50 protein-coding genes and 7 tRNA genes (2 of these 57 only partly in view) are annotated in these 57,671 nt (G+C 42.7%); 24 read left to right on the forward strand and 33 right to left on the reverse strand.

Going from position 1 to position 57,671, the window contains the following annotated elements:
• The 4 genes from AABK40_RS08805 to AABK40_RS08820 all read left to right on the forward strand — a co-directional run.
• A protein-coding gene (locus AABK40_RS08805; RefSeq protein ID WP_338396800.1) for an ATP-binding protein crosses the window boundary here: on the forward strand, positions 1-76 show its 3' end. Its footprint begins 1,751 nt before the window's first position; the window shows 76 of its 1,827 coding nt (coding positions 1,752-1,827); its start codon lies off the left edge, out of view; its stop codon occupies positions 74-76.
• A gap of 24 nt (positions 77-100) precedes the next feature.
• Positions 101-649 (forward strand): NUDIX hydrolase, encoded by a 549-nt coding sequence (locus AABK40_RS08810; RefSeq protein ID WP_338396801.1) that lies wholly within the window; start codon positions 101-103, stop codon positions 647-649.
• A 66-nt stretch (positions 650-715) separates the two neighbouring features.
• Complete coding sequence (locus tag AABK40_RS08815; RefSeq protein WP_338396802.1) at positions 716-1,282, forward strand: GNAT family N-acetyltransferase; 567 nt, start codon at positions 716-718, stop codon at positions 1,280-1,282.
• Between the two features lie 177 nt (positions 1,283-1,459).
• The gene (locus tag AABK40_RS08820; RefSeq protein WP_338396803.1) at positions 1,460-1,741 is read left to right on the forward strand and encodes a hypothetical protein; all 282 of its coding nucleotides are present in this window, start codon (positions 1,460-1,462) and stop codon (positions 1,739-1,741) included.
• Between the two features lie 44 nt (positions 1,742-1,785).
• Here AABK40_RS08820 and AABK40_RS08825 read toward each other — a convergent pair whose 3' ends face one another.
• From AABK40_RS08825 to AABK40_RS08880, 12 genes are all read right to left on the reverse strand, one after another.
• The gene (locus AABK40_RS08825) at positions 1,786-2,592 is read right to left on the reverse strand and encodes a DUF4249 domain-containing protein (protein WP_338396804.1); all 807 of its coding nucleotides are present in this window, start codon (positions 2,590-2,592) and stop codon (positions 1,786-1,788) included.
• The gene (locus AABK40_RS08830; protein WP_338396805.1) at positions 2,592-4,919 is read right to left on the reverse strand and encodes a TonB-dependent receptor; all 2,328 of its coding nucleotides are present in this window, start codon (positions 4,917-4,919) and stop codon (positions 2,592-2,594) included. Before AABK40_RS08830 ends, AABK40_RS08825 begins: the two co-directional genes overlap by 1 nt.
• 368 nt (positions 4,920-5,287) lie before the next feature.
• The gene (locus AABK40_RS08835; RefSeq protein ID WP_338396806.1) at positions 5,288-5,722 is read right to left on the reverse strand and encodes a hypothetical protein; all 435 of its coding nucleotides are present in this window, start codon (positions 5,720-5,722) and stop codon (positions 5,288-5,290) included.
• Positions 5,723-5,743: 21 nt separating this feature from the next.
• The gene (locus AABK40_RS08840; RefSeq protein ID WP_332919022.1) at positions 5,744-7,120 is read right to left on the reverse strand and encodes a SusD/RagB family nutrient-binding outer membrane lipoprotein; all 1,377 of its coding nucleotides are present in this window, start codon (positions 7,118-7,120) and stop codon (positions 5,744-5,746) included.
• 30 nt (positions 7,121-7,150) lie between these two features.
• Positions 7,151-10,369 carry a SusC/RagA family TonB-linked outer membrane protein gene (locus AABK40_RS08845; protein ID WP_338396807.1) on the reverse strand — a complete coding sequence of 1,073 codons (3,219 nt, stop codon included), beginning with the start codon at positions 10,367-10,369 and terminating at the stop codon, positions 7,151-7,153.
• Positions 10,370-10,737: 368 nt separating this feature from the next.
• A tRNA-Trp gene (locus AABK40_RS08850) sits at positions 10,738-10,810 on the reverse strand.
• Positions 10,811-10,837: 27 nt separating this feature from the next.
• Positions 10,838-10,912: transfer RNA gene (locus AABK40_RS08855), tRNA-Val, on the reverse strand.
• Positions 10,913-10,921: 9 nt separating this feature from the next.
• Positions 10,922-10,994, reverse strand: a tRNA-Trp gene (locus AABK40_RS08860).
• Positions 10,995-11,020: 26 nt separating this feature from the next.
• Positions 11,021-11,095: transfer RNA gene (locus AABK40_RS08865), tRNA-Val, on the reverse strand.
• Positions 11,096-11,105: 10 nt separating this feature from the next.
• Positions 11,106-11,178: transfer RNA gene (locus tag AABK40_RS08870), tRNA-Trp, on the reverse strand.
• 23 nt (positions 11,179-11,201) lie between these two features.
• Positions 11,202-11,286 (reverse strand) — tRNA-Ser (locus AABK40_RS08875).
• Positions 11,287-11,295: 9 nt separating this feature from the next.
• Positions 11,296-11,368: transfer RNA gene (locus AABK40_RS08880), tRNA-Trp, on the reverse strand.
• 371 nt (positions 11,369-11,739) lie between these two features.
• Here AABK40_RS08880 and brnQ (AABK40_RS08885) point away from each other — a divergent pair.
• From brnQ (AABK40_RS08885) to AABK40_RS23840, 3 genes are all read left to right on the forward strand, one after another.
• On the forward strand, positions 11,740-13,020 hold the full coding sequence (gene brnQ / locus AABK40_RS08885; protein WP_338396808.1) for a branched-chain amino acid transport system II carrier protein: 1,281 nt from the start codon (positions 11,740-11,742) through the stop codon (positions 13,018-13,020).
• A gap of 57 nt (positions 13,021-13,077) precedes the next feature.
• Positions 13,078-14,361, forward strand: a complete 1,284-nt coding sequence (brnQ, locus tag AABK40_RS08890) for a branched-chain amino acid transport system II carrier protein (protein ID WP_338396809.1) — start codon at positions 13,078-13,080, stop codon at positions 14,359-14,361.
• A gap of 75 nt (positions 14,362-14,436) precedes the next feature.
• Positions 14,437-14,628 (forward strand): SEC-C metal-binding domain-containing protein, encoded by a 192-nt coding sequence (locus AABK40_RS23840; RefSeq protein ID WP_421953286.1) that lies wholly within the window; start codon positions 14,437-14,439, stop codon positions 14,626-14,628.
• A 45-nt stretch (positions 14,629-14,673) separates the two neighbouring features.
• On the opposite strand, the gene AABK40_RS08895 is transcribed toward AABK40_RS23840, so the two are convergent.
• Complete coding sequence (locus AABK40_RS08895; RefSeq protein ID WP_338396810.1) at positions 14,674-15,525, reverse strand: alpha/beta fold hydrolase; 852 nt, start codon at positions 15,523-15,525, stop codon at positions 14,674-14,676.
• A 127-nt stretch (positions 15,526-15,652) separates the two neighbouring features.
• Here AABK40_RS08895 and AABK40_RS08900 point away from each other — a divergent pair, with 127 nt between their 5' ends.
• Complete coding sequence (locus AABK40_RS08900) at positions 15,653-16,072, forward strand: hypothetical protein (protein WP_332919017.1); 420 nt, start codon at positions 15,653-15,655, stop codon at positions 16,070-16,072.
• Between the two features lie 433 nt (positions 16,073-16,505).
• Positions 16,506-19,277 (forward strand): leucine--tRNA ligase, encoded by a 2,772-nt coding sequence (leuS, locus tag AABK40_RS08905; protein ID WP_338396811.1) that lies wholly within the window; start codon positions 16,506-16,508, stop codon positions 19,275-19,277.
• A 47-nt stretch (positions 19,278-19,324) separates the two neighbouring features.
• On the opposite strand, the gene AABK40_RS08910 is transcribed toward leuS, so the two are convergent.
• Positions 19,325-19,837, reverse strand: a complete 513-nt coding sequence (locus tag AABK40_RS08910; protein WP_332919015.1) for an RNA polymerase sigma factor — start codon at positions 19,835-19,837, stop codon at positions 19,325-19,327.
• A gap of 149 nt (positions 19,838-19,986) precedes the next feature.
• Here AABK40_RS08910 and AABK40_RS08915 point away from each other — a divergent pair, with 149 nt between their 5' ends.
• Positions 19,987-20,724 carry a hypothetical protein gene (locus tag AABK40_RS08915; RefSeq protein WP_338396812.1) on the forward strand — a complete coding sequence of 246 codons (738 nt, stop codon included), beginning with the start codon at positions 19,987-19,989 and terminating at the stop codon, positions 20,722-20,724.
• Positions 20,725-20,739: 15 nt separating this feature from the next.
• On the opposite strand, the gene AABK40_RS08920 is transcribed toward AABK40_RS08915, so the two are convergent.
• Positions 20,740-21,003 (reverse strand): hypothetical protein, encoded by a 264-nt coding sequence (locus AABK40_RS08920; protein ID WP_332919013.1) that lies wholly within the window; start codon positions 21,001-21,003, stop codon positions 20,740-20,742.
• A gap of 77 nt (positions 21,004-21,080) precedes the next feature.
• Entirely contained in the window at positions 21,081-22,244 is a 1,164-nt protein-coding gene (locus AABK40_RS08925) for a carboxypeptidase-like regulatory domain-containing protein (RefSeq protein WP_338396813.1), read from the reverse strand.
• A gap of 267 nt (positions 22,245-22,511) precedes the next feature.
• Between AABK40_RS08925 and AABK40_RS08930 the strand changes: the two genes are divergently transcribed.
• On the forward strand, positions 22,512-24,428 hold the full coding sequence (locus AABK40_RS08930; protein WP_338396814.1) for a RecQ family ATP-dependent DNA helicase: 1,917 nt from the start codon (positions 22,512-22,514) through the stop codon (positions 24,426-24,428).
• Here the strand turns inward: AABK40_RS08930 and AABK40_RS08935 are convergent.
• The 9 genes from AABK40_RS08935 to hemN all read right to left on the reverse strand — a co-directional run bounded on the left by AABK40_RS08935 (position 24,422) and on the right by hemN (position 31,471).
• Positions 24,422-24,865 carry a hypothetical protein gene (locus AABK40_RS08935; RefSeq protein ID WP_338396815.1) on the reverse strand — a complete coding sequence of 148 codons (444 nt, stop codon included), beginning with the start codon at positions 24,863-24,865 and terminating at the stop codon, positions 24,422-24,424. The genes AABK40_RS08930 and AABK40_RS08935 overlap by 7 nt on opposite strands.
• A 280-nt stretch (positions 24,866-25,145) precedes the next feature.
• Positions 25,146-25,337, reverse strand: a complete 192-nt coding sequence (locus AABK40_RS23845; protein ID WP_421953287.1) for a hypothetical protein — start codon at positions 25,335-25,337, stop codon at positions 25,146-25,148.
• 265 nt (positions 25,338-25,602) lie between these two features.
• Complete coding sequence (locus AABK40_RS08940; RefSeq protein ID WP_338396816.1) at positions 25,603-25,920, reverse strand: hypothetical protein; 318 nt, start codon at positions 25,918-25,920, stop codon at positions 25,603-25,605.
• A 204-nt stretch (positions 25,921-26,124) separates the two neighbouring features.
• The gene (locus tag AABK40_RS08945; RefSeq protein WP_338396817.1) at positions 26,125-26,478 is read right to left on the reverse strand and encodes a hypothetical protein; all 354 of its coding nucleotides are present in this window, start codon (positions 26,476-26,478) and stop codon (positions 26,125-26,127) included.
• Between the two features lie 226 nt (positions 26,479-26,704).
• A complete protein-coding gene (locus AABK40_RS08950) occupies positions 26,705-27,229 on the reverse strand; it encodes a GNAT family N-acetyltransferase (RefSeq protein ID WP_338396818.1) in 525 nt (174 codons plus the stop codon).
• Between the two features lie 93 nt (positions 27,230-27,322).
• Complete coding sequence (locus AABK40_RS08955; protein ID WP_338396819.1) at positions 27,323-27,574, reverse strand: hypothetical protein; 252 nt, start codon at positions 27,572-27,574, stop codon at positions 27,323-27,325.
• Between the two features lie 146 nt (positions 27,575-27,720).
• Entirely contained in the window at positions 27,721-28,245 is a 525-nt protein-coding gene (locus AABK40_RS08960; RefSeq protein ID WP_338396820.1) for a hypothetical protein, read from the reverse strand.
• 135 nt (positions 28,246-28,380) lie between these two features.
• On the reverse strand, positions 28,381-29,430 hold the full coding sequence (locus AABK40_RS08965; protein WP_338396821.1) for a hypothetical protein: 1,050 nt from the start codon (positions 29,428-29,430) through the stop codon (positions 28,381-28,383).
• Between the two features lie 676 nt (positions 29,431-30,106).
• Positions 30,107-31,471, reverse strand: a complete 1,365-nt coding sequence (gene hemN / locus AABK40_RS08970) for an oxygen-independent coproporphyrinogen III oxidase (protein ID WP_332919008.1) — start codon at positions 31,469-31,471, stop codon at positions 30,107-30,109.
• 170 nt (positions 31,472-31,641) lie between these two features.
• Here hemN and AABK40_RS08975 point away from each other — a divergent pair, with 170 nt between their 5' ends.
• On the forward strand, positions 31,642-32,622 hold the full coding sequence (locus AABK40_RS08975; RefSeq protein ID WP_338396822.1) for an acyl-CoA synthetase family protein: 981 nt from the start codon (positions 31,642-31,644) through the stop codon (positions 32,620-32,622).
• 94 nt (positions 32,623-32,716) lie between these two features.
• Positions 32,717-32,866: a hypothetical protein gene (locus AABK40_RS08980; RefSeq protein ID WP_332919006.1), complete on the forward strand. Its 150-nt coding sequence runs from the start codon at positions 32,717-32,719 to the stop codon at positions 32,864-32,866.
• Positions 32,867-32,946: 80 nt separating this feature from the next.
• Here AABK40_RS08980 and AABK40_RS08985 read toward each other — a convergent pair whose 3' ends face one another.
• The 3 genes from AABK40_RS08985 to lpxK form a co-directional block, all read right to left on the reverse strand.
• Positions 32,947-34,566 (reverse strand): PAS domain-containing sensor histidine kinase, encoded by a 1,620-nt coding sequence (locus AABK40_RS08985; protein ID WP_338396823.1) that lies wholly within the window; start codon positions 34,564-34,566, stop codon positions 32,947-32,949.
• A 541-nt stretch (positions 34,567-35,107) separates the two neighbouring features.
• Positions 35,108-36,958, reverse strand: coding sequence for a putative porin (locus AABK40_RS08990; protein WP_338396824.1), 1,851 nt, complete (start codon positions 36,956-36,958; stop codon positions 35,108-35,110).
• A 37-nt stretch (positions 36,959-36,995) separates the two neighbouring features.
• On the reverse strand, positions 36,996-38,030 hold the full coding sequence (gene lpxK, locus AABK40_RS08995) for a tetraacyldisaccharide 4'-kinase (protein ID WP_338396825.1): 1,035 nt from the start codon (positions 38,028-38,030) through the stop codon (positions 36,996-36,998).
• Positions 38,031-38,371: 341 nt separating this feature from the next.
• Here lpxK and AABK40_RS09000 point away from each other — a divergent pair, with 341 nt between their 5' ends.
• Complete coding sequence (locus AABK40_RS09000; RefSeq protein ID WP_338396826.1) at positions 38,372-39,754, forward strand: hypothetical protein; 1,383 nt, start codon at positions 38,372-38,374, stop codon at positions 39,752-39,754.
• On the opposite strand, the gene AABK40_RS09005 is transcribed toward AABK40_RS09000, so the two are convergent.
• A complete protein-coding gene (locus tag AABK40_RS09005; protein WP_338398059.1) occupies positions 39,737-40,642 on the reverse strand; it encodes an IS3 family transposase in 906 nt (301 codons plus the stop codon). The genes AABK40_RS09000 and AABK40_RS09005 overlap by 18 nt on opposite strands.
• On the reverse strand, positions 40,633-40,920 hold the full coding sequence (locus AABK40_RS09010) for a transposase (protein WP_338396827.1): 288 nt from the start codon (positions 40,918-40,920) through the stop codon (positions 40,633-40,635). Before AABK40_RS09010 ends, AABK40_RS09005 begins: the two co-directional genes overlap by 10 nt.
• A 145-nt stretch (positions 40,921-41,065) precedes the next feature.
• Here AABK40_RS09010 and AABK40_RS09015 point away from each other — a divergent pair, with 145 nt between their 5' ends.
• The 5 genes from AABK40_RS09015 (at position 41,066) to AABK40_RS09035 (ending at position 46,480) form a co-directional block, all read left to right on the forward strand.
• Positions 41,066-41,605: a hypothetical protein gene (locus AABK40_RS09015; protein ID WP_338396828.1), complete on the forward strand. Its 540-nt coding sequence runs from the start codon at positions 41,066-41,068 to the stop codon at positions 41,603-41,605.
• 218 nt (positions 41,606-41,823) lie between these two features.
• Entirely contained in the window at positions 41,824-42,924 is a 1,101-nt protein-coding gene (locus tag AABK40_RS09020) for a Nif3-like dinuclear metal center hexameric protein (RefSeq protein WP_338396829.1), read from the forward strand.
• Between the two features lie 5 nt (positions 42,925-42,929).
• Positions 42,930-43,727: a zinc ribbon domain-containing protein gene (locus AABK40_RS09025; RefSeq protein ID WP_332919000.1), complete on the forward strand. Its 798-nt coding sequence runs from the start codon at positions 42,930-42,932 to the stop codon at positions 43,725-43,727.
• Between the two features lie 867 nt (positions 43,728-44,594).
• Positions 44,595-46,013 carry a tetratricopeptide repeat protein gene (locus AABK40_RS09030; protein WP_338396830.1) on the forward strand — a complete coding sequence of 473 codons (1,419 nt, stop codon included), beginning with the start codon at positions 44,595-44,597 and terminating at the stop codon, positions 46,011-46,013.
• Positions 46,014-46,024: 11 nt separating this feature from the next.
• Positions 46,025-46,480, forward strand: coding sequence for a GNAT family N-acetyltransferase (locus tag AABK40_RS09035; RefSeq protein WP_338396831.1), 456 nt, complete (start codon positions 46,025-46,027; stop codon positions 46,478-46,480).
• 523 nt (positions 46,481-47,003) lie between these two features.
• On the opposite strand, the gene AABK40_RS09040 is transcribed toward AABK40_RS09035, so the two are convergent.
• The 3 genes from AABK40_RS09040 to AABK40_RS09050 form a co-directional block, all read right to left on the reverse strand.
• Positions 47,004-49,214, reverse strand: coding sequence for a multiheme c-type cytochrome (locus tag AABK40_RS09040; protein WP_338396832.1), 2,211 nt, complete (start codon positions 49,212-49,214; stop codon positions 47,004-47,006).
• A gap of 277 nt (positions 49,215-49,491) precedes the next feature.
• Positions 49,492-50,271: a hypothetical protein gene (locus AABK40_RS09045; RefSeq protein WP_332918996.1), complete on the reverse strand. Its 780-nt coding sequence runs from the start codon at positions 50,269-50,271 to the stop codon at positions 49,492-49,494.
• Positions 50,272-50,431: 160 nt separating this feature from the next.
• On the reverse strand, positions 50,432-51,679 hold the full coding sequence (locus AABK40_RS09050; protein ID WP_338396833.1) for an ABC transporter permease: 1,248 nt from the start codon (positions 51,677-51,679) through the stop codon (positions 50,432-50,434).
• 120 nt (positions 51,680-51,799) lie between these two features.
• Between AABK40_RS09050 and AABK40_RS09055 the strand changes: the two genes are divergently transcribed.
• The 5 genes from AABK40_RS09055 to AABK40_RS09075 all read left to right on the forward strand — a co-directional run.
• Positions 51,800-53,068, forward strand: a complete 1,269-nt coding sequence (locus AABK40_RS09055) for an asparagine synthetase B (RefSeq protein ID WP_332918994.1) — start codon at positions 51,800-51,802, stop codon at positions 53,066-53,068.
• Between the two features lie 333 nt (positions 53,069-53,401).
• Positions 53,402-54,880, forward strand: coding sequence for a tRNA (N6-isopentenyl adenosine(37)-C2)-methylthiotransferase MiaB (miaB, locus tag AABK40_RS09060; protein ID WP_338396834.1), 1,479 nt, complete (start codon positions 53,402-53,404; stop codon positions 54,878-54,880).
• Between the two features lie 81 nt (positions 54,881-54,961).
• The gene (locus AABK40_RS09065; RefSeq protein ID WP_332918992.1) at positions 54,962-56,326 is read left to right on the forward strand and encodes a sigma-54 interaction domain-containing protein; all 1,365 of its coding nucleotides are present in this window, start codon (positions 54,962-54,964) and stop codon (positions 56,324-56,326) included.
• Positions 56,327-56,380: 54 nt separating this feature from the next.
• Entirely contained in the window at positions 56,381-56,932 is a 552-nt protein-coding gene (locus AABK40_RS09070; RefSeq protein WP_338396835.1) for an LptE family protein, read from the forward strand.
• Positions 56,933-57,015: 83 nt separating this feature from the next.
• Positions 57,016-57,671, forward strand: the 5' portion of a protein-coding gene (locus AABK40_RS09075) for a hypothetical protein (protein ID WP_338396836.1). 235 nt of this gene lie beyond the right edge of the window; only the first 656 of its 891 coding nucleotides appear in the window; it begins with the start codon at positions 57,016-57,018; its stop codon lies off the right edge, out of view.

Raw genomic sequence — 57,671 nt, forward strand, 5'->3', positions numbered from 1 at the left:
ATCCGTGATGAAATATTTAACACTGGGTATAAAAAAAGGGACGAAAGATGCCGAAAAATTTCAGGAAGCCCGTTAAATTGGCTTTCTAAAGCGAGCATTCATGTCAACAACACACCCCAAAGATCAAATTTCCTATTGCCCAAAATGTGGCGGAAAAAAATTCCCCTATGCAGGAAAAAATTTCCATTGTCAGGATTGTGGTTTCACTTTTTACATCAATTCCTCTGCGGCAGTGGCGGCCATTATTCTGAATGAAAAAAATGAGCTGCTACTCACTCGTCGGAAATTTGAACCAATGGCGGGTTTACTGGACTTGCCGGGAGGCTTTGTGGACCCAATGGAGTCTGCAGAAACCGCTGTTCGACGAGAAATTAAAGAAGAGCTGAACCTTGAAATTGACCAGTTGCATTTTTTCTGCTCGGTACCGAATGAATACACATTCAATGGGCTGAGCTACTTCACAACAGACATCACCTTTCTTTGCAAAGTGGACTCCATGGAGCACATCCATGCAGAAGATGACATCTCCGAGGCCTTATTTATTGCCCCTGAAAATATTCGTTTAGAAGACATTGGAGCAACCTCAATGAAGGTCATCGTCCAAAAATACCTCGATGAGCACCAAAATGTCGCTCGAATCCTGCGATAACCATTTTAGCATTATTTTTAACAGCGTGCCTGCCAATTGCACGCCATCCTTTTTCATTCCTCCGCAATGTATCAGCATATTCCTGTCAAAACATTTTACCTGGAGCACTCCGACTGCTCCACGACCCTCCCCGCATTACCTGCCGATTATCAATTCAGTGCCTGGTCGCCGACCGTTGACGAGTATTTAAAAATTTATCAAGCTGTTGGCGCACCCTTTGGCTGGACGGGCAGAATTCTGATGAAAACAACGGAATTGCGTGCACTTTTAGCCGCTGATCAACACGCTTTATACCTCTTGAAATATCAGGATCAAGTTGCAGGATTTGTAGAATATATCCTGCATCCGGATCAAGCGATAGAAATTGTTTACTTTGGACTGACTCCCGAATTTACTGGTAAGGGACTCGGTAAAGTATTTCTCCAAACTTGCATTGTTCAGGCCTATCGCAAGCAGGCAAAAAAAGTTTGGTTGCATACCTGTGAATTTGACCACCCGAACGCCTTGCCTAATTATCAGAAAATGGGTTTTCGTTTGTTGAAAGAACAAATAGATCAGGAACCATATTTACCCTCATTTCTGAAGGAATTCAAACGTAAATTTCCAGAGATAACCTTCACCTACGAAAAATAAAACCGCGGAACCACCACATGGGAAACGGCTAACTTTTGCTTTTGAATATTGATGGCCTTAGTCAAGTAAGGTGTAAAAAAAAGCGAATAGTACGTCGCCAAAGATTATATTTTGGTCAAGAATCAAACCACTTGTTTTCGATCTGAGTTTAAATAATTACACCCACCGAAAACAATCATGAATCACCTCCTTAAGAGAACCTTCGCTGCCGTTTCTATCCTATTATGTATCATTTCCCTGGTACAACCACTTTCGCTCTCGTTTGCAGAAAGCCCCGGTTTAAAACCAGTGGATACCCTTGCATTCTTCCATAAGAAGGTCATTATTATTGACAGATATGACCACATGGTTTTCGATGGGCAAATCAAAGAGATGAATACAATTATTTTGTCTCTATATGAACATTCCGATTATCTCACCACTATTGACGGCGTAGATTATCATCATTTTACGAACTAAAAAAAAGCCTGCTTCTCTTCAAAGCAGGCTTTTTTTTAAGATTTTTACTGATTGATATCCGGCTGATAAACAATATAGGAGGAGTCGGTACTGGAGACCGAAAAGTTTCCGAGCCCATTGTTGTCCCAATTATTCTCAGGATTGTATGGCACACCAGAACCAGGGTTTTGATTTCTGATTTCGCTTAAAGAATTAAAGAAACCATGCGTCCCCTCGTCAATCGACATTAACTTAATTTTTATGGTATCACCTGGAATCAAATCCAAATCACGAACCCGAAATTCCGTCTGTTTCCCATCATAAAATTTATCGTTAGACAAACGAATACTGTTGTAATCTCCTCCATTCACGGTAACTTTCACCCGATAGAAATTATCAACATCTTTGGGATCAGTATAATGAATTGCGACCTCCTTCATTGGCTCCTCCCCTGGGAAGGTAAATTCCTCATCCTCGATCGTCAGGCTGTCAATTTTCACCTTGAAGGGAATAGTGGCCGTGGCATTAAATACCTGCCCCATATGCTTGACCCTAACCCGATAAGTTTCTCCTTCTTTCCCATGAAGGTTCGTTCCACCATACCGTCCTTCGTTGTAATCCAACAGGTTTTCGCTGTTTCCTTCCTCATCTGTCAGGGTAATTTCAGCCCCAATGACTTTCTCAATATCAGGATTATTAAAAGCACCACTTTTCGACAGGGTAAAATAGGCCGTATCGCCGGCATTTAGATTACCTTCCAATACATAGCGCTGATCTCCCACCCTTAATGGCAAATCGATTTTTTTATCGCAAGAGGTGAGTGCAAAAACAACGACCAACAGCCCACATAAATATTGAATGACCTTTCCCATTAGAATTTAAAATTATAAGTAACCGCTGGAACCAAAGAAAAGAGAGAGGTTTGAATCACATCAGAAACCTCAGGGTTTTGTTCATTGTCTTCAAAGCGAATAAAATAGGCATTATATCGTGCATAGAGATTGTATACAGAAAAATTCCAGGAGCTTTCAAAATGCTCATGTTTTTTGCCGTGGAAGGTGGCCCCAAAATCCATTCGGTGATAAGAAGGCATTCGGTACCCATTTCTTTCTGTATAAAGTGGCACCTGTTTGTCTTCAATCACATAAGATCCCGAAGGGAAAGTTACAGCATCGCCAGTATTGTAAACCCAGGTTGCGGATAAATCCCAGCGGTCATTGAGTTTATACATCCCGACAATAGAGATGTCATGACGGCGGTCCTGTCTTGCAGAAAAAGGCTTTCCATCGTTGATCTCCTTAAACTCTCGTCGGGTTGTTGAAAGCGTATAGCCAATCCAGCCATTGAATCTGCCATATTTCTTTTTCAGGAAAAGTTCCATCCCATAGGCATATCCTTTTCCGAATACCAATTGCGATTCCAGGAAAGGGTTCAGTAAAATTTCCGCCCCGTTTTTGTAATCAATCTGATTGTAAAGTTTCTTATAGTAAACCTCCACAGAGCTTTCGTATTTGTTCTCTTCAAAATTCCTGAAATATCCCAAAGCCACCTGATCCGCATACTCTGGTTTAATAATTGGTGTCGTAGGTACCCATACATCAGTAGGAGAACCCGCAGTGGAATTGCTCAACAAATGAAGATACTGATAGGTTCGGGCGTAAGAAGCCTTCACCGAACTTTGTTCGTCAATCACAAAATTGGCATTAAAACGAGGCTCGATACCTACCTGGGTGTTGTAAAGTTCGCCATTTCCGTAAGTTACGGAATCTGTTGGCGTTTCACCGCCGGGTGCAAACTGGTATTCTGTCATTCCTCCAATATTGGAGAAAGTGGAAACACGCAAGCCATAATTAAGCTGTAGGCGGGCACCGAGTTTTTGTTCGAAAGTGACATAGGTACCCGTTTCTAAGGCTTCACGGCCAGGAACTGTAATCGGATTAAAACTGAAGTTACCCTCTTTCGGTGCTAACTTTCCAGGCTGGAAGGTATGGTGAATGATATTGAAACCAAACTTCAGCAGGTTATTGTTCGCAAATGAATAATCGAAATCCTGCTTAAAATTCCAGTCTTGAATTCCTGAAGTAATGGTAAACGGTGTACTTCCAGAATTAACCCCAATCTGATAATCGTAATTAGAGAAAATCAGGGATGAGTTGGAGAAGAATCGATCCGAGAAAAGATGATTCCAGCGCAGGGTTCCCGTTCCGTTCCCCCATTGCAAGCCAAAGAGGTCTCCATTACCAAAAACATCACGGCCAAAATAGCCCGAAAGAAATACTCGGTCGTTATCTCCGAGTCGGTAATTGGCTTTGGCGTTTAAATCATAGAAATATAGCTTGGACTGATTTATCCCCTCGTTGCTGCTCAGCTTTAAGAACAAATCTGCATAAGTACGACGACCTGAAACAATAAATGATCCTTTCCCTTTTTTAATCGGCCCTTCCAGGGTCAGTCGGGAGGAAATCAAGCCAATGCCTCCTTCACCGCCAAATTCACGGTCGTTTCCATTATCCATTTTCACATCCAGTACCGAAGACAAACGTCCACCATACTGCGCAGGGATGCCCGACTTATAGAGTTTCAGGCTCTTGACAGCGTCAGAGTTAAATACAGAGAAAAAACCCAGCAAGTGCGAAGCATTATAAACGGGAGCTTCATCGAGAATAATCAAGTTTTGATCTGCGCTACCTCCACGAACATAAAAACCAGAATTCCCCTCACCAGTAGAGGATACCCCCGGCATTAGCTGAATCGTTTTGAGAATATCCTTTTCACCAAACAATACGGGAACCGTAGAAATTGATTTTGGGGACAGTGCCACCACACTCATTTCATTTTTCACCACATTGGCATTGGCTGCTTCTCCTTCAATCACCACTTCCTCGAGTGTCTTGGTGGAAGGCTGTAGCTCAGCTGTAAATTTGATGTTCTTGTTTAGGCTGACTTTCTTGGTCAGGGTGGTGTACCCCAGAAACTGATAATTCAGTTCATATTCCCCTTCGGGGAGGGTAAGGGTATAAAAGCCATAGGCGTTTGTAGTAACACCAGTGGTCGTCCCTTTGACCACCACATTGGCAAAAGGCAACTCCTCGCCAGTTTTACCATCTTTCAGATAACCACTGACAGAAAAATTTTGTGCGAAGGCCGCCTGCCCCAATGCCAGAAACAGCACCAACAGCAAGGTTTTAATAGGATTCATTTTCATAAATTAGGTCAAGATATTTATATATCAAGCTGCAAATATACATATTCAAAAAAGTAAAAATATTGTTTCAGCTAATTTTTACATCAACGGTAATTGGGGAGAAAAAAGCATACCAAATATGGTATAAGAGCGTGTTTAAAAACTTACCATCCTATGGCAACTTCAGATTATTGGAATGGATTCGAAACTATTTACCAATAATAAGGCTGCTATTCTCTCAAAATAATCCTTCCCCCCTTCTGTAATACGTCAAATTCTTGTTCCGAATTTTAATTTTAAACACGCCCCAGGAAACCGCACAAACAAAAAAGGCAGACCATCACTGATCTGCCTTTTTGAAATGTAAATTTTATACTGCCCCGCTATGGTGCTTCAGGTACAGGTGGAGCAACCACCGTAATGTCAAAGTTTTTGGATGAAGGCGTCGCGCTTTCGGTAAAAACGAGCACTACATTATCATTTTCTGCATTCAGGCCATAATCCGCCAAAGTCCCAGAAAAGGTTCCTTTTCCATCTGAAATAGCGATGGACTCCACTGGCCCGCCACTTTCTGAAGTCGTTACCTGCAAGGAGGTAACCTGAGCAGCCTGGGGGCCCGAGACCTCCACATTCACCGTAAAATCCGTTTGGGTGGTATCGACCGTCTGCCCGAAAGGCTCAAAGCCGCCGCCGTCAGGAAAACTGATGACCACCTCTGGCTTGCGGAGATCGGTGGTTCCTTCAAAGTAGTCTTCTTCATCGCAGGCGGCAAAAGCCACTACAAAGAAAGACAACATCAATAATTTTATATATCTCATGTGTAAATTCAGTTTTAGTGATTACTCCCAGCTTAATTTCGGTGCCAACGGTGCGCCATCTGGATTATTGGCATTGTAGACATCTTCATTGAACAGCCGCTCATTGATCGGATATGGCCAACGTTCTGGAATTTTGCCTTCCGATTGTTCAACACTCGCCCCTTGTGCTGGCTGCAGTGCAGGAAATCCTGTTCTTCTTAAATCGTTGAACGATTCCAGCTGATAGAAAAGAGCAATGTATTTCTGCGTGATCAGGCTTTCGAGATCGGTAATGCCGGCTACCTGCGCATCCACAAATGCGGCATCGGCAGCAGCACCTGTTACTTGCATCACAGAGGCGGTAATGGCTTCTTTGAGTGCGTCCGTTGGGTCTCCCCCTTGTCGTTGTATGATTTCTGCCTCAATAAACTTGGTTTCAGCATAGGAAATGATGTTCACTACGGCATCACGACTGTTATAATATGGGCCTGTCAAAGAGGCCGACTCGTTATCATCGCCAGCAGCAACTCCTACATAATTTGGACTTCCATCAGCAAGGGTATCGAACTGGGCTGCGAAAAATGGCAATCGCGGGTCGTTGATCGACTTCATAAGGTCTACAAAGAATTTTCCCATTCGGATATCTCCCCGCTGCTCTTCAAATTGCTGCAAAGGGTGTGAAGTGGTTGGCGAATCACTAAAATCATCGAAAACCAGGTCATCCGCAGGAGTATCAAAACTTTGCTGTACAGCAGCCAGTGCTTCATCCAGCTGCCCACGGTGCAAATAATAGCGGGCATCCAGCGCATAGCTTGCTTTCGTCCAGGCATCGACGTCGCCACCGTAGTAGAAATCGCCCGTTACAGGAATCTCTGTAGGTTGCGCCAAAGCGGTACGGGCCTCAGCAAGCAACTGGTGTATCGACATATAAATCGAATCCCGGGAATCGTAAGCAGGGTTAAGGTTATCGCTGCCAAGCCCTGCCTGCGAAAAAGGTACATTGCCCCAAAGGTCGGAGGCAACACCGATCATATCTGCCTGCAGGATTTTTGTGATGGCCGAATAATGGTTGGCCCCATTCACAGCAGATTTATCAATGATCACTTTCATATCACGGAAAGTTCCCCGATACATTTGGTTCCATGCCGAGTTCACATCAGAATTGGTGAAATTATACCTGCCAATAACGAGGTGCTGACGGCTCACTCCTGCAAGGTGTTGGGTAAACAGCCCATTATAGCGGGCAATGTCCCCGCCGTACATATAAGCCTGCCGCACCTGAACGGTCGGCAGTAAGGTTTGCACCGCCGCATCGTTGGGGTTGGCGGGATCCACATTTAGATCGCCAAAATCACAGGACCATAAGCCTGCAAGACAGAGCAGCATGATCAGGGATTTATTTATTTTCAGTAAATTCATTTCTTTGGTTTTTAGTTTGGATGATATGGACTAAAAAGTAAGGGTCAGAGAAGCAGAATATGAGGTGGTATTTGGATTGACGAAATAATCGATACCCACCGCATTCTGTGACAACCCGTTTCCTCCTGTACCTGTAAGGTTCGCCTCAGGGTCAATGCCCGAGTAGGAAGTCTGTAACCACAGGTTACGCCCTGTAAAGGTCACGTTGGCATTCGACAGCCCCACGCCCTGTATCCAGTTTCTTGGCAAATCAAAACCAAGAGAAACATCCCTTAGTCTGACCCACGAAGTTTCTTCCACAAAATGCTCATCAACAGAACCGAAACCGCCACCATTATCCTGATACCAGGCCTGGTCGAGGGTTACTTGTTTGGTATTCACCTCACCCGTTTCTGTTACCCCATTGAAAATGAAAGACTCCCCACGGTTTTCTGTCAGCTCAGACATCCCGAAGAAGGTCAAAGCCCCTTTGGTACCATTCCACATATCACCACCCTGACGGAAATCAAACAGGAAGCTCAAGGTAACCCCTTTCCAGCTGAAGGTATTTCGAAGTCCTGCGGTAAAATCTGGAATTGGATCTCCAATAATCCCCTGATCAGTTGCTGCCAGAGGGAAACCATCAGCACCAATAATAATCTGCCCAGCATCATTACGCTGGAACACTCCGCCACGCAACACACCATACGGCTGGCCTTCCTCCACAAATGAACCTGTTCCTGTAAAACCACCAAGCTGTACGTTGGTCAGGCCTGGCGCCAGAGAATTCACATTGTTCTCATAAGTGGTAAAGTTACCATTCATCGACCACAGGAAGTCTCCCTTACGGATCACATCCGCATTCAACATCACCTCCACCCCAGTAGATTCGATTTCTCCACCATTAATAATGGTAGAACCAAAACCTGTTGCTGAAGACAGCTGTGCGTTAACAATCTGATCTGAAGTGATGGTATTGTACCAGGTCACATCAAAGCCAAAACGGTTTTCAAAAAACTTCATGGCCAAACCAAGCTCCCAGGTTGTTTGGGTTTCTGGCTTGATATCGTCGTTACCCAAAGAATTCTGCTGGGTAAAACCGCTCACTCCGTTAAAAGGAAAACTCACCCCGTTGGTCCATCCATCAGAAATTTGATTGGTGGTACCGTCAGAGGATGCGCTCTGAAAATAATTCTGTGTCGCATAAAGTGGTGCATCTCTTTTTACCTGCCCCCAGCTTGATCGGAATTGTCCAAAAGACAAAGCATTCGACTCAAATAACTCCGAGAAAACGAAACTTAAACTGAATGTAGGCTGAAAGAAGCTGTTGTTATCTTTCGGCAAAGTAGAAGACCAGTCATTACGGCCGGTAGTATTTAAGAATACCATGTCTTTAAACGCCAGTTGCGCATCATAATACACCCCGTGTCTTTTCAGTCTGCTGGTGTTATCCGTAGAGAAAACCGTTGCAGCATTGGATATATTATTGAATCCAGGCAAGGACAAATCATCCCCCTGTGTATAAAGCGATCTGTTGATGGTGTAGAAGTAGTTATACCCCCCGATCAACTGTGCTGAAATAAGAGGAGAAAAATCCTGTGTAATGGTCGCAAAAATATCTGCCGTCAGGTCCTGATTGGTGATACGTCGGTCATAAACCTGCCCTGCGGCAAAGTTCCTGGAGTTGATTTCCGCAAACTGATTACGGCTATCGGCATAGAAATCATTCCCTAACCTACCGACGATGTGCATCCATTCCAGGGGAGAATAATCAGCCTGAAAAACGCCTATCACACGATTCACCTCATCACGGTATGGAATATTATTCACAACCCAGAACGGGTTATCATAACCACCGCCACCACGATAATTCCGCTGACTGCCATCAGGGAAGGTATAGGCTGAAACTTCGTTCACCGCATCCTGCCCGAAACCGTTCGAGTTATCAAAAGAAGGTGTGGTACGCACTAACCCAAGCATGATCCCCGAAAGGTTTGACCCTTGCTGAACACGTCTCGCACGGGAATTACTGTAAGTTACCGAGGTCGATAATTTAAACTGTTCAGTAAATCTTCGATCGACAGAAATCTTTCCTGTAACACGCTGAAACGATGAGGTAGGAATAATTCCTTCATCACGGGTAAAACCCAGTGAAGCAAAATAAGTCGAGCGGTCGCCGCCGCCACTAAGGCTCAGATAAGTATCATTGGCAAAACCCGTACGAAAAAGGTCATCTACGTTATTGTATGCCTGCATAGGAACAAAATCAAGTCCCTGGGCTTCCGCTTCCGCACGTGTAAATGCGGCGCCATTTTTATCATAAGGATCTTCAATAGAAGGAACACGGACCATATCCGAAATACTTGGGCCCCACGAGCCACTCTGCCCCGTTTCAGGTCCCTGATACACGCCTCCTGATCCCTGAGCAAACTGGTCATTCAGGGCAGGCATCTTGTTGTAATGGCTCCAGGTATTGGTCTGGCGGATGTTGAGTCGCATCTTCTGGTTTACATCCCCCTTTTTGGTGGTGATGATAATTGCGCCATTGGCTGCACGCAATCCATAAAGAGCTGTTGCTGCTGTTCCTTTTAGAACGGTCAGGCTTTCAACATCATCAGGGTGGATATCCACCATTCGGTTGGAGTTGGCAACCCCTTCGGTTCCGCCATCTCCTGCACCTGCACCACCGGTAATAGAGTTATCGACTGGAATACCATCGACAACAAAAAGTGGGGAGTTATCGCCTGTAATCGATGTATTACCACGAATACGGATGGTAGACGCAGCTCCAGGCGTACCTGCATTTTGTGTGACATTTACACCAGCAACCTTGGCATTCAAGCCCTGAACCAGGTTACTTTCCCGAGAGGAAACCAGTTCCTTGGCATTCACCTCTTCAACGGCATAGCCCAGTCGTTTTTTGTCACGCTCAATCCCCACAGCGGTAACGACCACTTCGGTCAGCTGGCGAATATCTGCCGACATGGTCATGTCGATCTCACTCTGGTTTCGGACTTTGACCTCCTCGGTGGCAAGGCCAATGAATTTAAAAATCAACGTTCCACCAGTTTCAGGTACACTAATTGAATAGGCACCATTGATGTCGGTAACTGTTCCTGTTGACGCTCCCTTCAGCAGGACATTCACCCCCGGAATTGGGTCTCCGGTATCTCTTGCCGTTACAGTCCCACTTACTGTTCGCTCCTGAGCAAAAACAGCTGATGATGACCATAACATGCAACATAGCAGTAATAGTAAATATTTATTCATTTACAGTTAAGAGTTTGGTTAATTTTTATAACTGCATGAAATCATATTATATTATACGCTCATTGTCAGAACAATAGCAAAACATCACAAAACTACCACCCTTATGTAATTTACAAAAAAACTTACTATAAACGTTGGAGATAATCGCAATAAAATTTATTATTTAAATCATATAGTATCCCTTATTTAAAATAATAACAATATAAATAATTGATAATATTATAATTCGACTATTGGATTACGTTATTTTCTGTTTGAGCTGAAAAAAACTAAAAATTGCATCATTTCAGCAAAACAATTTTTTGAAGGCAGGTAATATTGACATAAAAAAAACGGTTACCTTCAAAAAAGATAACCGTTTTTTTTTGCACGGGAGGTAGGACTTGAACCCACAGCCAATGGTTTTGGAGACCACTACTCTACCAATTGAGCTACACCCGTGTTTCTGTTTCACAAAGTAAAACTTTGTGGGCCCTATTGGATTCGAACCAATGACCCCCTGCTTGTAAGGCAGGTGCTCTGAACCAACTGAGCTAAGAGCCCGAATATGTGCACGGGAGGTAGGACTTGAACCCACAGCCAATGGTTTTGGAGACCACTACTCTACCAATTGAGCTACACCCGTGTATTGTTTCACAAAGTAAAACTTTGTGGGCCCTATTGGATTCGAACCAATGACCCCCTGCTTGTAAGGCAGGTGCTCTGAACCAACTGAGCTAAGAGCCCGAATGAAGTGCACGGGAGGTAGGACTTGAACCCACAGCCAATGGTTTTGGAGACCACTACTCTACCAATTGAGCTACACCCGTGTTTACATTCAGTAAATGAATAGCAGAGAGGAAGGGATTCGAACCCTCGAGGGCTTGCACCCAACACGCTTTCCAGGCGTGCGCCTTAAACCGCTCGGCCACCTCTCTTTAAAATAGCACGGGAGGTAGGACTTGAACCCACAGCCAATGGTTTTGGAGACCACTACTCTACCAATTGAGCTACACCCGTGTATTGTTTCGGCAATAAAAAAGCAGTACCGAAGTACTCATTTCGTTACGGGCATTTCCCGTATTGCGAGTGCAAACATAGGGAGTTCTTTTGTAAGACCAAAATATTGATCTGATTTTTTTCTTCGCAAAAACACCCCCTGACGCTAATTCAGGGCGTAAATTGGTGGTTAACAACATAGTTAAGGTGGCTAAAAAAATTTCAAAAAATTACAAATACGCCAAAGGCCCCTCAACAATATTTTTATAACAAAAAAAGCAAAACAGGGTATGGTTTATTTTGTGATTTTGTAATATTGCACTTTAAAACAACTATCATTAATTTAATTTAAGGAATCAATACCCCTTTGCGGGTAGGGTTCTCATTTTTCGATGAATGCACTTAAAAAGGATACCCTTGTTGCTGGCTTAGCTTTATTTGCCATGTTTTTCGGAGCAGGAAACCTCATCTTCCCTCCATCTATTGGCTTTAATACAGGCAGCGCCTGGGTTTGGAGTCTGTTAGGATTTTTAATTACAGGCGTGGGATTGATATTGCTGGGAATAATTGCGGTGGCAAAATCTGGTGGAACAGTAGACACCTTCAGCCAAAGAGTAACGCCCTGGTTTGGCAAATTATTGGGCACGCTGATTATTTTGGCTATCGGCCCGATGTTGGCTATTCCCCGCACGGGAGCCGTAACTTATGAATTGGCTTTCGCTCCGCATTTCGAGGTGGCCATTCAGCCTGTAACAGCAGTCTTCTTTTTGATCACCATCATTTTTGCCATCAAACCTACAGGAATCATTGATCGTATTGGTCAGATTTTAGCACCCGTGCTTGTGGTAGCGATGGCTGCCATTGTTATTTATGGCATCATTAAACCTATCGGCACACCGATTGATCTGCCAACAAGTGCTCCTTTCAGTAAAGGGTTTACCGACGGTTATCAGACCATGGACGTTTTAGCAGCCATTCTTTTCGGAGGCCTGACCTTCGCGGCCCTCAAGAACAAGGGATACAATACCTTTCAGCAACAGATGAACATCACGGTAAAAGCGGGCATGATTGCTGCGGCAGGCTTGGTATTCATTTACGGAGGCTTGTTATATATTGGCGCCACAGCATCGGGTGTATTCCCAAAAGACATCACCACCAGTGCCCTCTTGCTTGGCGTGGTGAATCATATCCTTGGTAAGCCGGGCATGGTGCTTATCGCCATTGCTATTACCTTCGCCTGCCTCACCACCTCCGTAGGACTTACGGCTACCGTAGGGGAGTTTTTCCATAAATTATCTTCCGGCAAAATCCCTTATGCTGCATTGGTAGTTGCGACAAGCCTTTTCAGCTGGTACTTCTCCACCAAAGGCGTGGATGAACTCATTAAATTTGCCGTGCCCGTACTTTCTATCCTTTATCCCGTGACAATTGCGCTAATTTTCTTAAATTTGCTCGGTAATCACTTACCGGATTGGGCGTTTAAAGTGACTACCTGGGTAACACTTGCCATGAGCATTTTCTCTCAGATCATTTCTGCCCTTTCCCTAAATCTTGATCTTCTCCAACACCTGCAAAATTATCTTCCTTTCGTTATTTACCCTGCATTAACCATCATGGTGCTGTTTCTATTTATCAGCAACCAGCAAAAGGGGATTTCATTTACAAAAAATTAATAATCAATACAATGACACCCTGCCACCATTATTGATGGCAGGAATACTTTTTTTAGAATGAATAAAATTGACAAAAAGGACGGTATTTTAAAAGATACCCTCATATTAGGGTTAGCCTTCTTTGCTACCATGTTCGGTGCTGGGAATCTAATCTTTCCTTTAGGATTGGGCCACGCAAGTGGTGCTGAATGGACTACCGCCGCACTGGGTTACCTGACCTCTGATGTGGGGCTGACTATCTTAGGAGTCATGGCCATATTTAAAGCCGCGGGCTCTTCCACTACCCTGGGGCAAAAAGTACATCCAAAATTCGGGCTCATCATCGAGGGCATCATTATTATATGTCTTGGCCCACTGATCGCCATCCCTCGTAATGGCGCGCTCACTTATGAGTTGGTGTTTCAGGGGCTCATCCCTGGATTAACGCCATTAATTTTTGCAGCGATCTATTTCTCCATCACCCTTTTCTTCGTCATTCGCCCGACGGGAATCATGGACAAAATCGGAAAGTATTTAGCGCCAACACTGATTATCCTGGTGGCTTTCATCATTTTCAAAGGAGTGCTATTTCCTGTAAATGATGTTGCGAGTGCACATATTGATGGAGGAATCTTCAAACGCGGCTTCCTCGAAGGCTACCAAACCATGGATGCACTCGGTACGGTTTTCATGGGTGTCGTATTGATTGCCGCCCTGCGGGAGAAAGGCTACAAAGACCAGAAAACCATCATAAAAATGGGTACAAATGCCGGACTCATCGCCGGTGGGCTTTTGGGGTTTGTTTACGGAGGTATTCTCTTTTTAGCTTCAAATATGAGTGGACAGATGCCCGCTGAGGCAACCCGACCAGATTTATTGGCAAATTTGATTATTCAGATTTTAGGCACACATGGTAAATTCATCATGGACATTGTCATTGCTTTGGCCTGTTTATCTACCTCTATCGCCCTAACGGCCATCACCGGAAACTTCTTTCAGAAACACACCAAAGGGAAATTACCCTACAAACCCGTTGTTATTGCGACAGTCATCATCTCTATCGTTTTAACTTCAATTGGTTTAGATAAAATTATTGCCTTTGCAGGACCACTATTGAGTATCCTGTATCCTGTGACTATTACCTTGATTATTCTGTACTTGTTGGAAAAATTCATTATATTCAATTGGATCTTCCCCACGGCAATTTTGGTGGTCTTCATTTACAGCCTTTTCGATACCCTGACGGGTATGGGGCTTTTGGCGCCTGCTTACATCGGCATACCATCATGGGTATTCCTGTCAATGATTTTGCTGGTGGCTTTATTACCGAACAGATCCTTTAGAAATGCATTTAAGCAATAGGGACTAAATACGAATTGTCGTACTTATTCTGATCAAACATACTTTGCTTTATTTTTTAATTAAAAAAGAGATCATATGGATGATATACAAATCAGAGTGATTGGGTTAATTATTTTCGCCATTGTACTATTTGGCATTTTCATTTGGTACACGCAGTCAAAAAGCAAAAAAATTGGTGAACCCTCCCCCAAACACGACAAAGTACACCGAAACGACAGCTGCCCCTGCGGCAGTGGTAAAAAATATAAACATTGCTGCGGCAAATAATCACAAAGAGCGACTTTATCAGGTCGCTCTTTTTTATTGAATACACTATTGAATATACTTTAGAATCGTATCCCTGACCAGCGCATACTTTGTCCAGGGAATAAAATGATTTTCCCCATTCAGGCTAATCACCTCCAATGCCTCCCCCTGATAATGGCGTTTTATGAATGCCACATTTTCGTAGGGCACCAAAGCATCTTTTGTTCCGTGGATCATGGTAATTGGCGCCTGAAGTCCCTTCCATAAGGGCAACATTTTTTGAAGTTCTGCTGCATGCACCATTTTCTCCCTATTGGCCATCGCTAAACCTCGTGGCAGTAATTTCTGAGCCCAGGCATTACTGAGCGGACGGTTCACCCAAAACATTTTCTCATGGTCAGGATCCAGGGCAGGCGCCAATAAAATAACGCGCCTGATATTCAGATCCGGAGCGTCCATGGCCATTCGAACAGCCACTGGCCCACCATAGGAATGCCCCACCAAAATCACTTCAGAAATTTGTAACTTTTCAACCAATTGAATTAAAATTTCAGCCTGATTTTTTATTTTCTCCGCAGAAAGCCCATCACTCGATTGCCCATAACCCAACCGATCGACGGCAAAAAGCTGCGCCTTCTCCAGCAACAATGAATCTGTAAAATACTTTTTGAACGCCCCCATATCTCCGGGAGCTCCATGAATAAAAAACACGCCCACCGCAGCACGCTCTCCAATTTTTACAAGTGATAAATTTCCTGACGGGGCTTTAAAAAGGCCGAAATCTACACGTACAGCCTCTTTTTTTACAACCTCCCTAATTTGAGTTTCCTGAGATTTAAACATATTACAGCCCCATAAACCCGACAATAAAACTGCCAGCACGGGATAATAAATCATTTTATTTACTGAAAATAGCATACACTTTGTGGAAGGGGATGTTTGTCTTTCTTATCACAATAACCTATTAATTCATCATAAATATCTAATAAGCGTAACATTTAGATCAAATTTACATATAAACAATAGCACAACACTTTATTACTCTATGATTGTATTTCAAACAAATTATGTGAGGATCATTCACAACACCGAATTGAAGTGTCTAGAAATGCTTTGGAAGCAAGCATTCAATGAAACAGAATACCAGACTGCTTTAGGTATTGGACTGAACTACCTCAGCGATAAAAAATTAAACCGATGGGTTTCTGATTATCGCCTTTTGGATGATGTCCCCGATGACGCGCTCACAGAATTGAAGCGAGTCCAAATTTCTAAATTTACTCAATTACCTTATCTTGATGTTATTATGATAACAGGAACGCGCCCAATGATGATCGACTATTGCGAAAAAATTCACGATATCCTCGACCGAAAACTCCCCAACGCCAACGTGCGCATTGAAATTAACGAAGCCAATAAAAAATCCTGGTTCAATAATAGTCTATCTGCCTCCAGACAGTTCTAAGCTTGCTCGTTAACAAAACCATCCCCCGTGGTTTCCTCCTCTCCTATTCCCTACAGCAACATTCGCCAAACCTTTCTCAGCATCCGTAAACCCGAAAAAGGAGGCACAATAAACAACAGCCCAGCCATAAAAGCTGCAAAAACAACCCCCAGGCCGACACTCACATCCCCGGCCCATAAGGCACAGTTCAAAAACATAACGAATGAAAATAGCAATAGAACCAATTGCCCAACAAGCTGATTTGTAGTTTTTCGTTTCATTTTCCCTCCTTCATTTTGAGCATTAATTAAGCACTTTAAAAGATTGATGCTCCCATTCACACAATAGCCATTATTCTCGTTTCAATCTTCCTCATATTTTAATTACATTTACGTCAAATTAGCCGTATTAGCTTCGGTTTACTGGTAATAATTTAAGTAAAAATATAAATATAATGGCTGAATACAATTTCAGAGCAACTGAAAAAAAATGGCAGCAAATATGGAAGGATCAACAAACCTACAAAGCAGGTATTGATACTTCAAAGCCAAAATTCTATACCCTTGACATGTTCCCTTATCCATCGGGAGCGGGATTGCACGTTGGGCACCCACTCGGATACATTGGTTCTGACATTGTGGCGAGGTACAAAAAGCTGAAAGGCTTTAACGTCCTGCACCCTATAGGATTTGATTCCTTTGGACTTCCTGCTGAACAGTATGCTATTCAGACCGGCCAACACCCTGCAAAAACAACCGATGAAAATATCGCCCGATACAAGGAACAACTCGCCAACATTGGCTTTTCCTTTGACTGGGACAAAGAAGTAAGAACATCAGACGCTTCCTATTATAAATGGACGCAATGGATTTTCATGCAGCTGTTCAATGCCTATTATGACACTGACGCCGACAAAGCAAAATCTATTGACTCACTCGTGGCCATTTTCGCCAAAGAAGGTAACGCAAAAGTAAACGCCTCCTGCGACGAAGACACCCCTGTTTTCAGTGCCGAAGAATGGAATGCTTACGATGAAAAAGAGCAGTCAGATTTATTATTGAAATACCGCCTGACCTACCTTGCTGATGCCGTTGTGAACTGGTGCCCTGAGCTGGGAACAGTACTGGCCAATGACGAGGTGGTAAATGGTGTTTCTGAACGTGGCGGATTCCCTGTGGAGCGCAAACTGATGAAGCAATGGATGATGAGAATCACAGCCTATGCCGAACGCTTGCTCGCTGGCCTGGAAGAAATCGATTTCTCTGAATCATTGAAGGAAATGCAACGCAACTGGATTGGAAAATCCAAAGGTTGTGCCCTGCATTTTAAAGTGGACGGACAGCCTGAGCTTGACCTTGAAGTTTTCACCACCCGCGTGGATACCTCTTTCGGAGTAACGTTCATGACCATCGCCCCAGAACACGAACTGATCAGCACCCTGACAACCGAAGCCCAAAAGGAAGAAGTTGAAGCTTATGTGGAAATGGCGAAAAACCGTTCTGAGCGCGAGCGTATGGCCGATGTAAAAACCATCTCTGGAGCTTTTACTGGTGCTTATGCGATTAATCCTTTCAACGGAAAGCGCATTCCTATCTGGATTGCTGATTATGTTTTAGCAGGCTACGGAACAGGAATTGTGATGGCCGTCCCTTGTTCGGACACCCGCGACAATGCCTTTGCCAAACACTTCAACCTACCGATTATTCCAGTACAGGAAGGTGCAGGAACGGACATCAATGCTGATGATTTCGATCCGAAAAAAGGAACCATGATCAATTCTGACTTCTTGAATGGCATGGCCGTACCAGAAGCCATTGAAGCAGCCATTAACTTTGTGGAAGAAAAAGGAATTGGTCAGGGAAAAATCAACTACCGATTACGAAATGCCGTGTTCAGTCGCCAACGCTATTGGGGTGAGCCTGTTCCTGTGTATTTCGAGAACGGGATTCCAAAATTAATGAAGGAATCTGAATTACCGCTGGAACTTCCTTCCATTGACGAATACAAGCCGACAGCTACGGGTGAGCCTCCATTGGGTCGAGCAACCGACTGGAACTACAACGGAAAGCAATATGAGCTTTCGACCATGCCTGGCTGGGCAGGTTCTTCATGGTACTTCTTGCGCTATATGGATCCGCACAATGAGGAGAAATTCGCTGACGCAGAAGCCCTAAAATACTGGAACCAGGTCGATTTATATGTGGGTGGCGCGGAACACGCCGTTGGTCACTTGCTATATAGCCGCTTCTGGACGAAATTTTTGTTTGACATGGGCTTCCTGAATTTCGAAGAGCCATTCAAAAAACTGATCAACCAGGGAATGATCCAAGGCCGCTCGAACTTTGTTTACCGAGTAAAAGGCAGCAATAAGTTCGTTTCTTTCGGTTTAAGAAAGGAATATGATGTTGATCCATTGCATGTGGATGTCAATATTGTATCGAACGACATCCTGGATACGGAAGCATTCAAGGCTTGGCGCCCAGACTTCGCTGATGCCGAATTTATCCTTGAAGAGGGCAAATACCACTGTGGCTCCGAGGTGGAGAAAATGTCGAAATCGAAATACAATGTAGTCAACCCTGATGACATCATTGAAAAATACGGATCTGATACCTTCCGCATGTACGAGATGTTCCTTGGCCCATTGGAGCAATTCAAGCCGTGGAACACCAATGGTATTGATGGCGTTTACAAATTCTTGCGTAAATTCTACAACCTCTTCCATGAGGGCGATGAATTTAAGGTGGTCGATGAAGCAGCAACCAAGGCAGAATTGAAAGCTTTACATGCAACCATTAAGAAAATCACCCACGATCTGGACAATTATGTTTTCAACACTTCAGTGTCGCAATTCATGATCGTTACCAACGAGTTACAGGCGCTAAAATGTCGTAAACGTGAAATTCTTGAGCAATTAGTCGTACTTATCGCTCCTTATGCACCACATATTGCAGAGGAATTATGGGCCAAACTCGGACATGAAACATCGGTAACCGTTGCAACATACCCTGCATTTAATGAGCAGTATTTGGTAGAGGATGAAAAACTTTACCCTATCATGATCAACGGTAAAAAGCGCGCTGAAATCAAGGTAGCGGCTACTTTGAGTAAAGATGAAATCCAAAAGATTGCATTGGAACAGGAAGCTGTGATCCGATGGACGGAAGGAAAAGCACCGAAAAAGGTCATCGTTGTTCCTAATAAGATTGTCAATATTGTACTGTAATTCAGCACAACAAACTAAAGCCACCGTAAATAACTACGGTGGCTTTTTTATCTTCGAAAATTAGACAGCTTCTCTTTCAGAACCTTTCTGGCCAGATGAATCCGATTTTTTACAGTGCCCATCGGTAAAGAAAGTTTCTCCCCTATTTCTGCATAACTGAAGCCCTGAAAATGCAGCATAAAAGGCATTTTATATTGCTTATCCAAACGGTCAATTTCTCGTCGAATTTCCTGCTCGCCCATATTGCTATCCGCAAGGTTATCATTTGAGCCTCCCTTCCAACCCAGGAATGCATCGAGCTGATCCATGGTATCTAACTGCTCACCCCTTCGCTTCTCTGACTGATAAGACGTAAAAAACGTGTTTTTCAAAATCACCAATAACCATGCTTTCAGGTTCGTTCCCCTGCGGAATTTCGTCCGTGCTTTAAATGCCTTAATCATTGTTTCCTGCACCAGATCCTTCGCTCGGTCATAATCTTGCGTAAACTTATATGCCGCCGAATATAACTGCGGAAACAGCCTTTTCAGGTCTTTTTCAAATTCTACTTCCTCTTGCATAATTTACCCTCCTTTATTAAGTGAGCGATTTGTTTAGCACGGAAGTTGTTTTATATAAAAAACTATATTTATGACACTGATATAGGTGTATTTATTGACATATACAACATATATTAAGTACCTTCATCACCCAATATCAATTTACTTATATGAAAAAAATATTTACGCTACTTTTATGTTCCCTTTTGAGTATCAGTGCATTTGCCACAAACCTCAATACAACTGACCAGGATACTCCTCCTACCCGAAGTGGCTTTTGGCCTGCTTTACCCAATCACGATCGAGATGGATTTCAGCTGACCTACGCACCACTGTCGAACTTGGATTATTTCCCGCGATGGAGAGTGGGCGCAGCCTACCAATATGGTGCTTTCAGGTTTTTAGTTGACGCCGGCAGGGGTAGTAAAGCCCTCAATCATTGGAGATGGCAGGATGAAAAAAACAATCTTACCGATGCCTATTCTCTTCATGAAATTAGGACGGAATTTCAATTCACCACCTTGAATTATGCCTGGCTGCGTTTTTACACTGGAGTGGAGCTCTTCTACGTGAACATGGACAGTCAGCCAACCAACAGTCACTATTACACCAGTTTTAACGAAGATCAGGAAAAGGTGCATTTTGATCAGGCTGATTATAATAAACGGAAAATGGGCTTCAATCTGAAAGCAGGTTACGAAACCACCTTTATGGATCCGTTTTCCATTGAAATGTGGATAGGGCTGGGTGCTGCCAACAGAAAAATCACCTATACCAACATAATAAATCCACGGTCAGAGCAAGTCGGCGTTACCGAATCATTATTTCAAAACCGACAAAAAACTCAGGGCATTAAGATCGTTCCCTCTGTGGCTTTTGGCTTTAGGCTCGCCTGCCGATTGTTTTAAAAAAATAATGGCAGGTTATACACCTGCCATCATTTTGGTGATCAAAAGATAATCTTTCATCACGCCAATTTCTTGTCTTACATTTTTCAGCAGCTGATACTGCCTGAAAGTTGGTTTCTTGCTCACATCCGCATTATTTAAAAAAGTCCCTAAATCACGGATGCGCGCGTTAATCTGATCGATCTTTACCTCCTGATCAATCAAATCGTCGATTCTCAAGGCCCCACAAGGCGGGGATTTTAGAACCTGCTGGATGTTGTTGGGTTCATTTGCGCTCATACTTTACATACGAAAATCCCGTAAAAACGTAGATTTAGCACAAACATTCGCCATGTACCTTTTTTAAGAAAACAGAACTATTCCATTAGCGGCTGTCCCAAAAGCAAGTAGTTGTAATCGTCCCAATAGTTGGGAATATCAGGAACCTTCTGTTCAAACATCGGCTTGGACAAATCCACCAATTCACCCTTCATTTGCGTTAAGTCAGGTTTTCCAGGCACCACCGAATTCACAAAAAACTCCCTGTACTGAGATATTTCTGCTGTTTCTCGGCCATTGAATATCTTGAAGTAATTCATGTAAGATAAATACTTCAAATAAAGCTTTCCTCCCTGATCTGTATATTCAAGATTCAATTCATACCACTTCTTTCGTTCCAGCTTTTTGGTAACAAAATAGTTGTAATTGATTTTCATCACGGCATAGTCCTTCACCCGAATAAAGAGCTGCCCCTCGACATCAACATGCCAATAGTTCAACTTTGGGTTAGGCTGAATTGAAATCACATAAACCTCATCCTCTCCGATATAGGTGTAATAATCGAGTTCAAAATGATAGGAAGATTCCCACAAATCCTCAAAACTGCCAATAAAGGGCACCGACTCAAAATGATTCCGTAACGGATCGTGAAACAGCATACTCGCAAACTCATTCCCCTTCAGGCTCGGCAATACGCCATGCAACAGCACTTTGGTGGTATCGTGCTGATCCGCTTTCACAAATTCATGATAATTTTTGAGGTAAGAATCACTCAGGCGCAACTGCTCAAGGTTCAGCTTAATTTTATTTTGGGTTTTCTGAAATCCAGGATCTATCATATCCACGGCACTTTCCAGAAAACAAATATACCCGCCCTTTTTCCGCTTCAGGTAGTCCCTGTAATAACCATTCAAGACATAAGGCTTGGTCGGGTAATTTTTGCGGATATTTCTTGCAGACTTTTGCAAAATACGCCTCGGGGTAATCTTCATATCACCGACAACCACCTCCGACAGCATCTTGGTTTGTGCTGAAAGGTGAATCATCAATTTATCATTATCATAAGCAGGTGGAATTTCAATAAATTTATACTGATACCCCACTGAATGAATCCCGAGCGAGTCGCCAATCTGCTGATCGACACTAAAGCGAAAGAACCCCTCCTCATTAGCCACCGTACCCACAGAGGTGCCCAAGACCTCAAGGGTCGCAAATGGAATTGGAGCGTTAGTCTGATCATCAACCACTTGCCCTCTTAACACAATGCTATTTTGCGCAAAAACTTGCACAAAAAAGAGTATATTCAATATTACCGTCAAAAAACACCGTTGATGGACTTTTCTCATAGGTCAAAATTAGCTCCATTTTTTTGCGCTCGAAACTGATCTTTTAACGCCAATCCCCCCAAGTATTTTTTATCTTTGTCTCGTTAAAAACTGGGATTAAGCTGTTGAAAACGCAATAAATCTATAATATAAATTCTAAGTTAATTTAATTTTTCCAATTCTGCACAAAACCCTGCGACCTTCATGGCGGAAAAAAGTAAAGAAATTTTAAAGCAGTACTGGGGCTACAAGAAATTTCGCCCACTGCAAAAGGACATTATTCAATCCGTTATTGACGGACACGACACCCTCGCGCTGATGCCTACTGGTGGTGGTAAATCGTTGTGTTTTCAGGTGCCAGGACTTTTACTTGGAGGCATCTCGATCGTTATTACACCACTGATTGCCCTCATGCAGGACCAGGTTTCACAACTGAAAAAACGGGGGATCAAGGCTTATGCACTTTTCTCTGGCATGAGCAGCCGAGAAATTGACATCACATTGGACAATTGCCGATTTGGCGGATCAGCCTTTCTTTATGTATCACCTGAGCGCGTTCAAACGCCCCTATTTCAAGCACGAGTCAAGGAGATGCCCGTGAATCTGATTGCGGTTGATGAAGCGCACTGTATCAGTCAGTGGGGTTATGATTTCAGGCCCGCCTATTTACAAATTGCTTCCTTGAGGGCCTTTTTCCCCAGCTGCCCGATTATTGCGGTTACCGCTACGGCAACCCCCAAGGTGCAGGAAGATATTGTTTCGAAATTAGAGATGATTGCCTGTCGGAAATACACCAAATCTTTTGCCCGCAGTAATCTGGCATACCACGTTCGAGAGGTAGATGACAAGGGCGGTAAAATGCTGCAGGCCTTCAAAAACATTGAGGGCTCGGGGATTGTCTATATGCGCTCGCGCCAAAAATGCGAGCAAATCTCCCAATGGCTGTGTCAGCAGGGAATTGTTGCCGACTTTTATCATGCGGGTCTCAATACTCAGGAAAGGCAGCAAAAACAAGCGGACTGGATTGATAATAAAACACGGGTCATTGTGGCGACCAATGCCTTTGGAATGGGTATTGACAAGCCCGATGTGCGGCTGGTGATTCACCTGGATTTAACCGACAGCCTTGAGGCTTACTATCAGGAAGCAGGACGGGCGGGCAGAGATGAACAAAAAGCTTTTGCCCTGACGCTATATCATGCTTCAGATTTAAAAAAAATACAAAAAAGATGGCAGGATGCGCAGGTAAGCCCCGCATTCATCCGTCAGGTATATCAGTCCCTTGCCAACCAGTACCGCCTTGCCGTAGGGTCAGCATTGCTGATGAGTTACCCCTTTGATTTATTTGCTTTCAGCAAGAAATTTAACCTCCCTCCCCTGACAACGCATCACGCACTTCAGCGGCTTGCGACTTTGGGCTATATTCAGCTTTCAGAAAATGTTTTCCGCCCATCGAAGGTTTCTTTCCTCTGGAACAGTGGAGCCCTTTATGAATTGCAGGTCAAAAACCCTGCTTTCGAGGAGGTCATCAAAGCGTTGTTACGGCAACATGGCGGCAATCTTTATGGTGAGTTTGTGGAAATCAATGAAAAGCGCCTTGCCAAACTGCTGCATAAATCTACAAGCGCTATTGCTTCGACCTTACAGCAATTAGCTGAATTGGGAGCCATTGATTATGAGCCGAAATCTGACAGTCCACAGGTCACTTTCCTCACGGCCAGACATGATGCTGTTTCGCTTCCGCTTGACCTGATCACGGCAAGAGAACGTTCCGCTGCTGAAAAGGAGAAGCTTGATGCGGTTGCCCTTTATGTATCTCCGCTCGTAAAATGCCGTCAACAGGTATTGCTTCAGTATTTCGGAGAAGAAAACAGTGAACCTTGTGGGGTTTGTGATCGGTGCCTGGAGCATAAGAAATCGGCAAAATTCCATCAGTCCAATGAAGAAACGATGCGTGTACTGATCGTTTCACAGCTGAAGGCAAAGCCGAAATCCATTGAGGAAGTATATGCTGCCCTGAACACGGGAAATGAAGATGAATTCAAACAGTGCCTGAAAACGCTGTTAAACAACGGAACGGTGGTTTACAATTCGAAGGGTTTGCTTGCGCTTCATCATTGACCAAAGATCTCGCTGATCACCACCTCAGGGTAAAGGTCTGCGGCGATCTTCAATATGCGTTTTCCACTGGCTTTGGAGACATAAAAAGATTGCGTCTCCCCATTTTCCAATACCACCTTGATGAAATATCGAGAGGCCCAGGCTCTTTGTTTTTGATAATCGACATGATAATAAAGCTGCCCCACCTTACCAGCACCCACCAAGGCCTTATATATGGGCTTGTGCTTAATGCGGAACCATATCCAGGTGAAATAGCCAGCAATCCCTGCCACGACGACCCAAAAAGCAGTAACGTAAATTGGGGCGTGGGTATGCTGTTCGTACACCATGAAAAAAAAGACCGTCAGTAAAATGACCGCAAAAGTGCCCACCCCACTAATGACCAGTCTTAATCTTCGGTCATTTTCATCCAGTAACATGACTAATTCTTCTCGCATCGTCCCTCCTTTTTTAGAGTAACCATCTCAAGAAGGGAATTGATGTCAATAGATTAAGATTCATCAAAGAGTCGTGATTGATGTTGGGAAATTGCAAGTTTTGGGGAATGAGCAATTTAACATTAGAGGGTATTGTGCCATTATCATTAGCGCATCAGACACAGCGATATCTTATTCATTTTGCACTGCCAACATTTCAATCCTTAAATCAGTGGGAATATTAACCCAATTTGTGTTATCCGTCAATTCAAATTGCACAGAACAGTTTGACCTTAACTCATTAACGATATACTTGTACCAATCCGAATAACGCCACTCTCTCGGTTTTGGGCGAATATAGGATCAGCTTTTTATCATCCCAATGGACCTCACTCGCTGTCCTGTAAATCATTGTAAACCGTAATTTTTCAGGTTTAAGGTGGAGTTTACCCGATTTATCAATCTCAATATATGCTTTATTTTCTTTTCGCATCTGAAAACGGGTTGGCAACCTTCTAAACGTGCCTTAGCATATTTTCAGGTTGATAAGCTATTAATTTATCGGCAGTTTTATCCCTTTCCTCATCTCATTCTGTCGATCAATAATTGTATCATAAAAACTTGCCTTTTTGGTCAAAGATATACAAAAATGCCCTGCGGTCTGTTTACTATACAGATAGCCTAAAAATGTCCAAGCAAGAAGAAATATTGAGGCTAAAATAAAGTAATCCCAAATTCTGTCCTTTGATATTTCATCCTTATGTCTTCTTTGTAAATAGACCGAACAAACGAGCTATCCAATTTTCTTTACCTCCTTCTTTTTTAATCCTACAATTCCCTTGATAAGTATTGCAAATCAAGTTATATACCGCTTGATCCCTTTTATCATAATAACTATTCGAGAAAAAATCTGGCCACTGCCCCTCTATGATCATTTCTTGATGAAAGTCCCAATATTCACTTCCATAAGGAACAAACTGAACTTCACCATTTAAAACCAAGTATTTAATTTTTTTTAAAACTTGAAGAAGTTCTTTAGGATCTCGAATCTTCCCTGGTTTGATTTTTAGTTCCATATTGTATAATGCTCTGCTATGAAGATATAAACCTACTAAGCGGACATCAATTCAATGAAGAACGGTAGGTCAACCCCTTTTATTTCCTTGATTTCTAATCGGTCTGTTTTGAATATGGTCATTTTTGTGTGGTGGTTTGTTTTAATTCGATAATTACACAGGCAAATAGCGTCGCATAAACCCATGGACAAAACATTTTTCTTATTATTCTTCACTCAACTGAGAATCTAAATAACCTGAGTTTAAAAACTTATTTTCAAGTATTTCGAATTTTTCTTTCAAAGCGTCTAATAGATCATCTAACTTTTCAAACCCGCCAATCTCAACACCATACATTTCATCGGGCTCTACTGAACTAAAATGATAAATTGACTCTACACCTTCATTTCTTTCGTCGAAAACTTCAAATACAAGTCCAGTATATTCATCTTTACCCTTCTCAATAGTTAAATATCTATGACACCTAAATTCATCGGAATAATACTCACCCAAATATTGCTCTACTTGTCTTCCTCTATTCAGCTGAGCTATAACTTCATCTATCAATAAATATCTCATAATTGTAAAACTAATTCACTCAGGACATGGAAGTGTGAACTGTAGGATTAAATTTCATTCAACTCTATGCTTGATAAGTTGATCTGACAAAATCACATAACAAAACCTTGGGCATACCCCAATACAATGATATGTTCTAAAACAATTCCCATTAAGATAATTATAATTACAGGCAATCAGAACAAATCGGCAATTTAGAAAATATCGGTTTTTAGACCATTTCTTCTCACTGCTTTAACCAATCTGCCTTTTCAAGGATATACCTCCTGTCCAAGGATTGATCACGTTCATTATAGAATTCTCTAACAGGCTTGAAGAACTTCTCCAACACTTTTACAGACTTGAGATTTTCTGTATTCACATCTGCGGTGAGCGTCGATAGTTCCAAATCGTTGAAACAGTAGGCAATTAGATTTTTAGTTACCTCGGTAGCATATCCAACACCCCAATATTTTTTTCTGAAACGATAACCAATCTCCCGTTGGTCTTCATCATTCGTCAGAAAACCACAAAGGCCAATCATTTCATCTTTACCCTTTTCATGAATACCCCAAATGATCTTTTCTTTTATCAGCGGATTGGTTGGGTAATCAATAAATCCGTTGAACAATGCTATAATTTCTTCTTCCGTCCTTTTGGGTGCGGGAATGGGATCGATAATCTCTGGAGCGGACATCAATTCAATAAAGAACGGTAGGTCTGCCTCTTTCATTTCCTTGATTTCCAATCGGTCTGTTTTGAATATGGTCATTTTTGTGTGGTGGTTTGTTTTAATTCGATGATTACACAGGCAAATAGCGTCGCATAAACCCATGGACAAAACATTTTTCTTATTATTCTTCACTCAACTGAGAATCGTTTCCCAAGACTCGTTTTGGACTTTTTTTGGTAGTTGTAAATATCTGTATAGTTTTGTTGGAGGTTCAACGCACGCCCAATCATCATCTTCCTCGGTATATTCAAATGCACCAACAAAATACATCATGTACCCCTCTTCTCTTTCCATTAATCCCAAATTGAACGCAATCACTGCATCAGGAGGCGTCCCGTGTTGCTTTTCAATATTTTTCAGCCAGTTTAATATTTCATTCTTCATTTCTATCTCTGATTTCCTTGAAAGAAAAAGGGAAGCTAATTATTGAGTGCTGTCTTTGTTCAATTTTTAAAATTGATTTGGGAATCACCCTTCCAAACAATAAATGAATTTATGCATTGGGCTTATTCGGTATTGGCCCACGTATTTCAATTTATTTCAAATATATTCTTCAAAAAATTCACTCTTTCTTCTTCTGCCCAATTATCCGAGAATACTGAAAAATTGTATGCGTATTTATTTTTGGCTCCATAAAGAAAAATGGTATTGGCGTTGTTTCCACTGGCAGTCCAAATGACGAAGTTGTTACTTTTGGAACTCTCTTGAATTTCATATCCATGTTTTTCATAAAAGTCTTTCTCCCATTCAAAAAACTTCATCGCAAATTCTTTATCGCTTATTGAATCATGGTAGAAAGGGTATTTCTCTTGAGGGTTTTTGGTAATAGCAATAGAAGTCGAGTCTTTATCAACGAAGAAGTGTTGTCGACTAACTTCATTGTATCTGGTTTTAGTCCATTGCCCTGGTATCTCAATGCTCCCATAGGGCAGAAGGGACAATGTTGTGATGTTCGTAGATTTGTCATAGCTATCTGCCACAATCACTGAAGTTTTGGTTGTAGAACAGCTAATTGTAAGCCCAAGAACAATAATTGCAAAAAGTTTGTATTTCATCTCATTATACACTGACTCCGATATAGACTACTTCATCCCCACAACTCCACCAAGTCTACATCAATAAAAAATAATTTTCATTAAGGTATTCATTCACCCCAATTATGAAATAGGTTTTTGGACGCAAAATTGGTCTTATAGTTTATTAGCCACATGGTTTATCCATTCGACGAATCCAAGCATTACCTTGTCCCAATTCGCTTTTTCATAGTTTGGTCTCCCATTTTCGCCAACTTCAAAGAAGTTGTGTTCTAAATGTAAATATCTTTTTAGGGTTAAATTACTTTTATTAACACTAATAAAGAAAAGTGGAACAATATCGCATAAATCGGAAGTTCGATCCTCAGTTCCGTAAGCAAGATAAATTGGGATATCTAATGAAAGCCAATCATCATAAAGTGGTTCAGAGAATGATTTCCACCCCTCTAATCTTGGATAAGCTTTAAGTGAATCAGGGTTGTGAGCTATTTTGAAATAATCGTACTGAAGTTGCATTAAAGTATCCGCCTTTTCCCAGCTAATCTTCCCCAATTGAGCATCGAGTCGTGCTTGGCGTATGAATTGATCAACTCTTCCGAAGGGGTTGGGACTGAATAAACCCAAATGGGTTACCATAGGATTATTCACCGCAATCTTGGTTGCTACTTTGGATCCTTGTGACATACCCGCGACAATCAATCCGCTGGTTTCCACCCAATCTTTAGTGGCTAAAAACTCAAGGACTTTATTCCCCCTGCTTACATAGTTATCGAGGTAATCGGCTTCAATAAACTGCTCCGAAAGTGCACTTGGCTTATTTGGATCAGGCACATATAAGAACTGCTGATTCAAGTTTGCTCTGGAAACAACCACAGGTGTATGGGGCATGGATATCACCACCAAATGATAATCTTCTACGATTTTTGCATAGTCAAAATTAGCGATTCCACCCCCTTGAAAATAATATTTCCATTCATTCTCTCGCCCAAGCATTTCACCAAACAAGGGTTGAGGTAATGAACCTTGACACCACAAAAATATGGGCTTTTTCTTATCCAGAATGGTATCAACAACAATGAATTCGATCGTATCTGTGTCGCCTTCGAGTTGAAATAAAGTAGCCTTTTCTTGAATAACCTTTCCTTTTTGAGCGAAAGTAAGATTGAATGAAAGCAAAAATAAAATCAGGAGTATTGGGTGGTGCATAATTACTAATAACTATGAAATAGACTCACTGCCTCATCTCCACAACTCCACCAAGTCTACATCAATAAAAAATAATTTTCATTAATATAATTATAATTAAAGGCAATCAAAACAAATCAACCATTTAGAAAATCATTCTTCACGTGGCAGTTTCCTGAGGAGAGATCACGGATTTGGGAATAGTCACCTGAAATGTTTAGGGCTATATGCTCTGCTATCGCCAAGGGGCTGTTGCATAACCGTAATTTAAAATTGCCCTACAAAATTTTATTCTGTTTGGTACGGGCGAACCCACTGTCATTAAGTTAAGGATTTTGGGCTGACTCAGGTGCAAATTTGAAATGCATGTAAAGGCATAATTCATTATGTCTCACGTAACCATTTGAATTAATCCAAGAGAAATCAGCGTTGTGTTAGACGTTAAAAATAACGTCTCTACGGGGTAAGGTGCTTAACTTAATGACATTACGGGCGAACCCACGTATTCGCCCGAAAATAGCGTTACAATGACTGTTTCGGTCAAACATTGGGTCTGACCCTACCAAAACGAAATATTACTTGGTGATATAAACTACAATGCGAGTTATCCAACAAACCCTCTATAGAAAGGAAAATCTCTGGTACAAAAAAAGCCACAGATTTTCACCTGTGGCTTTCCCTATTTTATGCTATCAATTTATATCGACTTACTGAATAATTGCTGATTATTGGCTGATTTCCGTGCTCGCAGGCGGGCATCGAACACCATACAAACGTTTCGGATAAAGGCAAGTCCTCCCGCTGTAACCTGTAAATGATCAGGACGAAGCTCAATGATTCCTTCCGCCTCAAATACAGCAAGCTGATCTTTGGCTGCCTGGTCGAAAGTGGCTTTGATTTCCTCAGTTAGCACCAAGGCATTATTACAGATCAGTTCCAAAAGTGCTTTTCGCAATACCAAATCTTCATCGGTGAGGAAGTGTCCTTTTATCAAATTTAAAGAGCCTTCCAAAATTCCCTTTTGGTAATCTTCCACCTTTTTTTCCGTTTGCGCAAAAGCTGTTCCTGCATCAGAAATTGAAGAGCATCCCAACCCAATCATCAACTCCGTCTGATTGGTGGTGTAGCCCATAAAGTTACGGTGCAAACGATCTTCTATAAACGCCTGATACAGTCCATCCTCTTCTAAAGCAAAATGATCCATCCCGATATCGTGATAGCCCATGGCCAACAAGCCTGCTTTTCCTGCTTCATACAGCGCTCGTTTTTCCTCATCAGAAGGGAGGTCATTTTCGTCATACGCCCGTTGCCCTTTGGCTGTCCACGGCACATGCGCATAAGAATAAAAGGCGATTCGGTCAGGGCGAAGATGATCGATCTTTTGCAGGGTATCCTGAATAATCTCTACCGTCTGAAAAGGCAAGCCATACACCAAATCAAAATTCACCGATCGGTAACCATGCTTACGTGCAAAGTTGGTGGCATCCACCACTTTTTGCAATGGCTGAATACGGTTGATGGTCGTCTGAACTTTCAGGTCAAAATCCTGCACACCGTAACTTACCCTGTTGAAACCCATCTCTGCCATCACCTGCAGGTGTGCTTCAGTGGTATTATTCGGGTGGCCTTCAAAACTGTAATCGTGTTCTTCAGGGATAATGACCGTATCAAAAATACTTGTAAAAAGGTGTTTGAGGTTTTCTGGCGAGAAAAAAGTAGGCGTACCACCGCCAACATGGATTTCCCGAAGGACTGGTTTGGCAGAAAGCTTCGACAGATAGAATTGCCACTCTTGCAAAACAGCCTCCAAATAAGGATCCTCTACTTTATGATTTTTGGTGATCCTTTTATTGCAACCACAATAGGTACACAGTTTTTCACAAAACGGAAGATGAACATACACGCTAATGCCCTGCTGATCATTGGTTTTGTCGAAAGTATGTTGTACCGCCTGAATCCAACGCTCAACGGAAGGGTTATTTTCTTCCCAGAATGGTACCGTAGGATACGAAGTGTACCGAGGTGCTGGGACGTTATATTTTTTTATCAAAGATTGATTCATAGTCAATACATCATGGTTCATTTTCCAACTGACGCTGGAACAATTAGACCGCAAATATCAGAAGATTGTTCTAAATAATAAAAATTCCCTTTGAGAATCATTAATTTCTTTTGCTCCAAACAGCGCATTGGCTACCTTTGCGCATTAAACCAAGTGTTTAGCGACCGTTAATGCAAAAATTAAAACAACGGGTGCTGACCGTCACACCAGAGACCTTCGACCAGTTAGCGCTGGATGTCTTCAGGTATCAGGCCGTCAACAACCCTATATATAAACAATGGATTGATTTGCTTGGCCTCGATGCCCAGGCGATCACTTCCGTCGATCAAATTCCATATTTGCCGATTTCCTTCTTTAAAAGTCAGCAAATCGTGAGCGGCCAATGGCAGATTCAGGACACCTTCGAAAGTAGTGGCACAACAGGAATGGCCACGAGCAAGCACTTTATCGAAGATCTTGGCTTTTACGATCAGCTTGCGGCCAAAATATTTGAAACACATTATGGCGCCGTAGAAGATTATGTGTTCCTCGGCTTGCTCCCCTCCTACCTGGAGCGCACAACCTCATCGCTGGTCAGGATGGTGGATCAGTTTATCAAGAAAGGGCGACATGCCGAATCTGGTTTCTTTTTGAACGATCATGAATCGCTGTTGAGCAGCATCGATCAGGTGAGAAAATCAGGTAAGAAATCTGTCCTTATTGGGGTAACATTTGGGCTGCTTGATCTTGCTGACGCACATCAGGCCGACCTGTCGGATGTTATTGTTATGGAGACTGGAGGTATGAAAGGACGGCGAAAAGAAATGTTAAGGGAGGAAGTTCACACCTTTTTACAAAACCGCCTGAACTTAAATGAAGTACACTCAGAATATGGCATGACGGAATTACTCTCGCAAGCGTATTCCAAGGGCAAATCGCTCTTTGAGGCACATCACAGTATGCGCATCAGCTTGAGGGAAACCAATGACCCGCTGTCAAGGGAAGTGCGTAACAAGACTGGCGTCATTAATGTCATCGACCTGGGCAATGTACATTCCTGTTCATTTATAGCCACCGAAGATTTGGGACGCCTGCATCCTGATGGCCGATTTGAGGTTTTGGGCAGGCTCGACAATTCCGATATTCGGGGTTGTAATCTAATGATTGGCTAAACCTTTGTGTAAACAATGGTTTTTACATATATTGTGAGATATTTTGAATATATTGTTTTTAAACTATACAACATAACCTTTTAAAAGCTTCGAGATGAAATTAAAGTTATTCGCATTGGTTTTGGTGCTTAGCAGTATGGGTGCTTGTACGCAATACACTTGCCCTACCTACTCCAAGGTCAAAAAAGAAAAGCCTGCACAGCAAGTAGAGCGCACATCAAATCAGGAAGATGTTAATGTGTAAGAAATCAACATTAATAATAAAAAATGCAAAAAGGCCACTCTTAGAGAAAGGCCTTTTTTATTGCTCCTGCATCAGTAAAATTACAGCGACTGCACTTTTTTCTGAGGAATAAAGATGGAAAATGTTGAGCCCACTTTAAGCTCACTCTCCACACTCACCCATCCCCCTAAATCCTCCACCGCATTTTTCACGACAAATAAGCCCAAACCATTGGAAATTTTAGGCTGAAGCCCCCTGTAAAACATGGTGAAAATATTGGGAATTTCATTTCTGTGAATCCCTTGCCCATTATCAATCACCTTGGCAGAAAGTCCTTTTTCGCTAATATCAAGGTGCACCGTAACGGACTGCGAATCCCCAAGCACATCCGCAAATTTAAAGGCATTGGCTATCAGGTTTTCAAAAATAACCGCCACTTTCGCTTCATTACCTACAAAAATCGGCAAAGGGAAATTCCCCGTAACCCGACTGATTTTCACTAAGGGGTAAAGGTGCGATTCATGCACCTTATTCAAAATATCCATCACCATTTGGCGAACATCTATTTGCCGAACAAATCGCTGATTATCCTTGGTCATGTTCAAATACTGCATGATCTGAAAGATAAACTGATCCATCTGTTCTGCATTATTCTCCATTCGCTCCATCAGGTCGGTCAACTCCTGCGGGCTCACGCCCAGTTTCAGTATGGAAATCAGCCCTTTTTGAGTCGCGACGGGCGCACGCAAATTATGAGCAATGCGATAAATAAGCTGATCGAGTTCCTGCTCCCGATTACTCAGGCGGTATTTCATTTCAGAAAGGGAATCTTTCAGTTCGTAGATTCGCTGTTTGGTGGTACTCAACTGATGCTCCTGCTGATCGGCCAGTGCCTTTTTGCTGTGCTCCTCGTGAATATCCTTGAAATAACCAATCAAATAAGTTTCCTGCCCCACCTTCTCTCTCTTCACTCCAAAAGCCACCCATCGGTAACCATACACCTTGTGGCGCAACTGTATTTCAAAATGATAAAACTTACCATGTTCAAGCGATAAAAACTTGGTACTTAGCGTCTGCCGAAATCGCGGATGAAGATACTCCATGAAATTCTGTACTGTTGGCGCCACACTCCGATCGTCCAAACCGAGGATCGTATATACCGTGGGCGAACACCAGCCTAATTCCTCCCCCACCTGCAACCAAAACCCGCCAACTTTGATTTCACTGCAAATCTCCAAAGACAATTTCTTATGAAGCAATAAAGCACGCTCATCTTTTTGCTGATCTTTAAGTTGAAAAGGGTGCGCAGAGGTCATTTTAAACTCAAAGCCTAAAATTTCAATCTCAGGAAACCATTGAAGAAAAATTCGGAAATAAACCTCTTCCTGCCCCTGACTAAGGCAACACATCATGTTGGTCGATCCCTGCTCATTATTATTATCCTGTAAAAACTGAGCGATCATCCATTGATCTTCATTTCGGAAAAGCGATAAAAAAATATTGGCATCACAGGGGCGCTCCACTTCTTTGGGTAAGGGAAAATATCTCGATAAACCATCGAGCCCCAGCACCTCGCCCTTATTCATGTCCCATAACAGGCAGGTATTTTTCCGTTCCACAGCTTGCACGATAAAATTCGACAGCTCCAAAGAATGAGAAAAATCTTTCAGGTGGGTCAGGATATGTTGGAAATTTAAAGGCTGCTCAAAGGAATTGTTCATACGATTAATCATCAATATTTTCTATCCATAAAGGTGTGGGTGGCAGTTACAAACCACAAAAAAACACCCTTAACGGTATTTGAAACAACGGTAATTATGATTATAGATGTCATAATTCCATGATTTTTTTAACCTCAAAGCCAAAGAAATTGATCGGGCGAATAATGGCGTTCATACCCACGCCCTGTTGATCTGGCAAGTTCAAAAATCCCCTTGTCAAATGACTGATTTATCTTACATCTGCAAAAATCATAACCTCCTCCAATTTCACCCCAACAGGCTTAAAAAAGCCGCTTTATGAAAAGTTCACAAAGCGGCTTTTTGCCATATATTACATCGGGGGGATTGACTGCTGTTACGACACCCAATGATTGCACCATTTATATTGTATTCAGATTACTCCGATACCCACAGATTTTTCTATTTCGTCCATCGGATATTGCCTATTGCAAATCCAAAATCAGTTTTTATTCTTTATTTCTGAAGAGGGGCTGCAAGAAAAGTGCACGTTATTTATGGGTGGCTCCCCTACCCCAACCGATTATTTATTGTCGAAGAATTGCCATACAATTCCCAAATCGAAAGTATTTTTATAGCCCGGGTAAAATGGCGTCATAAAATAACCATCACCATCCTGGGCGGCAATATTTCTCAGCTTAACGAAAAGGCGGAAACGGGTAATTTTCATCTCAACATTGAGGTCAACAATTGGCTGACCGAAGGTTTCGTAACCGTCTTGCAAATAAAACTGCTGAATTGTCGGGTCATACATCATGCCTTTATAAGCAGTGGTGTAGTTCAAATCTACCCCCAACAACACTTCGAGGCGGTTCGGAAAAACCTTATTAAAGTACAACGATGAGTTCGTCCACAGGGCAGGAATACGGATTATATCCTCGCCTCCACCGTTTACCGCTGAAGCCAATACGCTGTTTTCAAAATAAAAATTTTTCCAGAAATTGATTTTCATGTCCCAACCTGCTGAAGCCACCTGAACGGCATCACCGCTTTGCTTCGGCGAAGCCACCCCCACCCAGGGGTTGGTTTCATTGATCGGCAACTCATTGCCTCGGTCGGCATAATCATAATAAATCTTATTCACATAATTGGTCACATTGACTTTAGGCGCCAGATACAACCTGTTCCTGAATAAATTAAGGGTGATTTTCGCTTCTATCTGATCGACCTGAGTAGATTTAAAATCGTTGGTCCAGTCTGCATGATTGGAGAGATAACGCTGCTCTGTATAACCTGGTGCAAATTGCATACGGGTATACTTTACATTAAAATACTTATTGGTATAATCGCCGACCAACTTATGGTTAAACTCCTCATTAACTTCCCCAGCGATATTAATATAATGAAGAGAATCGAACTTCATCTTGATGGTTCCACCAACAAAATTTTCGAAATTCGAGGCCACAGGACCTAAGTACCTGCTACTGTAATTGCTGTATCGGTTTTTCAGGTAGGCAGAATAAAAGAATCCACGGTAAGTTCCTTTAATCCCCAAGGTGTTCGTAACAAAATTGAATTTAGAGTGGTCTGCCGTAGCATCAGGATCAATCAAAATGCTTTCGGCATAAGCAGGCTCCTGACCTGCCTCTGCATGTTCAAAGCGATTATTCTGCGCAAGGATGTCCAACTCCTGAAACAGCTGAAATTTTTCATCGAGCTGATAATTATTGAAAGTGTGAAAATTCATACGGCCATCTTTAGAAACCGCTTTTTTACTCAGCACACTCGATAACTCATATTCAAAATAGTTCGGGTTGTTCAAATCAACCACCACCCCGCCAGATTCCGCTCCTTTGGCATTAAAAAACACAAACTGTGTCGCGTTTTTAAACTTTCCATTATCCGAAATATAGTTCGTCCACAGGCGCACATCATTAATATCCTGCCCATTATCTCCACGACCAACACGGTTAAACGCACGCTCAACCACTAAACGGTTATATTCAAAGCCGATATTCCAGTTCGGCTTGATATTTCGTGTAAAAGTGAAATCCACAACCCCGCGGCCTCCACCGCCAAAAATTGCGGTAATGCTCGAGTACGGAGAAAGCGTCTGAAACAATGGGGTCTCCTTGGGCCGCTTATAATAGTAATCATAGGCACCCATTCCTGTACGTACACCAGAAGTTTCAGGTAATTTGGGGAAAATACTGAACATCGCCGAACCAGGATTTCCCAAATCCTGATACTGATACCCTTCCCTTTCTACTGGGTAAAACTTTGTTAAGCCCACCAGAACAGAGTCAATTTTATGATACTCGGTATTGCCTTCCTTAAATTGATCCAAAGTTTGGTATCGGATAGAATTGGTACCATACAAAACCTTGGTTGAGTCATTTAGGATTTGCGCATCAGAAATGCTTATTAACCCCATTACAAAAAGGGCAGTCAAAAGAAATTTAACCTTCACGCTATTTGATCTTCTTATTTTCAATCGCTTTTTTAACTATTTCATCAAAGGTCTGCCGATCCTTTAAAAATTCCACCGTAATCGGAATATAAAACAAAGGTAACGCATTCCGCCATGAATCAAATTCAGATCCACGTAATTTCACCGCATCCTTTTCCGTGGTGATTAAAACCTCGGCACCACTTTTTTCAAAATCAGCCTTGAGGGTGTTCAAATCCTGTTCATGATAATGATGATGATCCCGAAAAGACTGATGCCCCAGCAATCCAAAAGCCTGATCAACATATGCCTTGAAGGGCGCCGCCTTCGCGATGGCAGAGAAAGCATAAGCCTTCCCCTTTGCCTCATTGGCCGACCCCATTGGCAGGGGAGCGCCGTAACCTATTTTGGTAAAAAAAACGGGAACATCAGGAGCGTATTCGGCAATGTTATCACGGTACACCTGTTCGCTGATCTGCTCAGGGCATTTGGTTACAATAATAATATCTGCACGCTCAGCCCCCTTTCTACTTTCCCGCAATCGGCCAGCGGGCAGTATAAAATCGTCGAAAAAAGGCGCATCATAAGGCGTGAGCATAATATTGAGGTCAGGCCGAACATAGCGGTGCTGGAAGGCATCATCCAAAAGCACGGCACTGATATCCTCACGGCGCTGAATAATCTCAGGAATGGCCAGGGCACGCTCTTCGCCAACATTCACCATCACCTCCTTACCGTATTTTAACTGAAACTGAAAGGGTTCATCCCCGAGGGTTGTCGCATCATCCTCCGCCGCCGCACAGCGGTAGCCACGGGTTTTCCGGCCATAACCACGGCTTAGCGTAGCCACTTTTTCCTGATCTTTCAATAATCGGATCAGGTATTCAATCATCGGGCTTTTCCCTGTACCACCCACCGACAAATTCCCCACATTGATGGTCATGACATCAAAGTTGAAAGATTTTGTGTAATTGATATCGAAAAGGTGATTACGCAAACGAGTAACGCTTCCGTACAAGCCCGCAAAGGGCATTAGTATAATTTGAGATAAACGCATTTTCCAGTCAACAAAATTCGTTCAAAAATAATGATTTTATAGGCTCGAACGCTGTTTTTGAAGAATTAAATTTAAAGCTCAAAAATAAGCCCTGAACAACATAAAAAATTCTGTATCCTTGAGCGCATCTGTGGACAATCTAAAATCATGCAATAATTAAAGGACACACCAATCATATTTCCAACCCATTTCCCAACAAAAAAATCCAAAAATCACCATCCATTCGATAAAAACAACTATTTTTGGGTCAAATAATCATTTTTTAAGAATACATAAAGGAGAGACGAGGGGCAGACATTCTTAATAATTTTAACCTATTGATTAATATACTAACCGCCACTATGCGCTCAACATCTACCTATTTCACCAAAGCAACCTTGCTTGTTGCTGTCCTTATGATGCTCCTTTCTTCCTGTAAAAAAGGCGATGAAATCTCCCCAGCCCAACAGCAGTTCAATACCGAAATGGAAACCCTGCAGGCTATTTTCAAAAGTTATGGTGTTTCGGCAGAGAAGGTAGATGCCCGCATGACCACCAAAGAAACCAATATCCAGTCCGTGGATTTCTCGGCTTTGGATTTGACGTCCATGGATGAGCGCCTATATACCATCCGTATCCAAAAAACCATTGATCTGCGAGATAACCAACTCGACATGGAGGTGATCAATACCGTGAAGACCAAATTCCCAAAGGTAGAGGTGTTGGTTTCAGGGAACCCACCTTACGAGCAAGACATTGAATTGGAGACCTTGGAGAAATTAGGGGTAAGTGCAGATTCGGAAAGAGTAGTGAAAAATGCTGAGGGTTTTGTGAGTGAACTTGATTTGTCGGGGATGGATAAGGTAGATTTGGATAGTGCGATTTTTGAGTTTCCTTATTTAACCAAGCTGAATTTAGCCAATAATGACCTTCAGTTTCATCATTTCCAAACACTAAAAGGCAGCATAGACGGTATCGAATTGAATTTTGAAGGTAACCCTATTTATGAAATCTCCCTGACTGAAATCAGCCGTTTTCAAGAGTATTTGGATTTCAATGAGGTAAACGCCAACGCCGAAGAGGTATTGACTTTTTATACCAATGATAATGCGGTGAGTAATGAGGCATTACCTGAAGGAAGCTCTTTAGGATATATCGCTACGATTGACCTTTCTGCGCAGAACATTGCTGATTTGGCGTTACCTACTGATGAATTTGTGGTCTTGAAAACTGATGCTTTGGAGATTAACTTGAGTAATTCTTCTTTTGGCTTAGAGGCCATGATGGATGAAAAAAGGGTTGGGGCGATTTATCCAACAAATGTTGAGGGGAATGATAAGTTAATGCTTGAAGTTAATCAGTATCTGGAAGTTCAAAACCCATTAAATGAAGTTTATTTGGAGTTAAGAGCGAAACGTGCTTGGGTTTCCGAAACAAAAAGAGGATTGCCAAAGCCTTTTAATTATGAAGATGAATATATACTTACATATGTCCACTTTCAATCATTTCTCAATGGTGTCCATAGCGTAAAATCTCAAATAAATCTAATTCAACAAGCATTGGAATTAAGTTTAGCATGCAAGTATTATAATTTCCCCCAATCTTCAGACAGCAATCTCTGCTATTTAAATTATTTTCCCTTGAACTCAAAACATCTGAGCGAGTTATCAAGTGCTTCAGTGAATCTTGTCAAGGGTGCTCCTGTGTTGCGCCTGCGGCAGGAGCATTTACCCGCCCTTGACTGATTCTAAGGAAGCGCTTACTTTTGCTTCTGATGTTGTTGAGTGCGGCTTGGATTGGTAAAGATCGCAGGGCCTTTTCTCATCGATTGAGCTATGCCTTCTTTCGTTATTGTAAAAGTTCATATATTCGATAAGTCCTATCTGCAGCTTTAATCCATCGCGATACTCATTCAAATAAATATCTTCATATTTGACCGTTCGCCAAAATCGTTCAATGTAAATATTGTCGGTTGCTCGACCTTTTCCATCCATGCTAATAGTTACTCCTTGGCCTAAGAGATAGCCCGTAAAGAGATCACTCGTAAATTGACTCCCTTGGTCTGTATTGACAATTTCAGGAGCGCCATGGTTGTTAATACATTCTTGAATTGTATTGCGGCACCACTCTGCTGACATGGTGTTTGAGAGTGACCAGCCTACAATATATCGAGAGTGGACATCAATCACAGCCATCAGATACATGAACCCTTTTGCAATAGGAACATAGCTGATATCCGTCTCCCAAACTTGATTTGAATGGGTTATTTCAAGGTTTCTAAGTAAATAGGGGTATATTTTATTTTCAGGTGAAGGTTTTGAAGTGTGCGGACCAGGAAGAAGAGAACGAAGCCCCATGACTTTGTACAGACGTTCAATTCGCTTCTTATTGATCGGATAACCGCAATCATTAATCAAAAACGAAGTCATAGAAGGTACCCCTCGAAAAGGATGCTCAAGGTATTCTTTGTCAATTACACGCATCAATTCAAGATTCAATTCACTTTCCCCTTTTGGCTTGTAATACCAGCCCGAACGAGAAATTTGGAGAAGCTCACATTGACGTCTAATGCTTAAATCAGCATGTTCCTCATCGACCATCACCTGTCTTTCGGTAACGCTCTTTACTTCGATGAGGCCTTTTTTAAAAAATCATTCTCAACTTGAAGTTGTCCTATTTTAGAGTATAATTTATTTAACGCTCCTTCATGATCAGATTCCTGCTTGATAGCCTTACTCCCTTTTTCAAAAACACTCGATGCATTCTCCAAAAAAAGTTGTTTCCATTGGCCAATCTGTGCAGGACTGATTTCATATTTCTGACAAAGTTCCGCTGTGCTTTGTTGTTCTTTGATCGCTTCAAGTGCTACCTTGGCTTTAAACTTGGGGCTAAATTTTCTTCTGCTTTTCATTGATTTACAAGTTAGTATATTATTTTAACTTGCTGTCTGAATTGTTGGGGTAATTATATATATCACTCAAAGTATATTTGGAAGAGAGAAAGGAAAAAATGTTGATTATGAAATTCATCGGTCAAATTTAGGTGATTTAGTACCTATGTTTAATTCACACTCTGATTCTTTGGTGTTAGGGATTGGCTGCTATTCATATCTTGAGTTAGGAGATGAATTTAGTAAATTGAACTCTAAGATTTCTTTTGGTCATGGTTCGTTGAATTATAGAAGAGAGGGATGTTGGGTGGATTCTATTCAAATATCAAAAAATGCACTTAATGGTATTTCAACACGAGGCATGACACTTAGCCCTCAAACTTTAATTTTACCAGAAAACGAATTGAATATAGCCTTTTATGGCGAAACATTTAGGATACTAACTGATAACGTTTATTTGGAGCAAAGTGCCAATCAAGCAATATTCAATCTGAACGATGGAAATGGTCAATATGGGGATCATCAAAAAGTTAAGGAGCTGAATTTAAAAATACCCCCATCAAATGTTATAATTAATATTGATCTTAGCCAATTCCCTGCTTTAAAACGATTATATATTGAAACAGAGGGAACTGTAAACTTAGATGAAGAATTATTGAATGGTATTGAAAAAGTGGAAATCAAATCGGATAATTTAAACAAATAGCGATACGCATTACTTTATGGTAATCTTCAAATGCACTTGAATTTATTTATGAAAACTGGTCTTAGAAAAAACCCTAAGACCAGTTTTTTTTTGGCTGCCCCCTACCCTTTCAAAAAAAACCCACCAAACTTTATGTAATCTATCGTCAAGGTGATATCTTGCTTGGTAAATCGCCTTTGGGCGGTTTGGATTTACCATTTTGAACCCGAGAATTGCACATGCCTAAAATATCGGAAATCATCCGCGCGATAGAGGAGTTTGCGCCTCTGCCTTTTCAGGAATCTTATGACAACGCTGGCCTGATCGTCGGGGATGCCTCCTTGGAGGTTACGGGCGTTTTGGTTTGCTTGGACAGCACCGAGGCGGTCATCGACGAAGCCATTGCCAACAACTGTAATATGGTCATTGCCCACCACCCGATTGTTTTCGGGGGCTTGAAGCGCTTCACGGGCGCCAACTATATTCAGCGCACGGTCATCAAGGCGATTAAAAATGACATCGCCATTTATGCTGCACACACCAATCTGGACAATGTAAAAGCGGGCGTCAACCGTATGTTTGCTGAAAAACTGGGCTTGGAGAACCTGAAAATCCTTGCGCCAAAATCGGGCAACCTGATCAAGCTGACCACCTTCATTCCCGAAGAGCAGGAAGAGGCGGTCATGGAAGCGATGCACAAGGCGGGCGCTGGACAGATCGGCGAATACAAAAACTGCAGTTTCCGACAATTGGGCGACGGTTATTTTCAGCCTTCGGAAAATGCCAACCCGACCATCGGCAAAGCGGGTGGTGGTTTGGAGAAAGTCAAAGAAGTGCGGGTGGAAGTGATTTTTGATGCCCACCTTAAGGGTCGGGTATTGGGTGCTTTGCAACAGGCGCATCCTTATGAGGAGGTTGCCTATTATTTACATGCGCTCGAAAACACCAACCACCACATCGGTTCAGGCATGGTTGGCACGCTTCCTGAACCTATTAATATGCGCGAATATCTGCTGAAGATTAAACAGGATTTTGATTTGGGCGTGATCAAACACACCGCCCTTTTGGACCGTCCCGTAAAGAAGGTCGCCATCTGCGGAGGGTCGGGAAGCTTTCTGCTTCGCAATGCCATCGGCGCCAAAGCCGACCTGTTTATCACGGGCGATTTCAAGTATCATGAGTTTTTTGATGCGGAAAATCGAATTACCATTGCAGATATCGGACATTACGAGAGCGAGGTGCACACAAAAGCACTTTTTGTTGAGTTATTAAAGAAAAATTTTGTTAATATTGCAGTTCATGTATCTCAGGTAAATACAAATCCTGTAAGCTATATATAAAATTCATGGAAAAAACGGTAGCACAAAAATTAGAGGGGCTTATCCAGCTTCAGAACATTGATTCTAAAATTCAGGAAATCAAGAAAATCTTGGGTGCTTTGCCTGAAGAGGTAGCTGATCTTGAGGACGAAATTGTTGGATACGAAACTCGTATAAATAAATTGCAAGCGGACATCGATGATACTGACCAAAAAATCAGTAATTACCGCCAAGCAATCAAGGACTCAGAAGCATTGATCTTGAAATACAAAGATCAGCAGATGAATGTTCGAAACAACCGTGAGTACGATGCGATAACTAAAGAAATCGAGCTTCAAGAATTGGAGATCCAGATTTCTGAAAAAAGAACGCGCGAAGCAAACCAAACCATCGAGACGATGAAAAGCCGTATCGATGAAACTGCTGCTCACAAATCAGAGCGCGAGAAGGATTTGACTTCGAAGAAAAAAGAATTGGAAGAGATTCTTGCTGAAAGTAAAGAGGAACAAGAGCGTTTGGCTAAAGAACGTGATGCTGCCTTTGCTCAGGTTGAAGAACGCCTTGGAAAATCTTATGATCGTATTCGTTTGAACGCTCGTAATGGTCTTGCCGTAGTTGCTGTTGAGCGTGATGCTTGTGGTGGCTGTTTCGCTGTGGTTCCTCCACAACGTCAGGCTGATATTCGTGATCGCAAGAAATTGATTGTTTGTGAGCACTGTGGACGTATTTTGGCTTCGGTAACAGATATCCCTGTTGTGGAAGAAGAAAAACCAAAACGCACTACTCGTCGCGCAACAACTCGTCGTACGAAGAAAGACGCTTAATCTTTAAGCGACAAAAATATACCTTTACCCTCTTCTGTTTTTCAGGAGAGGGTTTTTTTCGTTGGCGAAGGACATGCCCTGCACCAAACAAAAGACACCATTTAAGCTATCGCAAGAGTCCCTCTTGTGATAACACCTTAAAAAACCTTTCGCGAGAATCCCTCTCGTGAAAACACCTTATAAAAACCTTTCGCGAGAGTCTCTCTCGTGATAACACCTTATAAAAACCTTTCGCAAGAGTCCCTCTTGTGATAACACCTTAAAAAAATCTATCGGGGGGCTGTCACACAACTCAGCGCTCTGCATTTAGTGCAAAATTTTATTTCGTGAGCTGTACGGATGCACCTATGTGTGTATCCAAACCACACAAAATTTATGATGATTCGGGCAGACACACAGGTCAGCCCATACAGTGACAAATAAAATTTCGTGGGACAAAATCAATTTATGATTATGCAACAGCCCCTGGCAACATCTCAAAAAAAACCTTTCGCGAGAGTCTCTCTCGTGATAACACTTTAAACAAACCTTTCGCAAGACAGCGTCTCGCAATAGGTGACAGGTATTGATTTGTCCACAGATTTTTTGATGAAAGCACAGAGAAATCTGCCGTCAAAAGCTGCGCTGCTTCAAGCTTAGCATTATCTTTGGTCCAAGCGGGACGCCTGAACTAAAGAGAGTCGTTACGTACAAATTAATATTATCAATAATCACGGCAATCCTTTAAATTAAGGGCATCATGGCCGATATCACACCCAAACAACATTATGTAATGCTTAAAAGGGCAGCCTAAATTTTTTTTGATTAAAACATAAAGTAATCTGCGGACAAAAAAACACGCGTGTATCCAAACCAACAAAAACACACATGCCAACAAACAGCCGATTTTTTATTTTCTTCCTTTCCCTGATCGCCCTTCCCGCTTTCAGCCAAACAGCCGATTTCCAGTCGGCGTACAACGCCTTGGCGCATTTCGACCAGCCCCAAACCCAACGCATCTGCAAGGAATTACCTGTTGGTCCAAAACAATATTTCACTTCCTTGTCCTTCGTTTCAGACATCCTTATTCAGGATCAGCCAGCCTACTTTGAAAAAATGGCCGAACAGGAAAACATCCTGCTGGAAGAGCTCCATGCTTTACCCCCAACCGACCAGTTCATTTATCAGCAAGAAATAAAACTGCACTGGGCACTGTTACGATTGAAGTACAACCACGAAATTGCTGGAGGGTGGCAACTATACAAGATTTTCAAGCAGCAACGAAAATTCCTTAAACAACACCCCCACGACTACCGCGCCTATAAAAACATCGGTGTATTTGAAGTCGCCTTCAGCATGATTCCCAGTAAATACCTGTGGATCACACAAACCCTCGGCATTCCCAAAGGAGATTTCAGTAAAGGAATTTCAGCCCTGCACTTGGCGCAAAAAAGTGAATTTGCTTATGAAAGTCTGCTGCTCGAAAGCCTTGTTTATCACTTTTTGGCGCATGAAGAACAAACCGCCATCTCCCTATGCCCTCCGAAAGATCCGCTTCACCGATATTTCAGGGCACTGATGCTGAAGAAAAACCGACAAAGTGAAGAGGCAAGTGCCCTTTTCCTGCAAGATAACCTGCAACAAAAATTGCCCATTATCGATCTGCATTTGGGCGATTTAGCACTGCGCGCAGGAGAGTACAAAGCCGCCATTGGCTATTTCAACGCCTTTAACGGGCGCAAGGGCGATGCCTTCAAAGCCGACGCCACTTATAAAATGGCCATGGCCTATTTATTTTTAAAGCAGCGGAAAGAGGCCGAAAGCTTATTGAAGAAAATAAAATTATTGCCTGCCGACACCTATGCCGATCGGTACGCACACGCACAGGCCGATCTCCCCCTCCCCAATACCCACCTACAACAGGCGCGCTATTTTTTGGACGGCGGATATTGGCAAAAAGCGCGGCTGTGTCTCGACAATATTGACCCCAACAGTTTAGCGACTAATGAGCTGCAAACCACCTATTGGTATCGAAAAGGGCAATATTTTGAACTCACGGCTCAACCTGAAAAAGCCGTTGGCGCCTACCTTCAGGTTATTGAAGCACAACAGCATTTGCCCCTTTACTTCGCCCCTTCGGCATGCTTAAAATTGGGCGAGATTTATGAAGGCCGTCAGGATTACCCCAGTGCGAAATCGTTCTTCGAACAAGTAAGTGACTATACAGGCCACCCGTACAAAAAAAGCCTTGATCAAAAAGCCAATGCCGCACTTTCACAGTTAAAAGAGAAAAGAAAACACCAATAAAAGTATTGCTTATGAATATTCCGTTGATTGAATTCCGCCAGGCGACTCCTGCCGATTTAGATGACATCATCCGCATTTTCAAAGCGGTGATCACCGAACAACTGTTACCCCTTGCCGATCCTTTGCCCGATCATTACACAGATGAAGGAGAGCGATTTGACTTTTTTTACGACCTGGTCAATCGGACAACCCTTATGATCGTCGATGAAAATACCATTGGGTTTGGGATCATTAAAGAAGGTTTGCTGAAATTTCTGATGATTGAATTGGAGCAACAAAAAAATGCTTATGGCGCCTTTTTCATGGAGGAGCTCGAAAAACAGCTACAACGAAATGAAGGCCTTGAGTTACATGTTCGCTGCCCACTTGAGCTGGAATATGGCCTGTCCTTTTTCAAAAATCTCGGCTATCAGATTTATGAAAATCAGGAGGAAGGCGCCATTCATTGGGTGCATTTGAAGAAATAAGGTTCCCTTATCTCACCTATTTGGTTCAAGCATTCCGCTTGCATCAAACCTGTTTATGGATTCGAGATGTTTTGGGTATGGTTGTGCAATAACCTCAGCAGACAAACTCAGTAAGCCATCAGGGGCTGTCAATTACTGATTCATGCTCAAATTTTATGCTGTTGGGAACGGACGAACCCACATTTTCGCCCGAAGTTAACTGGTAAAATGACTATTTAGGTCAGACACATGGGGCGGACCCCAATGTCATTAAGTTAAGGGTTTTGAGGGACACCGGTCTAAATTTGAAATGCTCGTAGAGGCGTTATTCTTAACGACTCACGTAACAATTTGAATAAATCTAAGAGGAAACCTATAAAATCACCATTGAATTAGACGTTAAAAATAACGTCTCTACAGGATAATGCGCTTAACTTAATGACAGGGCTGATCCTACCAAATCCGAATATTATTTAATGACATAAATTACAATTCAAGTTGTGCAACAGCCCCCGATAGCAATAAAAATGAATAAATTTCAAAATCACATCCCCTGCTGTTGCATTTGCTCCACCTGCCGCTTCATATTCTGAAGCTGTGGGTTTTCAGGCGCCAGTTGCAACATGGCATCAATCTGAATCAGGGCTTCGGCAAACTGTTTATCCTGAATCAGCATAATGGCATAGGCATTCCGTAAATCCAGCGAGTTGGCATAGCGATTGATACCATCGGAGAATACCTTTGCCGCCAGGCGACGGTCTCCCGACTGCTGAGCTGCCAAAGCCCAGTTGTAGTAGGCCCGAGGATGATCATTCCCCTTTTTCACCCCGAATCCGAGGTATTTCGCCGCAGCGGCATAGTCTTTTTCCTCTGCCTTGATCAAGCCCAGAGAATAATAAGCCCCCCCATAGGCAGGCTCAATCTCAATTACTTTTTTCAGGACTTCCGTAGCGGCAGCATTGTCCCCTTTTCGGTTGTAAAGATTCGCCAGTTGAATGCGTGCGGCATTGAAGATGGTATCCATTTCAATGGTACGCAGGTAATATTTTTCCGCCTTTACATCGTCGCCCATGCGTTCATAATACTGACCGTAAGAGAAGTTACCATTCCGAAAATCGGCATTAATCTCAAGCGAATGGAGGTATTCTTTCATCACTTTTCCGTAGGCTGTACGGTAAAGCGATGGAATAGCCGACTCATCAGGAGTTACTATTGAACGAATTGCAGCTACCCGTACAGACTTCACCGAATCTTTTAACATCGGCGACAAATAACTCACGCGGTCCTGCCAATCCCACGCCGCAATAGCCTCCACGGCACGGTAGCGCACCAAAGGCTCAGGGTCTTTCAGCGCATTCAATATTGGCGTTAGGGTTTCAACACTTTGAATTTCCGACAAATAGTAAATCCCCGTAGCACGGGCAATTGCGGGCTGTTTGAGGTTACGCACAAATTTGGCAATTTCCTTAACATCCTCAGGATTACGGTTTCGCGCCATCAGTAATTTATCGGTGTAATCGTGCTGACGTTCCTTGCCATACCATTTTTCAACGGCATCCGCTGCCCATTTGGCAGATTTATCGTCATGGCACTCATTACACGCATTCTTGGTGCCATATTTTACAGACTGATCTGGCCTTGGCACACGGAAAGAGTGATCTGGGCGGAAGTCGTTGCCCATATAAGTTTCACCAACAAAATGGCAGGAAATACATTCAGAAGCTTTGGTTCCTGCCTCATGGAAGGTATGCTTTGGGGTGTCAAACTCCTCGGCATCATGGCCTTTCAAATGGCAATTGGTACACACCTTATTATCGAATTTCCACTTGGACTTATCCTTGCTTTTTGCGCCCTTCAATCGGCTTGTGTGCGGATCATGGCAATCGGTACATTTCACTCCGTGCTCATACATTTTCGACTGAATGAAAGAGCCATAAACATAAACTTCATCCTGAATTGCACCATCGCCATGATACATGCCATCTCGGAGAATTTCTGGTACATAATGATCCATATATTCCCCGTCCAAATGGTTATCAAGGTCGATATTCATCCGTCGGGAATGGCAGGGGGCACACTCACGCACCAGCTGTTTATTATCCAGGTAGGAGGTCATTTTCATAAAACTCTTCACCTCCTCATTTTTCTCCTCTGAAAAATCCTCACTTTCTACCCATTCCACATGTTGGCTACCCGCACCATGGCAGGCCTCACAGGCAACATTAATTTCGTCGAAGGTCGTGTGAAAGGTATCGGTTTCGGGGTCATAATTTTTTTGCAAGTTGGTGGAATGGCAATCAGCACACATCGTATTCCATGTTCCTGCGGCACCCGTCCAGTTTAACCACTCTCCATGGTGAAGATCAAGATCATCATGCTGATTAAACCACTTCTTATTTTTGGAATCCCACGTTACACGGTGCACCTGAATACGACCATCTTCATTTTCAGTCATATAATTCTGAAGTGGATAATAGCCAAAGGTGTATTTTACTTCAAAGTCCTGGTATTGTCCATCCTTTCCTTCAGTATTAATAAAATACTTATTGCCCTTTTTAAAGAAATGAGATTTAATGCCGTTGAGCGTAACCGTCTTGTCGTTAAAATCCCCCAACACGGTGGTATCCATCGCTATCTGCATCGCCCAGTCATGGTCAGAGTCTTTCCAGTCATTGTATTCACCCTCATGGCATGACTGGCACTTCGCTGTTCCAACAAAATCTGCCTTCTGGGACTGAATGGTTGCTACTGCCATCTCTGATGGGGATTGTTGCTGCTTGCTATCAGATTGGTTTGTACAACTCCATAACAAAACGCTCAACCAAAAAATAACCCCTCCTCCAATAAAAATATACTTCCTTCTCATAACCAAATAAATATTACATGGCAATTTAGGAAGAAAACGAAAAAGTTGGATTTTTTACGAAATAAAATACCGCATTTTTTACAGAGAAACCTCCCGCATGAACGGCACAGTACATTAAGAAAGCCTGAAGACATGATTTGTGAGGCAAGACACCCCCACAATGAACTTATTTTTTAAAGAACTTCTTGCGCTGATCACCTACTATAAGGTAATAAAGTCCCGTTTCGGCGGCAGACATGTCCACTTCTTTACCTTGCCCACTTTTTACAAGATTTCCAAAAGCATCCTCCACATCATAAGTTACTGGCCGATTAAGATAGAGTTTTGTTGATACCCGTGCAGGAAAAATTTCTATGGGATTATCAAAATTATCCTTACTCACGACCTGCGAGTAAAAAGACTTGCCCTCTGCCGTTAAAAATCGAACCCGAAAACGGTTGGTTCCTTTGGTAAGGGAAACCGGGAAGTCATATTTTTCATCCATGATCTTCTCTCCCGACCGACTGCCTACAATCTCCCACTGCTTATTTTTATACTGCTGAACAATGAACACGCCATTATTGCCATAGCCATGAACAGCCCATCGCAACACGTCATTTTCAAGGGAGATATACGCAAAATCAAACTTTACTTTGGCGCGCAACACCTGAGGGTTTACCACTTTTGGCGGCTGACCTCCTAAATACTGAATCACGACATTGACCGAATCCTCTTTTTGCAAATGTGACAGGTCAACGGTAAAAGTTGAAGATGTTAATTCCCCAAGCACTTTTTGCCCATTCAGAAAAACCGCCTGAGTCGCAAAACGATCATTGGGAATTTGTGGGTTTTGAACATAGACATTCCTCCCCTGGTACAGCCCCTTCACTTGCAGGGTCTGCTCCTGAGCATAGCTTTGTGCTCCTATCACGAACAGGAGCAATAAATGTCCAAACAACTTGACCATACAAAAATTAAAGGAATTGGGGGGAAAGATTCAGCCGCAGAGCTTCTTCTAAACAAACGGAAGAAAATCATTAATATTTACGCAATATAGCACATCGCAACCATGGTATCTGATAAATATGATGAATTATATTACAATAGTGATTAAATAGATATCATTGCTACTCAAATCGTAAGGATTCTATCGGATCAAGACGACTGGCTTTCGCTGCAGGAAGGTAACCCGACAATACCCCCACGAGGATACTGATAAAAAAGCCGAAAAGCATCCAGCCCACAGGAAACACCAAACTGTCTGCTTTCACCACAAAGCCCACTGCATTTCCAAAGATAAACCCTAACACAATCCCCGTCAGGCCACCAATCAGGCAAATCGTGATTGCCTCCATTAAAAACTGCATTTTTATCTTATGTGGGGTAGCTCCCAAAGCTTTTCGCACGCCAATTTCTCGGGTGCGTTCGGTCACAGAAACCATCATGATGTTCATCAGCCCAATGGCAGCCCCCAGAATGGTGATCAGCCCAATGCCCAATCCGCCAATTTTCAGCTTCAGCGACATATCCCCCAGGCGGTCGGCAAGCGACTGGTCCGCCTTCACTTCAAAACTGTTCTCTTCCCCTGGCCGATCGCCACGGACCGCCCTCATCACTGCGGTAGCACGACCTATCGACGGATCAATTTTTGAAAAATCATTCAGCGCCACTTTCAATGTACAGGAAAGCCCCTGCCCCGCCGCAAGCATCCTTGCCCGTTCCAGCGGCAGAACAATTGCCCGATCGACCCCCGAATTTGAGCCCATCGCTCCCTGGGTGTCAAGGACTCCAATCACCCGAAGGCTGGCACCGTAAGCGGTAATGTATTTCCCAATAGGATTGATTTTACTTGCAGACGGAAAAAGCTTGGCTTCAATATCTTTCCCAATAACCACCACGGGCGCCCCATTTTTCAGTTCTCCAGCCGTAAAGTCACGCCCTTTCTTGAAAGGCACCCCCTCAATGGCCAAATAGCCGCCATCGGCACCAATAATCCGAACATTGGGGTTGGTTTTCACAGACTGGTACTTCACCTCCGCATTCCACGTCAGGTAGGCATAAAGGGTCATGTCATCCGCCCCTTTGAAATTTTCCTTGAAAATCTGAAATTCTGAATACTTCACTGGCGGAAACATCTTCCGTGCCTTGCCGTCCTCATTGCCGCGGTTGCCATTATTTACCGACACCACCCGAAAGGTATTTGCCCCGAGGGTACTCAGGTTGCCATCAATACTTGCTTTGATCCCGTCAATAGCCGTAATAATTCCCACCAGGGAACTAATCCCAATCGCAATAATTAAGGCAGTGAGTAAAGAGCGAAAAAGGTTTCCCTGAATAGAGCGTAAACCTTCTTTAAAATTTTCTAAGATTTCCATAGGTTGGTGATAAAAATCAACGTATATATTGGCAAAACACAAGTTATTAGTATCAAATCAAAAACAGAATATTCTTCCACAGAAATATTTAAAAAATTACCTGAACGGCTGCTCTTTCTTATGAAAAAACACTTCCGCATCTTCCTCCTATGCTTTTTATTGCTCAGTACACAAAAAGCCTTCTCCATGTATTTGCTTTTACCCATGGACCAAAAGCAAACCAATCACCTCAAAGCTTATGGCATCGCTTATTGGATGTTGGCCCAGGATCAGGAGATCAACTGGCTCCTGAATTTTCGCGGAGGCAGTTTTTTGGTCAAATACAGTCAGAAGTACGAAAATGAATGTGTCATTCGGGGCGTTTCCTACGAAGTGATCTCCGATGGGCAGTCCAATCAAATCGTTTCAAAATTAGCATCCCCAAACACCAATACGGATGTCATGAAACTTCAGAAACCGCCAAAAATTGCCGTTTACAGCCCAAAAAGTAAGCAACCCTGGGACGATGCCGTCACCTTGGTACTCACCTATGCCGAAATTCCTTACGAGGTTGTTTTTGACGATGAAGTACTGCTGAACGACCTCCCAAAATACGACTGGCTCCACCTGCATCATGAGGATTTTACGGGGCAATACGGGAAATTTTACCGTGCCTACCGCTATCAGTCGTGGTATATTGAGCAACAGAAAGAGTTTGAGGAAGCTGCCCACAAGCACGGGTTCACGAAAGTCTCCCAAATGAAGCTCGCAGTGGTAAAACGAATTCAGGAGTTTGTTGCTGGCGGAGGCTTTTTGTTTGCCATGTGTTCTGCCACCGATACTTTTGATATTGCCCTTGCCGCTGACGGCGTGGACATCTGTGAATCCATGTATGATGGCGACCCTGCAGATCCACATGCACAGCGAAAGCTTAATTTCGCCCCCACTTTTGCCTTTCAGGATTTTAAAATCAACAGAAATCCGATGGAATATGAATTCAGTAATATCGATAATCAAGAAATTGAAAGGGGTTTGTCGGAAAATAATGATTATTTCTCCCTCTTTGAATTTTCAGCCAAATGGGACCCCATCCCAACCATGCTGACGCAAAACCATGTGCGCATTGTGAAAGGCTTCATGGGCCAGACTACTGCTTATAAAAAGAAGCTCATTAAATCGGATGTGGTGGTTATGGGAGAAACCAAATCCATCGATGAGGCACGCTATTTACATGGCGTTTATGGCAAAGGCTTCTGGACTTTCTATGGTGGCCATGACCCTGAGGACTATAAGCACCTCGTTGGAGAGGACCCCACCGATCTGAACCTCCACCCGAATTCCCCAGGCTACCGACTGATTTTGAATAACATCCTGTTCCCTGCCGCCAAAAAGAAGAAGCGCAAAACCTAAATAGACACCAAAAGACAATAGCAATCCGCAGGTTGGAGGCTCCACTTCATTCTGCAGGTTGCCATCAAGCTTGCTTTCTGCATCACCAAACATCCTGTTCCACGCTTTGGAATAGGATTTTTTTTGCCCCTAAAACCTAAGAGCAGGTATAAAAACTGACATTATACTGCAAATTTTTAGTTTCAAATGCCCTGCAAAGTCAAGAATATTGAATTAATGCGATAAATTCCTCTGCCAATCTGTCAGTTCTCCGATCATTTTGTTAATTTTGCAACCTATAATAGGGCACATTTTTTGTTCCTATCACAAAAATTTTAGAACAACAGATTAGAAATGAGCGATATCATTAAAGACCTTGGGGTTTTGGATAACGATGAGCAACACTCTCAAAAAGTGGATGCTACGGCCGTTAAAATCAGCCAAAAAGTAAATCCTGAACGCACAAAGAAAATGTACATTGAAAGTTATGGTTGTCAGATGAACTTCTCGGATTCCGAGATCATCACCTCCATCATGGCTGAAAATGGATATGGTACAACAGATACTTACAAGGATGCTGATGTCATCTTACTGAACACTTGTTCAATCCGTGAGAAAGCTGAAAAAACCATTCGCAAAAGACTCGAGGAATTCAATGCCGTAAAGCGCACAAAACGCGACCTGATGGTAGGTGTGTTGGGTTGTATGGCTGAAAGACTTAAATCTCAGCTCCTTGAAGAGGAAAAAGTGGTGGATTTGGTTGTAGGACCAGATGCTTACCGAGATCTCCCTGCCCTGGTAAGTAAAGTAGAAGATGGCCAAAAAGCCGTAAACACTATCCTTTCCAAAGAAGAAACCTATGCCGACGTTACCCCTGTTCGTCTGAACAGCAACGGACTGACGGCCTTTATCTCCATCATGCGTGGTTGCGATAATATGTGTTCTTTCTGTATTGTTCCCTTCACCCGTGGACGTGAGCGCAGCCGCGACCCGCACTCTATTGTTGCAGAGGCAAAAGACCTTTTCGATAAGGGCTACCGCGAAGTTACTTTGCTTGGCCAGAATGTGGACTCTTACAAATGGGCAAAAGATGTGGACACCAACACCAAGAAAGAGATCAATAAACTTGGCGCCGAAGAGATCGTCAATTTTGCTGACCTGCTGAAAATGGTGGCCGCCGTTTCTCCAGACCTGCGCGTACGATTCTCCACCTCACACCCAAAAGACATTACGGATGATGTGCTTTACGCCATGCGTGATCACGAGAACATCTGTAACTACATTCACCTGCCCGCACAGTCGGGTAACAGCCGTGTGCTGGATTTGATGAACAGAACTTACGACCGTGAGTGGTACATTAATCGTGTGGATGCCATCCGTAGCATTATTGGTGAAGACTGTGGTATTTCTTCAGATTTCATCACTGGTTTCTGTACTGAAACAGAAGAAGAACACCAGGAAACCCTCTCGCTAATGGAATATGTTAAGTATGACTATGCTTATATGTTCTTCTACTCTGAGCGCCCAGGGACTTTAGCGGCTAAAAAGTTTGAGGACGATATTCCTTTGGACGTTAAAAAACGCCGACTTGAGGAAATCATCGCGGTACAAAATGCCTCGTCTTTAGCAAGAAACAAACGCCAGGTTGGGCAGGTACAGAAGGTCTTGGTAGAGAAAATCTCCAAGAAAGACGAAAACCAACTCAGCGGACGAAATTCTGCCAACAAAGTAGTGGTATTCGATAAAGAACATTACAAACCAGGCGACTATGTGATGGTCAAAATCACCGACTGCACCCAGGGAACACTCCTTGGCAAGGCCGTCGAAGCATAATCCCCCTAAGATACAGCGGGCGTAAAACAGCAATCGTTTTACGCCCTTGTTGATTTTTTAAACCCATCTACAATATTTACTATGTCCATATTTTCAGAAGAAGAAATCCAGAGTATCAAACAGCGTTTTGGCATTGTGGGAAACTCCCCACTGCTGAACTATGCCATTCAGGTAGCCATGCAAGTGGCCCCTACCGACATGTCCGTTTTGATTACCGGTGAAAGCGGTAGCGGTAAAGAATCATTTTCCAAAATCATTCATCACCTTTCTTCTCGTAAACATGGTCAGTTTATCGCTGTAAATACCGGCGCCATTCCTGAAGGCACCATCGATTCCGAATTGTTTGGACACGAAAAAGGCGCCTTTACCGGCGCAAGTGATTCCCGGAAAGGCTATTTTGAAGTTACGGACGGCGGAACCATCTTCCTCGACGAAATCGGTGAAATGCCGCTGGGCACACAAGCCCGATTGTTGCGCGTACTGGAGAATGGTGAATTCATCAGGGTTGGCTCTTCAAAAGTGCAGAAAACAAATGTTCGTGTGGTGGCCGCAACCAACGTCAACCTGATTAAGGCGGTAGAAAAAGGCGAATTCCGCGAGGACCTGTACTATCGACTGAATACCGTCCCGATTTTCGTGCCTCCATTGCGTGAACGTGGCAAGGATGCCTTGCTCCTTTTCCGTAAATTCTCCGCAGATTTCGCTGACAAATACCATATGAGCCCGATCTCCCTGGACTATTCTGCGCAGGAAAGCCTGTTACAATACCGCTTCCCTGGTAACATTCGCCAGTTGCGCAATATGGTAGAGCAAATTGCCGTGTTGGAGATGAGCAGAAAAATTGATGCCGAAACCCTGCGGAAATACATCCCTAAAGAAGCACCAAATTTGCCTTCTGTAATTCGCCGTGAAGAAGAATCAACAGAAAAAGAACGGAGCAACTTCGATAGTATGTCAGAAAGGGACATCCTCTATAAAGTACTTTTCGAAATGAGAAAGGATATGGCGGAGATGAAAACGATGCTGCTTGAGATGGGCTATAACAAAACCAGCACAACAAGCACTCCTCCCCCGCCGGTCAACAACAACTTACCCATGCTGGCAGCTCCAGGGCAATTCAGCAACAGCAGTGGCAGCGTTAAAGGGAACGAATACCCGGAGAACAAACCTGCCTATTCGGCCACCTCGTCCGAAAATGCAAAGAACAACGCCATGATGTACCAGGAAGAAGAGGAAGACATGGGCACCTATGAGATTTCGGAAGTAGAGGACATCAGTCATGAACATGCCGGAGAAGAATCCCTGAGCATCGAAAAGACAGAAAAAGACCTTATTATCAAGGCTTTGCGAAAAAATAACAACAAAAGACGGTATGCGGCACAAGATTTGGGAATCTCTGAACGCACCTTATATCGCAAGATTAAACAATATGAAATTGACCAATAATTATTTTCATCCATTTCTATTGTGTATCATTACCACGATAATTTTTAACTATTCATGAATATCTTTCGACGTTTTATATTCAGTCTCCTCCTGATCAGCGGATGTACCCTGTGCTTTTCAGGTTGCGGGTTTTACACCTTCACGGGTGCATCTATTGATTACTCCAAAGTAAAAACCGTATCTATCGGCAATTTTTACGATGAGTCCAACACGGGGCCGGCGAACCTGTCACAGGATTTTACCAATGCCATCAGAGATTATTTTCAGCAAAATACATCACTGGCATTAGTGGATGAAGATGGTGACCTGCAAATCCAGGGGGTAATCTCTGGCTACAGATTCTCGCCACAGGCACCACAATCGGGCGGTAACACCAACCTCGAAGGGGCCGATGCCGCAGGTTTGGAACGACTGACAATCTCCGTTAAGGCTGATTATATCAATACCACCGATGACACCTATAATTTCGAGAATAAAACCTTCTCGTTTTACGATGATTACAACCCCAACACCCAAGACCGAACCGCTGCCGAGCAACAGTTAATCCCGACCATTACAGACCAAATTATTTTGGATATCTTTAATGCCTCTGTCGCCAACTGGTAGTATTTGTAATTTATAGATAAAAAAATGACTTGTTTAAAGTACTATTTTATTCTATATTTTAGTGTCCACTTAAAAATTAGCGAGTGAAACTTTCTACATTTCATCATTTGCTCTATCATCTCGATACAGCTACCCTCTCGGAAATCACCGATCTACAGGATCTGAGTGAACAATACCCCTATTGTTCTCTTTACAAAATCCTGATGGCAAAGGTGGCGAAAGAAAATGATGGCTTAGATTATCGTGAAATGCTGCAGAGCGCGGCCCTGAGAAGCCCCGATCGAAAACACCTCAAAAAAGTACTTGATGAAAAAAACATCACAGCCTTTTATAATAATAACACGATAACCGATAACAATAACAATATTGAATGGGCTGCTGAAGACAAAATTGCAGATCAACGCAATATTGTACATCAAGAATGTAGAAAAAACAGTAATAATCCACTAAATTTACTGACTACTCAGCAACGGAAAGATCCCGAAGAACAATTTGAGGATCTAAATACCGATGATGCCGAGGGGATTGCCGAACAAATTCATGGGTATTTGGAAGAATACTTACGTGTGAAAGCACAATATGACGAAACACAGCAAATGCCTGAAGTAAAACCCGCTGAGGAAAAATCATCGATTACGGAATCAGAAGAAAAATTGGTGGAACAAAAAATAATGACCGATAGAGACCATCTACTGCGTGAGCAGGAGGATCTTATCGACCGCTTTATAGCCAACGGGCC

Source organism: Persicobacter psychrovividus, assembly GCF_036492425.1.
Lineage (GTDB): Bacteria > Bacteroidota > Bacteroidia > Cytophagales > Cyclobacteriaceae > Persicobacter > Persicobacter psychrovividus.

What these genes read in the sequence shown, in the direction of transcription:
- leuS (WP_338396811.1), top strand. Translation starts at nt 16,506, where the DNA reads ATGGCTGAATACAATTTCAGAGCAACTGAAAAAAAATGGCAGCAAATA.
- AABK40_RS09035 (WP_338396831.1), top strand. Translation starts at nt 46,025, where the DNA reads ATGAATATTCCGTTGATTGAATTCCGCCAGGCGACTCCTGCCGATTTA.
- AABK40_RS08960 (WP_338396820.1), bottom strand. Translation starts at nt 28,245, where the DNA reads ATGAAATACAAACTTTTTGCAATTATTGTTCTTGGGCTTACAATTAGC.
- lpxK (WP_338396825.1), bottom strand. Translation starts at nt 38,030, where the DNA reads ATGCGTTTATCTCAAATTATACTAATGCCCTTTGCGGGCTTGTACGGA.
- AABK40_RS09050 (WP_338396833.1), bottom strand. Translation starts at nt 51,679, where the DNA reads ATGGAAATCTTAGAAAATTTTAAAGAAGGTTTACGCTCTATTCAGGGA.
- AABK40_RS08830 (WP_338396805.1), bottom strand. Translation starts at nt 4,919, where the DNA reads ATGAATCCTATTAAAACCTTGCTGTTGGTGCTGTTTCTGGCATTGGGG.
- AABK40_RS08980 (WP_332919006.1), top strand. Translation starts at nt 32,717, where the DNA reads ATGAAATTAAAGTTATTCGCATTGGTTTTGGTGCTTAGCAGTATGGGT.
- brnQ (WP_338396808.1), top strand. Translation starts at nt 11,740, where the DNA reads ATGAATGCACTTAAAAAGGATACCCTTGTTGCTGGCTTAGCTTTATTT.
- AABK40_RS23845 (WP_421953287.1), bottom strand. Translation starts at nt 25,337, where the DNA reads ATGCGAAAAGAAAATAAAGCATATATTGAGATTGATAAATCGGGTAAA.
- AABK40_RS09065 (WP_332918992.1), top strand. Translation starts at nt 54,962, where the DNA reads ATGTCCATATTTTCAGAAGAAGAAATCCAGAGTATCAAACAGCGTTTT.
- AABK40_RS08840 (WP_332919022.1), bottom strand. Translation starts at nt 7,120, where the DNA reads ATGAATTTACTGAAAATAAATAAATCCCTGATCATGCTGCTCTGTCTT.
- AABK40_RS09040 (WP_338396832.1), bottom strand. Translation starts at nt 49,214, where the DNA reads ATGGCAGTAGCAACCATTCAGTCCCAGAAGGCAGATTTTGTTGGAACA.
- AABK40_RS08990 (WP_338396824.1), bottom strand. Translation starts at nt 36,958, where the DNA reads ATGGGGTTAATAAGCATTTCTGATGCGCAAATCCTAAATGACTCAACC.
- brnQ (WP_338396809.1), top strand. Translation starts at nt 13,078, where the DNA reads ATGAATAAAATTGACAAAAAGGACGGTATTTTAAAAGATACCCTCATA.
- AABK40_RS08810 (WP_338396801.1), top strand. Translation starts at nt 101, where the DNA reads ATGTCAACAACACACCCCAAAGATCAAATTTCCTATTGCCCAAAATGT.
- AABK40_RS08845 (WP_338396807.1), bottom strand. Translation starts at nt 10,369, where the DNA reads ATGAATAAATATTTACTATTACTGCTATGTTGCATGTTATGGTCATCA.
- AABK40_RS08985 (WP_338396823.1), bottom strand. Translation starts at nt 34,566, where the DNA reads ATGAACAATTCCTTTGAGCAGCCTTTAAATTTCCAACATATCCTGACC.
- AABK40_RS09015 (WP_338396828.1), top strand. Translation starts at nt 41,066, where the DNA reads ATGTTTAATTCACACTCTGATTCTTTGGTGTTAGGGATTGGCTGCTAT.
- AABK40_RS08900 (WP_332919017.1), top strand. Translation starts at nt 15,653, where the DNA reads ATGATTGTATTTCAAACAAATTATGTGAGGATCATTCACAACACCGAA.
- AABK40_RS09025 (WP_332919000.1), top strand. Translation starts at nt 42,930, where the DNA reads ATGGAAAAAACGGTAGCACAAAAATTAGAGGGGCTTATCCAGCTTCAG.
- AABK40_RS09070 (WP_338396835.1), top strand. Translation starts at nt 56,381, where the DNA reads ATGAATATCTTTCGACGTTTTATATTCAGTCTCCTCCTGATCAGCGGA.
- AABK40_RS08820 (WP_338396803.1), top strand. Translation starts at nt 1,460, where the DNA reads ATGAATCACCTCCTTAAGAGAACCTTCGCTGCCGTTTCTATCCTATTA.
- AABK40_RS23840 (WP_421953286.1), top strand. Translation starts at nt 14,437, where the DNA reads ATGGATGATATACAAATCAGAGTGATTGGGTTAATTATTTTCGCCATT.
- AABK40_RS08935 (WP_338396815.1), bottom strand. Translation starts at nt 24,865, where the DNA reads ATGCGAGAAGAATTAGTCATGTTACTGGATGAAAATGACCGAAGATTA.
- AABK40_RS09010 (WP_338396827.1), bottom strand. Translation starts at nt 40,920, where the DNA reads ATGAAAAGCAGAAGAAAATTTAGCCCCAAGTTTAAAGCCAAGGTAGCA.
- miaB (WP_338396834.1), top strand. Translation starts at nt 53,402, where the DNA reads ATGAGCGATATCATTAAAGACCTTGGGGTTTTGGATAACGATGAGCAA.
- AABK40_RS08930 (WP_338396814.1), top strand. Translation starts at nt 22,512, where the DNA reads ATGGCGGAAAAAAGTAAAGAAATTTTAAAGCAGTACTGGGGCTACAAG.
- AABK40_RS08835 (WP_338396806.1), bottom strand. Translation starts at nt 5,722, where the DNA reads ATGAGATATATAAAATTATTGATGTTGTCTTTCTTTGTAGTGGCTTTT.
- AABK40_RS08950 (WP_338396818.1), bottom strand. Translation starts at nt 27,229, where the DNA reads ATGACCATATTCAAAACAGACCGATTGGAAATCAAGGAAATGAAAGAG.
- AABK40_RS09030 (WP_338396830.1), top strand. Translation starts at nt 44,595, where the DNA reads ATGCCAACAAACAGCCGATTTTTTATTTTCTTCCTTTCCCTGATCGCC.
- AABK40_RS08895 (WP_338396810.1), bottom strand. Translation starts at nt 15,525, where the DNA reads ATGCTATTTTCAGTAAATAAAATGATTTATTATCCCGTGCTGGCAGTT.
- AABK40_RS09055 (WP_332918994.1), top strand. Translation starts at nt 51,800, where the DNA reads ATGAAAAAACACTTCCGCATCTTCCTCCTATGCTTTTTATTGCTCAGT.
- AABK40_RS08940 (WP_338396816.1), bottom strand. Translation starts at nt 25,920, where the DNA reads ATGGAACTAAAAATCAAACCAGGGAAGATTCGAGATCCTAAAGAACTT.
- AABK40_RS09045 (WP_332918996.1), bottom strand. Translation starts at nt 50,271, where the DNA reads ATGGTCAAGTTGTTTGGACATTTATTGCTCCTGTTCGTGATAGGAGCA.
- AABK40_RS08815 (WP_338396802.1), top strand. Translation starts at nt 716, where the DNA reads ATGTATCAGCATATTCCTGTCAAAACATTTTACCTGGAGCACTCCGAC.
- hemN (WP_332919008.1), bottom strand. Translation starts at nt 31,471, where the DNA reads ATGAATCAATCTTTGATAAAAAAATATAACGTCCCAGCACCTCGGTAC.
- AABK40_RS08825 (WP_338396804.1), bottom strand. Translation starts at nt 2,592, where the DNA reads ATGGGAAAGGTCATTCAATATTTATGTGGGCTGTTGGTCGTTGTTTTT.
- AABK40_RS08945 (WP_338396817.1), bottom strand. Translation starts at nt 26,478, where the DNA reads ATGAGATATTTATTGATAGATGAAGTTATAGCTCAGCTGAATAGAGGA.
- AABK40_RS09020 (WP_338396829.1), top strand. Translation starts at nt 41,824, where the DNA reads ATGCCTAAAATATCGGAAATCATCCGCGCGATAGAGGAGTTTGCGCCT.
- AABK40_RS08965 (WP_338396821.1), bottom strand. Translation starts at nt 29,430, where the DNA reads ATGCACCACCCAATACTCCTGATTTTATTTTTGCTTTCATTCAATCTT.
- AABK40_RS08920 (WP_332919013.1), bottom strand. Translation starts at nt 21,003, where the DNA reads ATGAGCGCAAATGAACCCAACAACATCCAGCAGGTTCTAAAATCCCCG.
- AABK40_RS09000 (WP_338396826.1), top strand. Translation starts at nt 38,372, where the DNA reads ATGCGCTCAACATCTACCTATTTCACCAAAGCAACCTTGCTTGTTGCT.
- AABK40_RS08955 (WP_338396819.1), bottom strand. Translation starts at nt 27,574, where the DNA reads ATGAAGAATGAAATATTAAACTGGCTGAAAAATATTGAAAAGCAACAC.
- AABK40_RS08910 (WP_332919015.1), bottom strand. Translation starts at nt 19,837, where the DNA reads ATGCAAGAGGAAGTAGAATTTGAAAAAGACCTGAAAAGGCTGTTTCCG.
- AABK40_RS08975 (WP_338396822.1), top strand. Translation starts at nt 31,642, where the DNA reads ATGCAAAAATTAAAACAACGGGTGCTGACCGTCACACCAGAGACCTTC.
- AABK40_RS08915 (WP_338396812.1), top strand. Translation starts at nt 19,987, where the DNA reads ATGAAAAAAATATTTACGCTACTTTTATGTTCCCTTTTGAGTATCAGT.